48 protein-coding genes and 1 tRNA gene are annotated in these 47,732 nt (G+C 64.8%); 43 read left to right on the forward strand and 6 right to left on the reverse strand.

The window, feature by feature from the left end; genetic code table 11:
• Positions 1–202: 202 nt before the first annotated feature.
• A complete protein-coding gene (pstS, locus tag K6T56_10225) occupies positions 203–1,243 on the reverse strand; it encodes a phosphate ABC transporter substrate-binding protein PstS (protein ID MCL6556726.1) in 1,041 nt (346 codons plus the stop codon).
• Positions 1,244–1,487: 244 nt separating this feature from the next.
• Here pstS and K6T56_10230 point away from each other — a divergent pair, with 244 nt between their 5' ends.
• The 23 genes from K6T56_10230 to nuoN all read left to right on the forward strand — a co-directional run bounded on the left by K6T56_10230 (position 1,488) and on the right by nuoN (position 24,951).
• The gene (locus K6T56_10230; GenBank protein ID MCL6556727.1) at positions 1,488–2,468 is read left to right on the forward strand and encodes a phosphate ABC transporter substrate-binding protein; all 981 of its coding nucleotides are present in this window, start codon (positions 1,488–1,490) and stop codon (positions 2,466–2,468) included.
• A 48-nt stretch (positions 2,469–2,516) separates the two neighbouring features.
• Positions 2,517–3,143, forward strand: a complete 627-nt coding sequence (locus K6T56_10235) for a hypothetical protein (protein MCL6556728.1) — start codon at positions 2,517–2,519, stop codon at positions 3,141–3,143.
• Between the two features lie 105 nt (positions 3,144–3,248).
• The gene (locus tag K6T56_10240) at positions 3,249–5,492 is read left to right on the forward strand and encodes an ABC transporter permease subunit (GenBank protein MCL6556729.1); all 2,244 of its coding nucleotides are present in this window, start codon (positions 3,249–3,251) and stop codon (positions 5,490–5,492) included.
• Between the two features lie 10 nt (positions 5,493–5,502).
• A complete protein-coding gene (gene pstA / locus K6T56_10245) occupies positions 5,503–7,158 on the forward strand; it encodes a phosphate ABC transporter permease PstA (protein MCL6556730.1) in 1,656 nt (551 codons plus the stop codon).
• Between the two features lie 23 nt (positions 7,159–7,181).
• A complete protein-coding gene (gene pstB / locus K6T56_10250; GenBank protein MCL6556731.1) occupies positions 7,182–8,015 on the forward strand; it encodes a phosphate ABC transporter ATP-binding protein PstB in 834 nt (277 codons plus the stop codon).
• Between the two features lie 10 nt (positions 8,016–8,025).
• Positions 8,026–8,727 (forward strand): phosphate signaling complex protein PhoU, encoded by a 702-nt coding sequence (phoU, locus tag K6T56_10255; protein ID MCL6556732.1) that lies wholly within the window; start codon positions 8,026–8,028, stop codon positions 8,725–8,727.
• A 77-nt stretch (positions 8,728–8,804) separates the two neighbouring features.
• A complete protein-coding gene (tpiA, locus tag K6T56_10260) occupies positions 8,805–9,560 on the forward strand; it encodes a triose-phosphate isomerase (protein MCL6556733.1) in 756 nt (251 codons plus the stop codon).
• A gap of 11 nt (positions 9,561–9,571) precedes the next feature.
• Positions 9,572–9,904: a preprotein translocase subunit SecG gene (gene secG, locus K6T56_10265; GenBank protein ID MCL6556734.1), complete on the forward strand. Its 333-nt coding sequence runs from the start codon at positions 9,572–9,574 to the stop codon at positions 9,902–9,904.
• A gap of 71 nt (positions 9,905–9,975) precedes the next feature.
• Positions 9,976–10,060: transfer RNA gene (locus K6T56_10270), tRNA-Leu, on the forward strand.
• Positions 10,061–10,230: 170 nt separating this feature from the next.
• Positions 10,231–10,587: an NADH-quinone oxidoreductase subunit A gene (locus K6T56_10275; protein MCL6556735.1), complete on the forward strand. Its 357-nt coding sequence runs from the start codon at positions 10,231–10,233 to the stop codon at positions 10,585–10,587.
• 275 nt (positions 10,588–10,862) lie between these two features.
• Positions 10,863–11,339, forward strand: coding sequence for an NADH-quinone oxidoreductase subunit B (locus K6T56_10280; protein MCL6556736.1), 477 nt, complete (start codon positions 10,863–10,865; stop codon positions 11,337–11,339).
• A gap of 17 nt (positions 11,340–11,356) precedes the next feature.
• A complete protein-coding gene (locus tag K6T56_10285) occupies positions 11,357–11,950 on the forward strand; it encodes an NADH-quinone oxidoreductase subunit C (GenBank protein MCL6556737.1) in 594 nt (197 codons plus the stop codon).
• 105 nt (positions 11,951–12,055) lie between these two features.
• Complete coding sequence (locus tag K6T56_10290; GenBank protein ID MCL6556738.1) at positions 12,056–13,309, forward strand: NADH-quinone oxidoreductase subunit D; 1,254 nt, start codon at positions 12,056–12,058, stop codon at positions 13,307–13,309.
• Positions 13,309–13,782 carry an NADH-quinone oxidoreductase subunit NuoE gene (gene nuoE, locus K6T56_10295; GenBank protein ID MCL6556739.1) on the forward strand — a complete coding sequence of 158 codons (474 nt, stop codon included), beginning with the start codon at positions 13,309–13,311 and terminating at the stop codon, positions 13,780–13,782. Before K6T56_10290 ends, nuoE begins: the two co-directional genes overlap by 1 nt.
• A 3-nt stretch (positions 13,783–13,785) precedes the next feature.
• Positions 13,786–15,060 (forward strand): NADH-quinone oxidoreductase subunit NuoF, encoded by a 1,275-nt coding sequence (gene nuoF, locus K6T56_10300; protein ID MCL6556740.1) that lies wholly within the window; start codon positions 13,786–13,788, stop codon positions 15,058–15,060.
• Positions 15,061–15,066: 6 nt separating this feature from the next.
• A complete protein-coding gene (nuoG, locus tag K6T56_10305; GenBank protein ID MCL6556741.1) occupies positions 15,067–17,412 on the forward strand; it encodes an NADH-quinone oxidoreductase subunit NuoG in 2,346 nt (781 codons plus the stop codon).
• The gene (gene nuoH, locus K6T56_10310) at positions 17,412–18,452 is read left to right on the forward strand and encodes an NADH-quinone oxidoreductase subunit NuoH (GenBank protein MCL6556742.1); all 1,041 of its coding nucleotides are present in this window, start codon (positions 17,412–17,414) and stop codon (positions 18,450–18,452) included. The genes nuoG and nuoH overlap by 1 nt, the downstream gene beginning before the upstream one ends.
• A gap of 13 nt (positions 18,453–18,465) precedes the next feature.
• Positions 18,466–18,954, forward strand: a complete 489-nt coding sequence (nuoI, locus tag K6T56_10315) for an NADH-quinone oxidoreductase subunit NuoI (protein MCL6556743.1) — start codon at positions 18,466–18,468, stop codon at positions 18,952–18,954.
• 69 nt (positions 18,955–19,023) lie between these two features.
• Positions 19,024–19,644: an NADH-quinone oxidoreductase subunit J gene (locus K6T56_10320; protein MCL6556744.1), complete on the forward strand. Its 621-nt coding sequence runs from the start codon at positions 19,024–19,026 to the stop codon at positions 19,642–19,644.
• Positions 19,645–19,652: 8 nt separating this feature from the next.
• Positions 19,653–19,958, forward strand: a complete 306-nt coding sequence (gene nuoK, locus K6T56_10325; protein MCL6556745.1) for an NADH-quinone oxidoreductase subunit NuoK — start codon at positions 19,653–19,655, stop codon at positions 19,956–19,958.
• 4 nt (positions 19,959–19,962) lie between these two features.
• Positions 19,963–21,948, forward strand: coding sequence for an NADH-quinone oxidoreductase subunit L (gene nuoL, locus K6T56_10330; GenBank protein ID MCL6556746.1), 1,986 nt, complete (start codon positions 19,963–19,965; stop codon positions 21,946–21,948).
• Between the two features lie 48 nt (positions 21,949–21,996).
• Positions 21,997–23,493 carry an NADH-quinone oxidoreductase subunit M gene (locus tag K6T56_10335; GenBank protein ID MCL6556747.1) on the forward strand — a complete coding sequence of 499 codons (1,497 nt, stop codon included), beginning with the start codon at positions 21,997–21,999 and terminating at the stop codon, positions 23,491–23,493.
• Positions 23,494–23,505: 12 nt separating this feature from the next.
• Positions 23,506–24,951, forward strand: coding sequence for an NADH-quinone oxidoreductase subunit NuoN (gene nuoN, locus K6T56_10340; protein ID MCL6556748.1), 1,446 nt, complete (start codon positions 23,506–23,508; stop codon positions 24,949–24,951).
• A 66-nt stretch (positions 24,952–25,017) separates the two neighbouring features.
• Here the strand turns inward: nuoN and K6T56_10345 are convergent, their stop codons facing one another.
• Positions 25,018–25,470 (reverse strand): hypothetical protein, encoded by a 453-nt coding sequence (locus K6T56_10345; protein MCL6556749.1) that lies wholly within the window; start codon positions 25,468–25,470, stop codon positions 25,018–25,020.
• Between the two features lie 130 nt (positions 25,471–25,600).
• Between K6T56_10345 and K6T56_10350 the strand changes: the two genes are divergently transcribed.
• Both K6T56_10350 and K6T56_10355 read left to right on the forward strand, forming a co-directional pair.
• Positions 25,601–26,233, forward strand: a complete 633-nt coding sequence (locus K6T56_10350; protein MCL6556750.1) for an NUDIX hydrolase — start codon at positions 25,601–25,603, stop codon at positions 26,231–26,233.
• A gap of 28 nt (positions 26,234–26,261) precedes the next feature.
• Entirely contained in the window at positions 26,262–26,573 is a 312-nt protein-coding gene (locus K6T56_10355) for a hypothetical protein (GenBank protein ID MCL6556751.1), read from the forward strand.
• On the opposite strand, the gene K6T56_10360 is transcribed toward K6T56_10355, so the two are convergent.
• Genes K6T56_10360 through msrA form a run of 3 tightly spaced genes read right to left on the reverse strand, consistent with a single transcriptional unit; the run spans position 26,563 to position 29,010 of the window.
• On the reverse strand, positions 26,563–27,408 hold the full coding sequence (locus K6T56_10360; protein MCL6556752.1) for a hypothetical protein: 846 nt from the start codon (positions 27,406–27,408) through the stop codon (positions 26,563–26,565). The genes K6T56_10355 and K6T56_10360 overlap by 11 nt on opposite strands.
• A 1-nt stretch (position 27,409) precedes the next feature.
• The gene (locus tag K6T56_10365; protein ID MCL6556753.1) at positions 27,410–28,459 is read right to left on the reverse strand and encodes a hypothetical protein; all 1,050 of its coding nucleotides are present in this window, start codon (positions 28,457–28,459) and stop codon (positions 27,410–27,412) included.
• Complete coding sequence (gene msrA, locus K6T56_10370; GenBank protein MCL6556754.1) at positions 28,459–29,010, reverse strand: peptide-methionine (S)-S-oxide reductase MsrA; 552 nt, start codon at positions 29,008–29,010, stop codon at positions 28,459–28,461. Before msrA ends, K6T56_10365 begins: the two co-directional genes overlap by 1 nt.
• A gap of 116 nt (positions 29,011–29,126) precedes the next feature.
• On the opposite strand from msrA, the gene K6T56_10375 reads away from it, so the two are divergent.
• The 8 genes from K6T56_10375 to K6T56_10410 all read left to right on the forward strand — a co-directional run bounded on the left by K6T56_10375 (position 29,127) and on the right by K6T56_10410 (position 37,199).
• Positions 29,127–29,681 carry a chorismate pyruvate-lyase family protein gene (locus K6T56_10375; protein MCL6556755.1) on the forward strand — a complete coding sequence of 185 codons (555 nt, stop codon included), beginning with the start codon at positions 29,127–29,129 and terminating at the stop codon, positions 29,679–29,681.
• Positions 29,663–30,148, forward strand: a complete 486-nt coding sequence (locus K6T56_10380) for a hypothetical protein (protein ID MCL6556756.1) — start codon at positions 29,663–29,665, stop codon at positions 30,146–30,148. The genes K6T56_10375 and K6T56_10380 overlap by 19 nt, the downstream gene beginning before the upstream one ends.
• Before the next feature lie 2 nt (positions 30,149–30,150).
• On the forward strand, positions 30,151–31,890 hold the full coding sequence (gene ggt / locus K6T56_10385; protein ID MCL6556757.1) for a gamma-glutamyltransferase: 1,740 nt from the start codon (positions 30,151–30,153) through the stop codon (positions 31,888–31,890).
• Positions 31,891–32,033: 143 nt separating this feature from the next.
• Complete coding sequence (locus K6T56_10390) at positions 32,034–33,002, forward strand: acetyl-CoA carboxylase carboxyltransferase subunit alpha (protein ID MCL6556758.1); 969 nt, start codon at positions 32,034–32,036, stop codon at positions 33,000–33,002.
• Positions 32,971–34,329, forward strand: coding sequence for a tRNA lysidine(34) synthetase TilS (tilS, locus tag K6T56_10395; GenBank protein MCL6556759.1), 1,359 nt, complete (start codon positions 32,971–32,973; stop codon positions 34,327–34,329). The genes K6T56_10390 and tilS overlap by 32 nt, the downstream gene beginning before the upstream one ends.
• A 30-nt stretch (positions 34,330–34,359) precedes the next feature.
• Positions 34,360–35,373 (forward strand): TRAP transporter substrate-binding protein, encoded by a 1,014-nt coding sequence (locus K6T56_10400; protein MCL6556760.1) that lies wholly within the window; start codon positions 34,360–34,362, stop codon positions 35,371–35,373.
• A 6-nt stretch (positions 35,374–35,379) separates the two neighbouring features.
• The gene (locus K6T56_10405) at positions 35,380–35,907 is read left to right on the forward strand and encodes a TRAP transporter small permease (protein ID MCL6556761.1); all 528 of its coding nucleotides are present in this window, start codon (positions 35,380–35,382) and stop codon (positions 35,905–35,907) included.
• A complete protein-coding gene (locus tag K6T56_10410; GenBank protein ID MCL6556762.1) occupies positions 35,904–37,199 on the forward strand; it encodes a TRAP transporter large permease subunit in 1,296 nt (431 codons plus the stop codon). Before K6T56_10405 ends, K6T56_10410 begins: the two co-directional genes overlap by 4 nt.
• Before the next feature lie 54 nt (positions 37,200–37,253).
• On the opposite strand, the gene K6T56_10415 is transcribed toward K6T56_10410, so the two are convergent.
• Positions 37,254–37,934 (reverse strand): SPOR domain-containing protein, encoded by a 681-nt coding sequence (locus K6T56_10415; GenBank protein MCL6556763.1) that lies wholly within the window; start codon positions 37,932–37,934, stop codon positions 37,254–37,256.
• 175 nt (positions 37,935–38,109) lie between these two features.
• On the opposite strand from K6T56_10415, the gene ndk reads away from it, so the two are divergent.
• The 10 genes from ndk to K6T56_10465 all read left to right on the forward strand — a co-directional run.
• Entirely contained in the window at positions 38,110–38,538 is a 429-nt protein-coding gene (gene ndk / locus K6T56_10420) for a nucleoside-diphosphate kinase (protein ID MCL6556764.1), read from the forward strand.
• Positions 38,539–38,574: 36 nt separating this feature from the next.
• Positions 38,575–39,771 (forward strand): 23S rRNA (adenine(2503)-C(2))-methyltransferase RlmN, encoded by a 1,197-nt coding sequence (gene rlmN, locus K6T56_10425; protein MCL6556765.1) that lies wholly within the window; start codon positions 38,575–38,577, stop codon positions 39,769–39,771.
• Entirely contained in the window at positions 39,768–40,556 is a 789-nt protein-coding gene (gene pilW / locus K6T56_10430; protein MCL6556766.1) for a type IV pilus biogenesis/stability protein PilW, read from the forward strand. Before rlmN ends, pilW begins: the two co-directional genes overlap by 4 nt.
• Complete coding sequence (locus K6T56_10435; protein ID MCL6556767.1) at positions 40,553–41,344, forward strand: helix-turn-helix domain-containing protein; 792 nt, start codon at positions 40,553–40,555, stop codon at positions 41,342–41,344. Before pilW ends, K6T56_10435 begins: the two co-directional genes overlap by 4 nt.
• A gap of 2 nt (positions 41,345–41,346) precedes the next feature.
• Entirely contained in the window at positions 41,347–42,465 is a 1,119-nt protein-coding gene (gene ispG, locus K6T56_10440) for a flavodoxin-dependent (E)-4-hydroxy-3-methylbut-2-enyl-diphosphate synthase (protein MCL6556768.1), read from the forward strand.
• A gap of 106 nt (positions 42,466–42,571) precedes the next feature.
• Positions 42,572–43,360: a DUF3050 domain-containing protein gene (locus K6T56_10445; GenBank protein ID MCL6556769.1), complete on the forward strand. Its 789-nt coding sequence runs from the start codon at positions 42,572–42,574 to the stop codon at positions 43,358–43,360.
• 37 nt (positions 43,361–43,397) lie between these two features.
• A complete protein-coding gene (gene hisS, locus K6T56_10450; GenBank protein MCL6556770.1) occupies positions 43,398–44,657 on the forward strand; it encodes a histidine--tRNA ligase in 1,260 nt (419 codons plus the stop codon).
• Between the two features lie 15 nt (positions 44,658–44,672).
• Positions 44,673–45,308, forward strand: a complete 636-nt coding sequence (locus tag K6T56_10455; GenBank protein MCL6556771.1) for a tetratricopeptide repeat protein — start codon at positions 44,673–44,675, stop codon at positions 45,306–45,308.
• Complete coding sequence (gene bamB, locus K6T56_10460; protein MCL6556772.1) at positions 45,305–46,465, forward strand: outer membrane protein assembly factor BamB; 1,161 nt, start codon at positions 45,305–45,307, stop codon at positions 46,463–46,465. Before K6T56_10455 ends, bamB begins: the two co-directional genes overlap by 4 nt.
• Before the next feature lie 9 nt (positions 46,466–46,474).
• The coding region (locus K6T56_10465; GenBank protein MCL6556773.1) for a 50S ribosome-binding GTPase at positions 46,475–47,732 on the forward strand (1,258 nt) is incomplete at its 3' end.

Consider the following 47,732-nt stretch of genomic DNA (forward strand, 5'->3'; position numbering starts at 1 on the left):
GCCTGAACTGGAAAACACCTCATCAGGTATTTATGCAATCATACAGCCGCGTTGCACTTCGAGATTGAATCCACCAAGGCAAAAAGCCAGGTGGTGGCACGAAACAGCCGGTCGAGCAGGTGGTGCCGTTTCAGGGTTGCATCACTGATGATCTTCGACATGGTGTCCCGGCAAGGAGTCAGGCGCAGGGGTCAGATGCCACTCACCACAAGGGGTTGCGCGCGCCATCCCGGATTTCCTTTTTCCAGGTCTCTTCCACGAGTTGCACCACTTTGTCCGGCAGCGGGATGTAGTCGAGGTCCAGGGCCAGCCGGTCCCCCTCCCGATAGGCCCAGTCGAAGAAGGCGAGCACGGCGCGGCCCACTTCCGGCTTGCTTTGCACCTTGTGCATGAGGACGAAGGTGGCGCCGGTGATGGGCCAGCTCTGCCTGCCGGGCTCATTGGTGAGGAGTTCGTAAAAGCCCGGCGCCTTTTCCCATTCCGCGTTGGCGGCCGCGGCGCGGAAGCTGTCGGCATTGGGCGCGACGAAAGCGCCCTCCCGGTTTTTCAGTAGGGCGTAGCTCATGTTGTTCTGCTTGGCATAGGCGTATTCCACATAGCCGATGGATCCCTTGATCTGGCGCACGTAGGACGCCACGCCCTCGTTGCCCTTGCCGCCCACCCCGGTTGGCCAGGCGACGGAGGCCTCTTCACCCACTTTCTGTTTCCACTCGGGGCTCACCTTGGACAGGTAGTTGGTGAAGATGAAGGTGGTGCCGGAGCCGTCGGAACGGTGCACCACGGTGATGGCCTGGGCGGGAAGGGCAAGGCCGGGGTTTAAGGCAAGGAGCGCCGGATCGTTCCAGCGTTTGATCTTGCCGAGGAAGATGTCGGCAAGCGTTGGCCCATCAAGACGCAGCTTGCCGGCGGCCACGCCCGGCAGGTTCACCACCGGGACGACGCCACCCATGATCACCGGAAACTGGATCAAGCCGTGCTTTTCCAGCTCGGCCACGGGCAGCGGCTTGTCGGAGGCGCCGAAATCCACCGTTTTCGCCTGAATCTGCTTGATGCCACCGCCGGAACCGATGGACTGATAGTTGAGGCTCACCCCCGATTTGGCGCGGTAGGCTTCCGCCCATTTGGCCAAGATGGGGTAGGCGAAGGTCGAGCCGGCGCCGGTGATGTTCATCGCCCGGGCCTGGCCGGCGGGGGCGAGGGCGATAGAGACCAGGACGGATACGAGGGTGAGGAAACGTTTCATGGGATGCTCCGGAACGGGAGAAACGCGAATGTTACAAAACTATTGCGGGTTTGTGGCAGGTCCCGCTGTCCCGCCGCCTTTCTTCATCAGCGGCAATCTTTGCGGGCGAAGCTCCGCGGGCGGCTTGCCGGGCATTGTGGACTGTCACATTCCTGCAACATGCTGGCTCCACAATCCCGGGCGAAGGCAGGCTCTTCGGGCCTGCTCTCCCCTTCACCCACAACATGTCAAGGAGCCAGAAAACATGAAACTTTCGCCCCGCAAGCTATTCGCCGCCCTCGCCCTGGCGACGGGTTTTGCCGCCGTGTCGGCACACGCCGCCGTCGAGGTGGACCCGGCGCTGCCCAATTACGAAAAAGCCCCGGGTGTGGCCGGCAACTTCACCAGCATCGGCTCGGACACCCTCAACAACCTGATGACCCTGTGGGCGGAGCAGTTCAAGCGTTACTACCCCAATGTCAACATCCAGATCCAGGGTGCCGGTTCCTCCACGGCGCCGCCTGCCCTGACCGAGGGCACCTCCAACTTCGGCCCCATGAGCCGACTGATGAACGCCAAGGAGGTGGAGGCCTTCGAGAAAAAACACGGCTACAAGCCCACGCCCGTGCCGGTGGCCATCGATGCCCTGGCGGTGTATGTGAACAAGGACAACCCCATCAAGGGGCTGACCATCCCGCAGGTGGACGCGATCTTTTCCTCCACCCGCAAATGCGGCTATCCCCAGGACATCACCAAGTGGGGTCAGGTGGGGCTGACCGGCGAGTGGGCGGATCGCGCCATCGCCCTCTACGGCCGCAACTCGGTGTCTGGGACCTATGGCTACTTCAAGGAACACGCCCTGTGCAAGGGTGACTTCAAGAAGAACGTGGCCGAACAGCCGGGCTCCGCCTCCGTGGTGCAGAGCGTGACGGGTCAGCTCAACGCCATCGGTTATTCCGGGATTGGCTACAAGACTTCCGGTGTGCGCGCCGTGCCCCTTGCCGCCAAGGAAGGCGCGCCCTTCGTGGAGGCCGACGCCAAGCACGCGATCGATGGCAGCTATCCCCTGGCGCGGGTGCTCTACATCTACGTGAACAAGAAGCCCAACCAGCCGCTGCCGCCCATGGAGCGGGAGTTCTTCAAGATGGTGCTGTCCAAGCAGGGCCAGACCGTCGTCGTCAAGGATGGCTTCGTGCCGCTGCCCGCCAAGATGGCCGAGAAGGCTTTGGCGGAAATCCTGAAATAACGCATCACAGCCGGCGGCGGGGCCGCCGGCGCACTCAGGGGACAGACAATGGATAAGCACGTTTTCACGGCCCTGGCACTTGCCGGGGCGCTCACCCTTTCCGCGTGTGCCACGGAGCGCGTGAGCCCACCTGCGGCGCAGCCAGCCAAACCTGCGGCCTCCCAAGCCGCGGCCGAATCCCAGGCTGCGGCGCAACAGGAGGCAAATCTCTTCATCGTTTTCGATGAGGAGCGGGGCCGTTACTACATTTTTGGCGATCCGGCGTTATACCGCATCTTTCTTGAGACGGGCGAAGTTGCCCTGGCCAGAACCTTCATCGGGGAAGGGCCGGAGGGGACCTCCCTTGTCTTCGGCCTGACCAAGGACGACGCCAAGGACGCCGGTCGTCCCACGCCGGCGGAACGCTTGTACAAAGGCCAGGCGACCCCGTCGGGTCCCTTCTATGGCGAAGTGCTGAAGGGCGGTCGCTATTACGTCTTTTTCACCTGGCCCGACATGGCCGATTACCTCAAGCACGGCGAGGTGCCCCTTACCTATACGGAGATTGGGGTCGGTCCCAACGGGGAGACGGTGATCTACGCCCTCAACAAGAACACTGCCAAGGAAGGGCGGCCGGAGGCGGCAATCAAGCGTTTCCACGCCCTGCATCCGAAGAAGGCAACAGCGGCAAACTAGGGCGGGCCACACTGCAACCCCATGGGCCAGCCCCGCGGCTGGCCCGCTTTCTGTTCTGAGGGAATCCACCAGCCAATGAACACGCCGACCTCTGAGCTGACGGGCATGCTTGCTACCCTCTCCGGCGCCCTGCGGGCACGCATGGTGAAGGACTGGCTGTTCCGGCAGGTAATGACGTTGGGCGGCATCAGCGTCATCGTTGCCATCAGTGTGATTTTTTTCTATCTCGCCTGGGTGGCCTGGCCGCTGGTGAAGCCGGTGCAGGTGGGCCCGTGGCAGGCGGTGACGCTGCCCGGCCCCGCGGCTGAGCGGACGCTCTTCTATTCCGGGGAGGAACAACGGGAGATCGGCGCCCGCTACACGGAAGGCGGCCAGGTGGTCTTCTTCGACCTGAAAACGGGTGCGCCCCGGGCCACCTTCAGGATGCCGCTCGCGGCGGGGGTGCGCATCACCAGTTTCGGCGCCGGCGACCCCTCCCACCACGTCCACGCCCTAGGGCTTTCCGATGGCCGCGTGCTAGTGGTCCAGGAAAAATACGATGTCACCTACGATGCGGCGCAGAACAACCGGCGCTTCATCACGCCCAGCATCGAATATCCCCTGGGCGAGGCACCGGTGGTTCTCGACGAGCAGGGGAAGCCCATCCAAAGCCTCACCGTGGCCAGTGCCGATGGCAGCACCACCCTGGTGGGGCAAACCGCGGATGGGCGCATCCTGGTCATGGGGGTGAGTGCACGGCAGAACATGATGACGGGGGAGGTGACCCTGGAACGCAGCGCCGGGGTCATTCCGGATTTCATGGCGCCCGTCGATCGCATGATCGCCGAGATCAAACAGCGGGAGCTCTTTATTGCCCACGGTGGCCGTTTCATCCGCCATTACGACATCACCGACAAGTCCGCACCGCGCTTCGTTCAGGAAAAACAGGTGGTGCCGGAGGGTGATCGCGTCACGGCCCTCACCATCCTTTCCGGTGGCTTTTCCCTGATTGTGGGCACGCAGCAGGGACGGCTTGCCCAGTGGTTCCTGGTGCGGGACGAGGCCAACACCCCCCACCTCACCCATATCCGTGATTTCAAGCCCCTGCCGGCGGCGGTGACCGCGCTTGCCCCCGAGTATTTCCGCAAGGGTTTCGTCGCCGGCGATGCCCGTGGCAATGTGGGACTGTATTACGCCACTTCGCAACGTCTGCTCTGGGAGGGTCAGGTGACGCCGGGAGGGGTGCGGGCAGCAGGCTTCACGCCGCGGGCCAATGCCCTCATGATCGAAGGCGAGGATGGCCATCTGCGCATCGCGCAGGTGAAGAACGATCATCCGGAAGTCTCCTTCTATGCCCTCTGGCAGCGGGTGTGGTACGAAAGCTACGAAAAGCCGGACTACATCTGGCAGTCGGCGGCGGCGACCAACGATTTCGAGCCGAAATTCAGCCTTTCCCCGCTGACCCTGGGCTCCCTCAAGGCCGCCTTCTACGCCATGCTGCTGGCCACCCCGCTGGCCATTTTCGCCGCCATCTACTCCGCCTATTTCATGTCCCCGGCCACGCGCCGGTTGGCCAAGCCCACCATCGAGATCATGGAAGCCCTGCCCACGGTGATTCTTGGCTTTCTCGCCGGACTGTGGCTTGCGCCGCTGGTGGAAAACAATCTGCTCGCCACCCTGCTTTCCTTCGTGACCATCCCCATCCTGGTCCTCGTTGCGGCCTACGTCTGGCACCGCCTGCCCATTGCCTGGAAAGCCTGGGTGCCGGAGGGCTGGCAGGCGGTTCTGCTGCTGCCGGTGGTGGCCCTGGCCATTTGGTTGGCTTTCTTTCTCGGCCATCCTCTAGAAGCGCGTTTCTTTGGCGGTTACATGCCCCACTGGTTGAACCAGCATGGCATCACCTATGAACAGCGCAACTCCCTGGTGGTGGGGCTGGCGATGGGGTTTGCCGTCACGCCCACCATCTTCTCCATCGCCGAGGATGCCATTTTCAGTGTGCCCAAACACCTGACCGCCGGCTCCCTGGCCCTGGGGGCCACCCGCTGGCAGACCCTCAAAAACATCGTATTGCTCACCGCAAGTCCGGGTATCTTTTCCGCGGTGATGATCGGGCTTGGCCGGGCGGTGGGGGAGACCATGATCGTGCTCATGGCCACCGGTAACACCGCGGTCATGGATCTCAGCATTTTCACGGGATTCCGCACCCTGGCCGCCAATATCGGCGTGGAAATGCCGGAGGCGGCGGTGGGCACCACCCATTTCCGCCTCTTGTTCGTCTCCGCCCTGGTCCTGTTCGGCTTCACCTTCGTGGTGAACACGGTGGCGGAGCTAGTCCGCCAGCGTCTGCGCCGGCGATACAGCGCTCTGTGAAAGGTACGCGATGAGAGACTGGATCAAATCGGGCGATCCTTGGATATGGTTTTCCGCCGGCGGCATGGCCCTGGCGCTGGTGCTGGTGCTGGGGGTGCTTTGGCTCACGGCGGTGCGGGGCCTCGGCTATTTCTGGCCGTCGCCGGTGGTGGAGACCACTTACGTGGAGAAAGATGGGCGCAAGGTGCGCATCATCGGTGAGGTCAAGGAAGAGGAGGAGGTGGCGGTAAAACGCTTGCGCGAGGCCGGCTTCGACATTCCGGGGGAGGCCGCCTTTACCACCCGGTTGCTCTTCAAGCTGGGCAACCGTGATCTCACCGGCACGGATTTCAAGTGGTTCCCAAGCCCCCTCCTTGGCGAATTCGCCTACCCCCGGGACGTGCTCACCGTGGAACGCCACGAATGGGGCAATCTTTACGGCCACCTGCGTGCCGTCAAGGAAAAGGGGCGGGTGGTGGCGGAGGGTGAGGCAGCCTGGCCGGAGCTGTTAAGCCGCGCCGACCGCGCCCTCAAGCTGTTCCGGGAAATCTTCCGCATCGAGCGCTACGACATCGGGGATGTGAACTACACCCTGGAGCGGCTGCGTCTGCGGGAGCGGCGGCTTCAGCTCGATGGCCAGCTCACGCCCGCCGCCAAGGCGGCCATCGAGGAAGCGCGCGCCGAGGCCAACGCCCGCTTCTCCGCCCTGCAGGAGCGGCTGGCACGGCTGCGGGAGGAAATCGCCCGTGACAGCATGATGGTGGAGGTGGCCGACGGCAGCGTGGTGGAGGTGCCGCTGGCCAAGGTGGCCAAGGTTTACCGCGCCAACGCGCTGTCGCTTACGGGCAAGATCGGCTTCTATTTCGCCAAACTCAAGGAATTCATCACCGACGACCCGCGGGAGGCCAATACGGAGGGGGGGATTTTCCCCGCCATCTTCGGCACGGTGATGATGGTGATCCTGATGTCCATCCTGGTCATGCCTCTGGGGGTGATGGCGGCGGTGTACATGCGCGAATACGCAAGACAGGGCCCGTTGATCCGCATCATCCGCATTGCGGTGAACAATCTTGCCGGTGTGCCGTCCATCGTCTACGGCGTATTCGGCCTGGGGTTCTTCGTCTATTTTGTTGGCGGCCACATCGACGAAGCCTTCTTCCCCGAGGCGCTGCCGGCCCCCACCTTCGGCAGTCCGGGCATCCTCTGGTCTTCCCTCACCCTCGCCATCCTCACTTTGCCGGTGGTCATCGTCGCCACCGAGGAAGGCCTGGCGCGGGTGCCGGAGACCATTCGCGCCGGCAGCCTGGCGCTGGGGGCGACCAAGGCCGAAACCCTGTGGCGCATCGTCCTGCCCATGGCGAGCCCCGCCATGATGACCGGGCTCATCCTCGCCGTGGCGCGGGCGGCGGGGGAGACTGCTCCCCTCATGCTGGTGGGGGTGGTGAAGCTTGCCCCGAACCTGCCCCTCGACGGGCATTTCCCCTATTTCCATCTGGAGCGGCAATTCATGCATCTGGGCTTCCACATCTATGACGTGGGCTTCCAGAGCCCCAACGTGGAAGCGGCGCGGCCCCTGGTCTATGCCACCGCCCTGCTTTTGGTGCTGGTCATCATCGTCCTCAATCTCACGGCGGTCTCCCTGCGCAACCGGCTGCGGGAGAAATACCGGAGTCTGGAAAGCATATGAAAGCCATTCACGCGGAGTCCAATATGAATACCATCACTGAACGTCAGGGAGTGGACGTGCGCGCCGCCCTGGCGCAGAACGTGGCACGGGCGGGCGCCACCGACGACATCTGTCTGGAAACGCGCAACCTGAACCTCTTCTACGGCTCGACCCAGGCGCTGTTCAACATCAACCTGAAGATACCCCGTCACCGGGTGACGGCCTTCATCGGTCCGTCTGGTTGCGGCAAATCGACCCTGCTCCGTTGTTTCAACCGCATGAACGACCTGGTGGACAATGTGCGCATCGAAGGGGAGGTGCGCCTTGATGGGGAAGACATCTACGACAAGAAGATCAATGTCGCGCTGCTGCGCCGCCGGGTGGGCATGGTCTTCCAGAAGCCCAATCCCTTCCCCAAGTCCATCTTCGAGAACGTCGCCTATGGCCTGCGCCTCATGGGGGTAAAGGACAAGCGGATGCTGGCGGAAACGGTGGAAAGGGCGCTGCGCGGCGCCGCCCTGTGGGACGAGGTGAAGGATCGTCTCGATGAAAACGGCCTGTCCCTCTCCGGTGGCCAGCAGCAGCGGCTGGTGATTGCCCGTGCCATCGCGCTGGAGCCCGAGGTGCTGCTCCTCGATGAGCCCGCATCGGCACTGGATCCCATCGCCACCGCCAAGATCGAGGAGCTGCTCTACGAGCTGAAGAGTCGCTACACCATCGTCATCGTCACTCACAACATGCAGCAGGCGGCGCGGGTCTCCGACTATACTGCCTTCATGCACCTGGGGGAGATGGTGGAGTTTTCCGACACGGACACCCTGTTCACGCGGCCGCAGGACCAGCGCACCGCTGACTACATCACCGGCCGCTTCGGTTGAAGGACACACCATGCCTGGCAAACACACCCTGGAACTCTTCGATCACGACCTCAACCTTTTGCGTGAGGAGACGCTGCGCCTTTCCACCCTCGCCGGCGAAGAGCTGGAGGCGGCGGTGACGGCACTCCTCACGGGGGACCGGGAGCGGGCACAGGCGGTCATCGACAGCGATCTCAACGCGGACCATCTGCAGGAAAGAATCCACCGCCATATGACCGTGGTGCTCGCCCGCCAGCACGCGATGGCGGACGATCTGCGGGAGATTCTCGCCGCCGGCCGTATGGCGGATTATCTGGAGCGCCTGGGCGACCAGGCGAAGAAGATCGCCAGGCGCGCCCAGCGGCTTGCCGCACCCGTGGAGCCGGGGATTGCAGAACGCCTGGGGTGGATGAAGCAGCGCATCCGCGCCACCCTGGATCGGGTGATGGATGCCTATGCGCGGCGAGATGCGGAGGCGGCCAACGTCGTCTGGAGCAGCGACGTGGAGCTGGACCAGATGTATGGCGAGCTGTTCGGGCGACTCCTTGAGCGCATGCGTGAGGACAGCAGCACCATCGCCGACGCGGTGCAGCTCCTTTTCATCGCCAAGGGCCTGGAACGCGCCGGCGACTATCTCACCAGCATCGCCGAGGAGGTGTATCTGATGGTCACCGGCATCCCCCTGCAGGGGCCGCGGCCGCGGGTGGACACCACGGCACCGCCGGACGCGTGAAGTGGCAAAACCCCGCCGACATTGACCCGCGGCGGCTTCGCCGCTAATATTGCCAGCTTTTCACAGCGAGGTTGGCAATGCGCGAGCGCCTGGTCGCGGGGAACTGGAAAATGCACGGCAGCCTGGTCGAGAACAAGGTCCTTCTCGACGGCGTGGTGGCCGGCCTTGCCGATGTGCAAGGGGTGAGCTGTGCCGTGTGCGTGCCCTATCCCTACCTCTTCCAGGCCCAGTTCGCGCTGCAGAACACGCCCATCCGGTGGGGGGCACAAAACGTCAGCCAGTACGAGAAGGGTGCCTACACCGGCGAGGTGTCCGCCGCCATGCTGCGGGACTTTGGCTGTACCTTGGTGATCGTGGGACACTCGGAACGGCGCAGCCTGTTCGGGGAGGACGATGCCACGGTGGCCGCCAAGTTCGTCGCTGCCCAGGCGGGCGGGCTTAAGCCCATCCTCTGCGTGGGCGAGACCCTGGCGGAGAGGGAACAGGGCATCACCCAGCAGGTGGTGGAGCGGCAGCTTCAGGCGGTGGTGGACCGGGCGGGGCTGGCGGCATTCCGCCACTGTGTGATCGCCTATGAACCGGTCTGGGCCATCGGCACCGGGAAGACGGCCACCCCTGAGCAGGCGCAGGAAGTGCATGCATTCATCCGCAGCCTGTTTGCGCCCCATGATGCGAAGCTGGCGGAGGAGCTGGTGATCCTCTACGGCGGCAGCGTCAAGGGCGGCAATGCGCGGGAACTTTTTGCCATGCCCGACATCGATGGCGGGTTGATCGGTGGCGCTTCTCTCAACGCGGAGGAATTCGTCACCATCTGCAAGGCGGCGCAGCGGTAAGGGAACCCTCGATGGAAACTCTGGTCTGGATCATTCACGTGCTGGCCGCCTTGGGTATCATAGGGCTGGTACTCCTGCAGCATGGCAAGGGCGCCGATATGGGCGCGGCCTTCGGCAGCGGGGCTGCCGGCAGCCTGTTCGGGGCCACCGGCGCCGCCAATGCCCTCAGCCGGGCGACGAAAATCCTCGTCATTGTCTTTTTTCTGACGAGCACGGGCCTCACATATTTCGCCGTGAGCCGGCACCAGAAGCCCCTGGCGGTGCCGCCGCCGAAGGAGGCACCAGCGAGCCAGGCGCCGGCTTCTGCGCCGGCGGGGGGCAAAGCCCAGGAAATCCCGAACTGAGCGGGCTCAGTTCGGAGCGATCGCCAACGGGGTAAAATCGCCACCGTTGGGATTGCCGACAGAACGCAATTGCCGACGTGGTGGAATTGGTAGACACGCCGTCTTGAGGGGGCGGTGGCGAAAGCCGTATGAGTTCGAGTCTCATCGTCGGCACCAGATTCATAAAGCCCCATTATGCGACAATAAACCGGGATGATCGCATAATGCCTTGATAACAAAAGAAAAAATAAAAAATTTCCGCCTTGACACCCGGCGCGAGCCGCCTCTAAACTGCCCCCATTTCCTGGAGAATGACAGACGCCGCAGCCAAGGCGTCGGGGTGGAGGATGCTCGCCAACTATTTCCCGATTTTGCTCTTCGTGCTGGTGGGGCTGGCCGTCGGGGCCGTCTCCATCGGGCTTGGCTATGTGCTTTCGCCCAACCGGCCCGACGCGGAGAAACTCTCCCCCTACGAATGCGGCTTCGAGGCCTTCGAGGATGCGCGCATGAAGTTCGACGTGCGCTATTACCTCGTGGCCATCCTCTTCATCCTCTTCGACCTGGAAATCGCCTTCCTCTTCCCCTGGGCCATCGTACTCGAGGAAATCGGGCTTGCGGGTTTCATTGCCATGCTGGTCTTCCTTGGCATCCTGGTCGTCGGCTTCATCTACGAATGGCTGAAAGGAGCCCTCGAATGGGAGTAGCGCCGCTCGGGGGAACGCAGGGGCCCCGCCAAGCGGGGATGCTGCTCAGGCGAGCGGCGCCAAGCGCCGACGCGATGCCGCCTGCCTGGGGATGGAGGGTGGAAGAGGCGCTGCCGCTCGGGGGGACGCAGGGGCCCCGCCAAGCGGGGATGCTGCTCAGGCGAGCGGCGCCAAGCGCCGACGCGACGCCGCCTGCCTGGGGATGGAGGGTGGAAGAGGCGCTGCTACTCCCGGCGGATGCCCGTGGCGTTGGCGTCGGGACTTGAGGGTGCGTGATGAGCATTGAAGGCGTGCTGGAAAAGGGTTTCGTCACCACCACCCTGGACACGGTCATCAACTGGACCCGTACCGGTTCCCTGTGGCCCATGACCTTCGGGCTTGCCTGCTGTGCGGTGGAGATGATGCACGCCGGGGCCTCCCGTTACGATCTGGACCGCTTCGGCATCGTCTTCCGCCCAAGCCCGCGGCAGTCGGACCTGATGATCGTCGCCGGCACTCTGTGCAACAAGATGGCGCCCGCCCTGCGCAAGGTCTATGACCAGATGGCGGAGCCGCGCTGGGTGCTTTCCATGGGCTCGTGCGCCAACGGCGGCGGCTATTACCACTACTCCTACTCGGTGGTGCGGGGCTGTGACCGCATCGTGCCGGTGGACGTGTACGTGCCCGGTTGCCCGCCGACCGCAGAGGCTCTGCTCTACGGCCTCGTGCAGTTGCAGAACAAGATCAAACGCACCCAGACCATCGCCCGTTAAGCGGAGCACTTGCCCCCATGAACGCGAAACTCGCCGCCATTTCCGCGCGTCTGCAAACCCTGCTGGGGGACCGCGACCACGCCTTGAGCGAGCAGGTGGGGGAATTGACGCTGGTCATTCCCCGCGCCGGCATGCTCGAGGTGATGCGGCTTCTGCGCGACGACTACGATTTGCATTTCCAGCAGCTCGTCGATCTGTGTGGCGTGGATTATTCCACCTACGGCGAGGGCGCCTGGGAAGGTCCCCGCTTCGCTGTGGTGTATCACCTCTTGTCCCTCTCCCGGAACCAGCGGCTGCGGGTGCGGGTGTTCTGCCCGGATGACGATTTCCCCGTGGTGGATTCGGTGGTGGACATCTGGCCGTCGGCCAACTGGTACGAGCGGGAGGCCTTCGATCTCTTCGGCATCGTCTTCGAAGGGCATCCGGATCTCCGGCGCATCCTCACCGATTACGGTTTCATCGGCCATCCTTTCCGCAAGGATTTCCCCCTCACCGGGCATGTGGAAATGCGCTACGACCCCGATCTGCAGCGGGTCGTCTACCAGCCGGTGACCATCGAGGCGCGGGAGATCACGCCCCGCGTGATCCGGGAGGACACCTTCCGTGGTTGACCGCCGCGCAAAACCCCTTGCCCCCTGGCCTTGCGCAATGCATGGTGCGCCTACACGGCGCATGGGCCGACAGGGGCCGGTGCCCGCTCCGGAGGCGCGCTGAACATGGCCGAGATTCGCAACTACACCCTCAATTTCGGGCCCCAGCATCCCGCAGCGCACGGGGTGCTGCGCCTGGTGCTGGAGCTGGACGGGGAAGTGGTGGAACGCGCCGATCCCCACATCGGATTGCTTCACCGCGCCACGGAAAAGCTCGCCGAGCACAAGACCTATCTGCAGTCGGTGCCCTACATGGACCGTCTCGATTACGTGTCCATGATGTGCAACGAGCACGCCTACGTGATGGCCATCGAAAAGCTGCTCGGCATCGAGGTGCCCATCCGTGCCCAATACATCCGGGTGATGTTCGACGAGATCACGCGCATCCTCAACCATCTCCTTTGGCTTGGCGCGCACGCCCTGGACGTGGGGGCGATGACTGTCTTTTTGTATGCCTTCCGGGAGCGGGAAGACCTCATGGACTGCTACGAGGCGGTGTCGGGGGCGCGGATGCATGCCGCCTACTACCGCCCCGGCGGGGTCTATCGCGACCTGCCGGAAACCATGCCCCAGTATCAGCCCTCGCGCTTCCGCAGCGAAAAGGAGCTGGCGCGGCTGAACGAAGCCAGACAGGGTTCATTGCTCGATTTCATCGAGGATTTCACCAACCGCTTCCCCGCCCTGCTGGATGAATATGAGACGCTGCTCACCGACAACCGCATCTGGAAGCAGCGGCTGGTGAACATCGGCGTGGTGCCACCCGAGCGGGCCATCGCCCTGGGTTTCACCGGCCCCATGCTGCGGGGTTCCGGCGTGGCCTGGGACCTGCGCAAGAAACAGCCCTACGCCGTGTATGACCGGCTCGATTTCGACATTCCGGTGGGGGTCAACGGCGACTGCTATGACCGGTACCTGGTGCGCATGGAGGAGATGCGGCAGAGCAACCGCATCATCCGCCAGTGTGTGGACTGGCTGCGCAGGAATCCGGGGCCGGTGATCACCGACGATCACAAAGTGGCGCCGCCCTCGCGGCTGGCGATGAAATCCAACATGGAAGAGCTGATCCACCACTTCAAACTCTTCACCGAGGGCTTCCACGTGCCCAAGGGCGAGTGCTACGCTGCGGTGGAACATCCGAAGGGGGAGTTCGGCATCTACCTCGTATCGGACGGGGCCAACAAACCCTACCGCCTGAAAATCCGCGCGCCGGGTTTTGCCCATCTGGCCGCCATGGACGAAATGGCCCGCGGCCACATGATCGCCGATGTGGTGGCCATCATCGGCACCATGGACATCGTGTTCGGGGAGATCGATCGCTGATGTTGTCTGCCGAATCCCTTGCCCGCATCGACCGCGAGATCGCCAAATATCCCGCGGACCAGAAGCAGTCTGCGATCATGGCGGCCCTGCGCATCGCCCAGGAGGAGAAGGGCTGGCTTGCCGAGGAAACCATCCGCTTCGTGGCGGAATATCTGGGCATGCCCCCCATCGCCGCCTATGAGGTGGCCACCTTCTACAACATGTACAACACCCGTCCGGTGGGGCGCTACAAGCTCACCGTGTGCACCAATCTGCCCTGCCAGCTCACCCAGCGCCACGACATCGGCGCCTATCTGCAGCAGAAGCTGGGCATCGGCTGGGGCGAGACCACCGAAGACGGCCGCTTCACCCTCGTTGAGGGCGAGTGCATGGGTTCCTGCGACGGGGCGCCGCTGCTCCTCGTCAACAACCACCGGATGCTGACGCAGCTCACGCCGGAGGCGGTGGACAAGCTGTTGTCGGAGCTCGAATAGGCCATGTCGGAAAAGGTCATCTTCACCACCCGCGAGCTGCCGGAGCCGGCGACCCTGGCCACCTACGAGCGGGTGGGCGGCTACCAGGCGCTGCGCCGGATTCTGGCGGAGAAAATCCCGCCGGAGGCCATCATCGCCGAGATCAAGACCTCCGCCCTGCGGGGGCGGGGCGGTGCGGGTTTCCCCACCGGCCTCAAGTGGAGCTTCATCCCTCGCCATCTGCCCGGTCCCAAATACATCGTCTGCAACTCCGACGAGGGGGAACCCGGCACCTTCAAGGATCGTGACATCCTGCGCTACAACCCCCACAGCGTGATCGAGGGCATGATCATCGCCGGCTACACGCTGGGGGCGCAGACCGGTTACAACTACATCCACGGCGAAATCTTCGAGCTCTACGAAGCCTTCGAGCGGGCCCTGGAGGAGGCGCGCGCCGCGGGTTATCTGGGGCGCAACATCCTCGGTTCCGGATTCGATTTCGATATTCATGCCCATCACGGCTACGGCGCCTATATCTGTGGCGAGGAGACGGCGCTGCTCGAGTCCATCGAGGGCAAGAAGGGCCAGCCCCGCTTCAAGCCGCCTTTCCCCGCCAGTTTTGGCCTTTACGGGCGGCCGACGGTGATCAACAACACCGAGACCTTCGCCTGCATTCCCTACATCGTGCGCAACGGCGGGCAGAAATTCCTGGAGCTGGGCAAACCCAACAACGGGGGCACCAAGATATTCTCCGTCTCCGGCAAGGTGAACCGCCCCGGCAACTATGAAATCCCCCTGGGCACCCCCTTTGCGGAATTGCTGGAAATGGCCGGTGGCATGCGCGAGGGCTACCGGCTCAAAGCGGTGATTCCTGGCGGCTCCTCCACCCCGGTGCTGCCCGCCGAGGTGATGATGCAATGCACCATGGACTACGATTCCATCGCCAAGGCGGGCTCCATGCTGGGTGCGGGGTCGGTCATCCTCATCGACCACACGGTGTGCATGGTGCGGGCCCTTGAGCGCCTGGCGTATTTCTATTTCGAGGAATCCTGCGGCCAATGCACGCCCTGCCGCGAGGGCACGGGGTGGTTGTACCGGGTCATCCATCGCATCGAACACGGCAAAGGGCGGCCGGAGGACCTCGACCTGCTGGAAAGTGTTTCCCGCAACATCGGCGGCCGCACCATCTGCGGCCTGGGCGATGCGGCGGCAACACCGGTGCAGAGTTTCCTCAAACATTTTCGTCATGAATTTGAACACCACATCGAGCATGGCAGATGCCTCGATGGTTGTCACTGAGCGCCTATGCTGACCATCGAAATCGACGGCAGGAAGATTGAAGTTCCGGAAGGCTCCACGGTGATGGATGCCGCGGACCTGCTCGGCATCTATGTGCCGCGGTTCTGCTATCACCGCAAGCTGTCGGTGGCCGCCAACTGCCGCATGTGCCTCGTCGAGGTGGAAAAGGCGCCCAAGCCACTGCCCGCCTGTGCCACGCCCGTCACCGACGGCATGAAGGTGTACACCCGCTCGGAGAAGGCGATTGCGGCGCAGAAAGGGGTGATGGAGTTCCTGCTCATCAACCATCCCCTGGACTGTCCCATCTGCGATCAGGGCGGCGAGTGTCAACTGCAGGATCTGGCCGTGGGCTTTGGCAGCGGCGCCTCCCGCTACCGTGAGGAAAAACGGGTGGTGGTGAACAAGAATCTGGGACCCCTCATCGCCACCGACATGACCCGCTGCATCCACTGCACCCGCTGTGTGCGTTTCGGCCAGGAGATCGCCGGCCAGATGGAGCTGGGGCAGGCCTTCCGCGGCGAGCATTCGGAGATCATGCCCTTCGTCTCGCAGACGGTGGACTCGGAACTGTCGGGCAACATGATCGACCTCTGCCCGGTCGGCGCACTCACCTCCAAGCCCTTCCGCTATACCGCCCGCCCCTGGGAGCTGAGTCGCCGGCCCGGGGTGAGCCCCCACGACGGGTTGGGGGCCAACCTCGTCATCCAGACCCGCAAGGACCGTGTCATGCGCGTGCTGCCGCGGGACAACGAGGCGGTCAACGAATGCTGGCTTGCCGACCGCGATCGCTTTTCTTACGAGGCCCTCAATTCCGAGGCGCGCCTGACCCGTCCCATGGTGAAGCAGAACGGGGAGTGGCTGGAAGTGGACTGGCAGGCGGCGTTGGAATACGTGGCCAATGGCCTGCGCGACATCGTCAGCCGCCATGGGCCCGCCGCCATCGGCGCGCTGGCCTCCCCCATGGCCACCCTGGAGGAGCTTTATCTCCTGCAGAAACTCCTGCGCGGGCTGGGCTCGGAGAACGTGGACCATCGGCTGCGCCACAGTGATTTCCGCGCCGATGGGCGCCGTCTGGGGGCGCCCTGGCTCGGCCAGCCCATTGCGGAAATCCCCGAGGCCGACGTGATTCTCCTTTGCGGAAGCAACATCCGCAAGGAACAGCCCCTGCTGGCCCATCGGGTGCGACAGGCAGTGAAGCGGGGCGGGCGTCTGCTGGTCATCAACCCCTTCGACGTGGACCTGCTGTGCCGGCTCGCTCACAAGCAGATCGTGCCTCCTCCGGATCTCATCGAACGTCTGGCCGGGCTCCTCAAGGCGACCGCGGCGGTGAAGGGCGAGGCGCTGCCCTCCCCCTATGGGGAGTGGCTGGCGGCTGTCGAAATCGACACAGTGACGCAGGCCATGGCCGAGGAACTGTGTGCCGCCCGCCGGCCGACCCTTTTGCTGGGCAATCTGGCCCAGCATCATCCCCGTGCCGCCGAACTGCACAGCCTGGCGTGGCAACTGGCACGCCTCACCGGGGCGCATCTCGGCTTCATGGCCGAGCAGGCCAACAGTGTCGGGGCCTGGATCGCCGGCGCGGTGCCGCGCGCCAATGGGCTCAACGCGGCGGCCATGCTGGCCTCGCCGCGCCGGGCTTATCTGTTGCTCGAGGTGGAGCCGGAACTGGACTGCCACGATCCCCAGACCGCGGTGGCCGCCATGAAGCAGGCGGACATGGTGGTGGCGTTCACCGCCTTCCGCGACACCGCCATCGAATACGCCGACGTGATGCTGCCGGTGGCACCCTTCGCTGAGACGGCGGGCACCTATGTCAACATGGAAGGGCGGGTGCAAAGCTTCGCCGCGGCGGTGAAGCCTCAGGGTGAAGCGCGGCCGGCATGGAAGGTGCTGCGCGTGCTGGGCAATCTCCTGGGCCTGCCGGGATTCGAGCAGGAGACCGCCGAGGCGGTGCGGCGTGAGCTTCTGGGAGACGGGACGGCGCTGCCCCTGCCCCTCGACAACGGGCTGCGCGAACCGGTGCTTGGGGCGCCTGCGGTAAGGGAAGGGGCGGTGTGGCGCATCGGCGAGGTGCCCATCTATCAGTTGGATGTGCTGACGCGGCGGGCCCCCGCCCTGCAGGCCACGCGCGATGGCCAGCCGCCGCGGGCGCGGCTGAATCCCCGCATGCTGGCGGCGATGGGATTGCGTGAAGGGGAGATGCTCCTCCTGCGTCAGGGGCAGGGCCAGGCGGTGTTGCCGGCGGTGGCCGATCCCGGCGTGCCGGAAGGCTGCGTGCATGTTGCTGCTGGCCATCCCCTTACGGCGGGGCTTGCCGGCATGTTCGAGGCCATCAGCGTGGAGCGGGCATGATGGAGGCGGCGGCGCTTTTCCAGAGCTGGTTCGGTCCCACCGTGGGCCCTTCACTCTTCATCTTCGCCAAGACTTTGCTTGGCATCGTTGCCATCGTCGTGCCGCTTTTGTTATGCGTGGCCTATCTCACCTACGCCGAGCGCAAGGTGATCGGCTACATGCAGATTCGACTCGGCCCCAACCGGGTGGGACCGAAGGGCTGGTTGCAGCCCATTGCCGATGCGTTGAAGCTGCTCTTCAAGGAAATCGTCATCCCAGCGGGTGCCGACCGCTTCCTCTTCCTGCTGGCGCCGGTGCTGGCCATCGGGCCGGCACTGGCGGCGTGGGCGGTGGTGCCCTTTTCGCCGGAACTGGTGCTTGCGGACATCGATGCGAGCCTGCTCTACGTCATGGCCATCACTTCCATGGGGGTGTATGGCGTCATCCTGGCGGGTTGGGCCTCCAACTCGAAATATGCCTTCCTCGGCGCCATGCGGTCCGCGGCGCAGATCGTCTCCTACGAAATTGCCATGGGGTTTGCCCTGGTGGGCGTGCTCATGGCGGCGCAAAGCCTCAACCTGGGGGACATCGTCAAGGCCCAGGAGGGCGGAATCCTCCACTGGTACTGGCTGCCCCTGGCGCCGCTCTTCCTCGTCTATCTCATCGCCGGTGTGGCGGAAACCAACCGCGCCCCCTTCGACGTGGCGGAAGGCGAATCGGAGATCGTCGCCGGCTTCCACGTCGAGTATTCGGGCATGGCTTTCGCCGTCTTCTTCCTTGCCGAATACGCGAACATGATCCTGGTCTCCACCCTCACCAGCATCATGTTCCTCGGTGGCTGGCTGTCGCCGCTGCCGGGCCTGGCCGATGGTTTCCACTGGCTCGTGCTCAAGGTGGCCTTCATCCTCTTCCTCTTTTTGTGGTTCCGTGCCACTTTCCCCCGCTACCGTTACGATCAGATCATGCGCCTGGGCTGGAAAGTGTTCATTCCTGTCACCCTGATCTGGATCGTCTTCATCGGGGCGATGATGCACACACCCTACGGTCATCTTTTCCACTGAGGAGCCGGGGATGATGGAGCGCATCAAGGACTTCGTGAAAAGCTTCCTCCTCCTGGAGCTGATCCGGGGCATGCTGCTTACCGGCCGTCATCTCTTTGCGCGCAAAATCACCGTGCAGTATCCGGACGAAAAAACGCCGTTGAGCCCCCGTTTCCGCGGCCTGCACGCCCTGCGCCGCTACCCCAACGGCGAGGAGCGCTGTATCGCCTGCAAGCTGTGTGAGGCGGTGTGTCCGGCGCTCGCCATCACCATCGAATCGGAGGAAAGGGAGGACGGCACGCGACGCACCACCCGCTACGACATCGACCTCACCAAGTGCATCTTCTGCGGCTTCTGTGAGGAATCGTGCCCGGTGGATTCCATCGTCGAGACGCGCATATTCGAATACCATGGGGAGAGCCGCGGTGATTTGTATCTGACCAAGCCGATGCTGCTTGCCATTGGCGACAAGTACGAGGCGATGATCGCCGCGGACCGGGCGGCGGATGCGAAATACCGCTGAAAGCGGCAAGGGAGAGAAAATGCTTCCGCCCTGCGAGGGCGGCCTTTCCGGCAATTGCAAGAAAACAACATGAATTTCGAAACCTTCGTCTTCTATTTCCTCGCGGCCATTTTGCTTTTTGCCGCCCTGCGCGTGATCACCGTGCGCAATCCGGTGCATGCCGCGCTCTTTTTGGTGCTCGCCTTCTTCACCGCCGCCGGGCTGTGGCTTACGCTGGAGGCGGAATTCCTCGCCATCACCCTGGTGCTCGTCTACGTGGGGGCGGTGATGGTGCTTTTCCTCTTCGTGGTGATGATGCTGGATATCAATCTGGCTCGGCTGCGGGAGGGGTTCTGGGATTACCTGCCCCTTGCCGCGACGGTGGTGGTGCTGCTCATCCTGGAGATGGCTCTGGTGCTGGGCGGCCGTTATTTCGGCGCTGACCGCTATCCCGCCCCCGCGCCCCATGGGCCAGACTACAGCAACACGCGCGCCCTTGGCCGCGTGCTCTACACCGACTATGTTTATCCCTTCGAGATCGCGGCGGTGATTCTGCTCGTGGCCATCGTGGCGGCGATCGCGCTCACGCTGCGCCGGCGCAAGACGACCAAGTATCAGGACCCGGCGCGCCAGGTGCGGGTGAAGCGCGCCGAGCGGGTGCGGCTGGTGTCCATGCCGGCGGAAAAACCGGAAACCGCGACCAAGGAGTGAGGCAAAGGATGGTGACACTCTCCCACTATCTGATTCTCGGCGCCATGTTGTTCGTCATCAGCGTGCTGGGCATCTTCTTAAACCGCAAGAACATGATCGTGCTGCTCATGGCCATCGAGCTCATGCTGCTGGCAGTGAATCTGAATTTCGTCGCCTTTGCCCATTATCTGGAAGACGTGGCGGGACAGGTGTTCGTCTTTTTCGTCCTCACCGTGGCGGCGGCGGAGTCGGCCATTGGCCTCGCGATTCTGGTGGTGCTGTTCCGCAATCTGCGCACCATCAATGTCGATGATCTGGACAGCCTGAAAGGGTAGGCGGATGGCATTGGACCGGGAGACCCTCTATCTCATCGTGCCCCTGGCGCCGCTGGCGGGGGCCCTCATCGCTGGCCTGTTCGGCTGGTACATCGGCCGGGTGTGGACCCATCGCATCGCCATTCTCGGCGTGGCCATCTCCTGCTTGGCCTCCTGGCTCGTTTTCCGCGACGTGCAGGCGGGGCACACCTTCAACGGCACGGTTTATACGTGGCTTGCCAGCGGTGGGGTGTCGTTCGAGATCGGCTTCCTCATCGACAAGCTGTCGGCCATGATGATGCTGGTGGTGACCTTCGTCTCCCTCATGGTGCACATCTACACCATCGGCTACATGAGCGATGACCCCGGTTACCAGCGTTTCTTCGCCTACATTTCCCTGTTCACCTTCTCCATGCTCATGCTGGTGATGGCGAACAACTTCCTCCAACTCTTCTTCGGCTGGGAGGCGGTGGGCCTGGTGTCGTATCTTCTGATCGGTTTCTGGTACACCCGCCCCAGTGCCATCTACGCGAATCTCAAGGCATTCCTGGTCAACAGGGTGGGGGATTTCGGTTTCCTTCTCGGCATCGCTTTGGTGCTCGTCCATGCCGGCAGCCTCGATTACGCCACGGTATTCGGCCAGGCCGAAACCCTTGGCTTGCGCACCATTGAGCTCATCCCGGGGCATGCCTGGTCCCTGGTGACCGTCATCTGCATCCTGCTTTTCATCGGCGCCATGGGTAAGTCCGCGCAGTTTCCCCTGCATGTGTGGCTGCCGGATTCCATGGAAGGCCCGACTCCGATTTCCGCCCTCATTCATGCGGCGACCATGGTGACGGCCGGCATCTTCATGGTGGCGCGCATGTCGCCGCTGTTCGAGCTGTCCGATACCGCGCTGTCGGTGGTGCTGGTGATCGGTGCCATCACCGCTTTCTTCATGGGCCTGCTGGGCATCGTGCAGAACGACATCAAGCGGGTGGTGGCCTATTCCACCTTGTCGCAACTGGGTTACATGACGGTGGCGCTGGGTGCCTCGAGTTACTCCGTCGCCATCTTCCACCTGATGACCCATGCGTTCTTCAAAGCCCTGCTTTTCCTTGCCGCGGGGTCGGTGATCATCGGCATGCACCATGACCAGGACATGCGCCACATGGGTGGGCTGCGGCGCTACATGCCCGTCACGTGGCTAACCGCCCTCATCGGGGCCTTGGCGCTGATCGGTACGCCCTTCTTCTCCGGCTTCTATTCCAAGGATTCCATCATCGAGGCGGTGCGCGCGGCCAACGTGCCGGGGGCGGGGTTTGCCTATTCTGCGGTGCTGGCGGGCGTGTTCGTCACCGCCTTCTATACCTTCCGCATGTACTTCCTGGTCTTTCATGGTCCGGAGCGCTTCCGCGGCCACCTGGGCCACGGCGAACACGGTGGCGGCGAGGCGGCGCCCCATGAATCGCCATGGGTGGTGTGGGTGCCGTTGGTGGTGCTGGCCATTCCCTCCGTCCTCATCGGGCATTTCACGGTGGGGGCGGTGATCGACGGTACCGCCTTTGGCGAGGCGATCCGCGTCCTACCGCAGCATCCGGCGCCGGCGGAACTGGCCGCCCATTTCCACGGTGCCACGGCCATGGCGCTCCATGCCTTCACCAGCCTTCCCTTCTGGCTGGCGGTGGCCGGGGTGGCCAGTGCCTGGTATCTCTACGTGTTGCGGCCTGAATTGCCGGAACGCCTGGTGGGCCTCTTTCCTCTCGCCTACCGCATTCTGGAAGAGAAATATGGTTTCGACCGCTTCAATGACTGGTTCTTCGCCGGGGGTGCCCGCCGGCTGGGCACCTGGCTGTGGCGGGTGATGGATGCCACGGTCATCGACGGCTGGCTGGTGAACGGCACGGCGCGGCTGATGGGGAGGCTGGCGGCAGCGGTCCGCCAGTTCCAGTCGGGCTACATCTATCACTACGCCTTCGCCATGCTCATCGGCGTGTTCGTGCTCATCACCTGGTTCGTGAAAATCCAATAGGCCTGGGAAAGGGAGGCTGCCTGCGCGGCGGCGCCCCGAAAAACAAACATGTGGGGGATGCCTTTGCTGAGTCTTGCCATCTGGGTGCCAATCGTCTTCGGCCTGCTGGTGCTCGCCACCGGTTCGGATCGCAATGCGGCGGTGGCGCGCGGGCTGGCCCTGATCGGTTCGGTTGCGGGGCTTGCGGTGACCATCCCGCTCTACACCCGCTTCGATACGGCCAGCGCCGCCATGCAGTTCGTCGAGCGCGCAGCCTGGATCGAAACCTTCCGCGTCGATTATCACCTGGGTGTGGATGGCATCTCGGTGCTCTTCATTCTGCTGACGGCCTTCACCACGGTGCTGGTGGTGCTGGCCGGCTGGCGCGTGATCGAGACGCGGGTGGCCCAGTACTACGCGGCCTTTCTCATCATGTCCGGGCTCATGATCGGTGTCTTCGCCGCCCTGGACGCGGTGCTGTTCTACGTCTTCTGGGAGGCGATGCTGATCCCCATGTTCCTGGTCATCGGCGTGTGGGGCGGGCCGCGGCGGGTGTATGCAGCGGTGAAGTTCTTCCTCTACACCCTGCTGGGCTCCCTCCTCATGCTGGTGGCCTTCATCTACCTCTACCAGAAGGCCGGCAGCTTCGATGTTCAGTCGTGGCACCGTCTGCCGCTGGGATTGCGGGAACAGGTGCTCATCTTCCTTGCCTTTTTTACTGCCTTTGCCGTGAAGGTCCCCATGTGGCCGGTGCACACCTGGTTGCCGGATGCCCATGTCGAGGCCCCCACCGGCGGCTCCGTGGTGCTGGCGGCCATCATGCTGAAGCTGGGCGCCTACGGCTTTTTGCGCTTTTCTCTGCCCATCGCGCCGGATGCCAGTCACGCCCTGGCCGGCTTCATGATCACCCTGTCCCTGGTCGCGGTGGTCTATATCGGCCTGGTGGCCCTGGTCCAGGGTGACATGAAAAAACTCATCGCCTATTCGTCCATCGCCCACATGGGCTTCGTCACCCTCGGCTTTTTCCTCTTCAACGCCCATGGCATCGAAGGGGCGCTGGTGCAGATGATTTCCCATGGCTTCGTGTCGGGGGCGCTGTTCCTTTGTGTGGGGGTGATGTACGACCGGCTGCATTCCCGCAACATCGCCGACTACGGCGGGGTGGTCAACAGCATGCCCGTGTTCTCGGCCTTGTTCGTGCTCTTTGCCATGGCCAATGCCGGCTTGCCCGCGACCAGCGGTTTTGTCGGTGAATTCCTGGTGATCATGGGCGCGATGAAGGTGAACTTCTGGTATGCGGCTGTCGCCGCCACCACCCTCGTCTTCGGCGCCGCCTATACCCTGTGGCTGGTGAAGCGGGTGGTATTCGGACCCATCGTCCATCCCCAGGTGGCGCAGATGCCGGATGTAAGCCCCCGCGAGTTTCTCGTGCTGGCGTTGGTTGCGCTGGCGGTGCTCGGCATGGGGATCTATCCGGCGCCATTCACCGCTGTGATGCATGCATCCGTGGAGCAACTGCTGGCACATGTGGCCGAAAGCAAATGCGGCGCGTTCTGTGCCTGGTAATGGGGCGATATGATGGCTGACTTCGTTTTCACCGATCTCCTTCCCGCCCTGCCGGAGGTGGTGCTGCTGTGCGCCGCCTGTGTGATCCTCATTCTTGACCTCTTCCTTGCCGACGATCTGCGCTGGGTCACCTACGGCCTGGCACTGGCGGCCCTCGGCGCCGCCGCCTGGACGACGCTCACGACCGCCGATCCCCTGCCTTTGGCGGCCTTTGGCAACATGTTCATCGATGACCGCCTTTCCGATCTCCTCAAGCTCATGCTCTACGGCGCGGTGGCGGCGGTGCTCATCTATTCCCGGGATTACCTGCGCCTGCGTAGCCTCTACCGCGGCGAATTCTACGTGCTGGTGCTGTTCGCCACGCTGGGGATGATGGTCATGATCTCCGCCAGCCATTTCCTGACCCTCTACCTGGGGCTGGAACTCCTCTCCCTCTGCCTTTACGCCCTGGTGGCGCTACAGCGGGATAGCCGGGTGGCCAGCGAAGCGGCGATGAAATACTTCGTCCTCGGCGCCTTGGCCTCCGGGCTTTTGCTCTACGGCCTGTCGCTCCTTTACGGGATCACGGGATCGCTGGAAATCGCCCGTGTGGCGGCGGCGGTGACCTATGGGGAACGGGGGCCGGTGCTGGTGTTTGGCCTCATCTTCGTGGTGGCGGGGCTTGCCTTCAAGCTGGGCGTGGTGCCCTTCCACATGTGGATTCCGGATGTCTACCAGGGCGCGCCGACGGCGGTCACCCTCTTCATCGGTTCGGCACCGAAGTTCGCCGCCTTCGCTTTCTTCGTCCGCCTCCTGGTGGAGGGGCTGGGCAGCCTGGCCACGGACTGGCAGCCCATGCTCGCCCTCATGGCCACCCTGTCCATTGCCCTGGGCAATTTGGCCGCCATCGCCCAGACCAACATCAAGCGGATGCTGGCCTACTCCACCATCACCCACATGGGATTCGTCCTGCTGGGCTTCCTTGCCGGGGGGGAGACGGGCCTCAGTGCGGCCTTCTTCTACGTGGTGGCCTACGTGCTGATGAGCCTGGGTGGCTTTGCCATGATTCTCCTCCTTTCGCGGGAAGGCTTCGAAGCGGAGGCGCTGGAGGATTTCAAGGGACTCAACCAGCGTAGCCCCTGGCATGCCTTCCTCATGCTGCTGCTCATGGTTTCCATGGCCGGTGTACCACCGACCCTGGGCTTTTACGCCAAGCTGTCGGTGCTTCAGGCCGCTCTCCAGGCAGGCTTCGTCGGCCTGGTGGTGTTCGCTGTGCTCATGTCGGTGGTGGGGGCGTTCTATTACCTGCGGGTGGTGAAGCTCATGTACTTCGACGCGCCCGTGGACAACACGCCCCTGCGCGCCAGCGCGGACATGCAGGTGCTTCTGTCCGCAAACGGGCTGGCGGTGCTGGCGCTGGGCCTGATGCCCCAGCCCCTGCTTGCCCTCTGCGCGGAGGCGATCCGGCAGCTCGGCTGAGCTGCGGCCGCCGTCCCGAAAAAAAAAGCCAGGGACGAAGCCCTGGCCGGGTTGACTTCGGCGGGATCAGGCCGCCTTGCTGTATTTTTCCTTGGCTTCGCGGGCAGCCTTCGCCGTTTCGGGATCGTAGGCCTTGCCCTGCCAGAGGAGCTGATAGGCGATTTCCTCGTTGCCGTTCTCGCACAGCTCTAGCACCCGTTTGAAGAGGGGCTGGAAAGTGTCGGAACGATGGGACCGCTCATGATCCTCCATGCTCTGCCAGAAGGTCACGATCAGCGCCTCCCGTCCCTTGAGGGGATGCTCCACCGCCTGGCCGATGGTGGAACCCTCATTGGACACCATCCCGGTGTTGATCATGACGAAGCCACCGATGAAGCCGGTGTCGGAGTGATAGGTTTTCACGTTCTCGCACAGCTCCGCCACCCGTTCTTCCAGGTCTTCCACGGTGTAGCCGGGGCGGAGGATGACACGGTTGACGGTGACCACGCCGTCGGTCGTCAGTCCAGGAATCAGGCTCATGGTGTTGCTCCTTAAGTAAAGTAACAAATACTAATAGACGCGCTGCAAAAAACGGCCGGAACCGGCACGGAAAACCCGACAAATTTACTCGGGTGTTCGTAAGATAGCAGCGGACTGGGAAAGTTTCAAGATGGCCAGAAAAATTCTTTATGAAGCGCCCCTGCGGCGGGAGGAGGTCTGGAGCGGGCGTCTGCTGCGGGTCCATCGGGACGAGGTGCGGCTGCCGGACGGCCGGACTTCCGTACGGGAGTACATCCGGCACCCGGGGGCGGTGGTGGTGCTTCCGCTCCTTGCGGGTGACCGGCTGCTTTTGGAGCGGCAGTTCCGCTATCCCCTGGGGCGGGACTTCATCGAGCTGCCGGCGGGCAAGATCGACCCCGGCGAGGCACCCCTGGCCTGCGCCATGCGGGAGCTCAGGGAGGAGACCGGCTACACCGCCCGCCAGTGGACCTATGTCACCACGGTCTATCCCTGCATCGGCTATGCCGATGAGCGGCTGGTGTACTATCTGGCGCAGGAATTGTCCTACGAGGGCCACCGGCGGGATGAGGATGAGTTCCTGGAGGTCTTCACCGTGGATGTCGCTGAGGCGCTGGATTGGGTGCGCACCGGCCGCATCTGCGAAGCGAAAACGGTGGCGGGCCTCTTCTGGCTGGAGAAACTCCTGAGCGGTCACTGGTCACCCCAAGCGGAGCCCGCTGGCGCCGGGGGGCCAGCGGCAGCGGAAGGGCCGGTCCCGGCGGGGGACCCCCCGACCCCGTGATCGCTTGGTGCCTGATGGGAGCGGGCAGATGAAGTTTTCCGACCTCGCGCCAGGGGCGCGCTTTGAGTTCGAGGGACAGGTCTATGTCAAGGAAGGCCCCGTGCTGGCCCGGGAGGAAGCGACCGGCCGGCTGCGCCTGATCCCCCGCTATGCCCGTCTGCGGCCGGTGCGGGAGGGGGGTGGGGCCGACCACGCCGCGCCTGGGGACGAGGCGCGGGCGTTGCTGGACGCTTTTTACCGGGAAGCGCTGGCAGCCCTCGATGACCCACCCGAGGCGGGCCGCCGCCGCCTTGAGGAAGCCTGGCGCCGCCTGTGCGCGACCCTTTCCCTCAGAAGCTGAACCCCTCCCGGCCGCATTTGCGCCCCGCGAGCCTCGCCGCTTCGCGGAGGGTGGTCGCCACGTCCGCGCCCGTCAGAAGGCCGTGGATCACGCCGGCGTTGAAGGTGTCGCCGGCACCCACGGTGTCCACCACCACCGGTGGGGGAAAGGCGGGGGTGTGGTGTATTCGGCTTCCCTCCAGGGCCCAGGCGCCGGCCTCGCCCCAGCCCAGGAAGATGAGGGGGCGCGGCGCGCGCGAGCGCAGCGCGGTGAGGAAGGTTTCCGGGTCTAGATGGTCCCAGGCGCGGGCAAGGGCGCGGCCGGTGAGGAGGACGTCGGGAAAATCGAGCAGCATCTCCACACCGGGGCGGGGTTTCTCCACTTCCAGGGAAAGACGGGCACCCGCTTCCCGGACACGGGCCATCATGGGCGGGAGTTCCGGGACGTTGCGGCCTTCGAAGTGGACCCAATCGAAGCCGGCAAGGTCGATGGCGGCGAAGTCGCGGGCGGAAAACTCCGGCAGGTCGCGGTAATGAACGATGGTGCGGCTGCCGGAAGGGGCAAGGAGGATGGAGGAGGTGGGTGGCCGGCCCGGGCGTCGGATAGAGCAGGACCAATCCACCCCTTGGCGCGCCAGATCGTCAACGATGAGGGCGCTTTCGCCGCCTTCTGCCAGCACCCCGGCGAAGCTTGCCTTGTGTCCGAGGGCGGCGAGCACCACGGCCGTGTTGGCGGCGTTGCCTCCCCGGGCGATGCGCAGGCTCTTGGCGCGCATTTCCTCGTCTTCCTGGGGATAGTGGTCGACGCGGAAGATGAGGTCGAGGGTGGCGATGCCTACGCAGAGAATGCGGGCCATGTCAGTGGGCAAGGTATGTGGCGAGCCAGTCCGCAGCCTCGGCGACCCCGGAAGGTACCACGGGTTCGGGCCGCGGGGCTTCCAGCAGCTCAAGCAGGGGCTCGGCGAAGGCCCCCTCTTCGAAAGCGGCACGGGGCAGGGCGCGGCCGAGGCTCACTTGGGTGAGCCATTGGGAAAGCGCCGCTTCCTCCGGCCAGTCAGGCCGGGAGACGTAGAGCACCGGCGTGCCGCTGGCGGCTGCCTCGACAAAGGTGCCATAGCCCGACTTGGTCAGCACCACATCCACGGAAGCAATGAGGTCACTCAGGGGAAAGCCGGTTTCCTCGATGGAGGTGACGTCGTTCCGGACAAGGCCCGCGGCGCGGGGCAGAAGCCAATGGACGCCGGCAAGGCGCGGCCAGCGGGTGGGGAGGCGCAGGCCGATGCCACCCATGGCCACCAGCACCAGCCGGCCGGCGGGCAGGGCGGCGCGTTGGGTTCTCCCGGCTTCGGCCACCGGGCCGACGTCAATGACCCGCCGCAGGTCCGTCATCGCCATGCCTGGGGTCAGGCGCAGGAAGGCATCAGCACTCCCGTAGGCGGCGAGCATCTGGTCGTGAATGGGCCTGAAGGCAGGCTCGTCCCAGAAATAGGCGGCGCAGATGGCGGCCCAGTGGAGGGAGCCCAGGCCAATGGCGGGGATGCCGGCGCGGTGAGCGGCGGCAAGGGCGAGATAGGAAACGTTGCTCAGCACCCCATCGGGGGCAAGCTCGGTCAGCCGCCTGGCTTCGCGCTCGACAAGGGCTTCCCAGTTTTTATGCCACTCCTGATAGGCGGCGAGGGTGGCGGGCAGGTCCACGTCCAGGGCGCTTTTCATGATGAGACCGAAATCGCTGGCGGTGGCGATATGGGTGAACTCCCCCCGCACGCGGCGGCTGAGGCGATCCCGGGGCAGGGCGCAGCGGAGGGTGAGGCGAAGTTGCGGCAGGCGTTCCCGCAGGGCGTTCAATATCGGCGCGGTCTGCGCCAGGTGGCCGAAGCCATGGCCGGAAATGTCCACGTAAAGGTGCATCAGCGGCGCCAGGCGGGGAAGACCTTGCGAAATTTCTCCACCTTCGGCGCCACCACGAACTGGCAATAGGGCTGAGCCGGATGGTTGCGGAAATAGCCCTGGTGATAGTCTTCCGCGGGCCAGAAGCGGGTGGCGGGCACAAGCTCGGTGACGATGGGGGCCGTGTAAACCCCGGCGCGGGTGAGTTCGGCCATCACCTCCATGGCGATGCGCCTTTGTTCTTCGTCGTGGTAGAGGATGATGGAACGGTACTGGGGACCACGATCGTTGCCCTGGCGGTTGGGGGTGGTGGGATCGTGGATGGTGAAGAAGATTTCCAACAGGGTGCGGAAGCTCACTACCCCCGGATCGAAATGGATCTCTACCACTTCCGCGTGGCCCGTGGTGCCTGTGCACACCTGCTCATAGGTGGGGGCGTCGACGGTGCCGCCGGCATAGCCGGAAACCACACGTAAAACGCCCCGCACCTCCTCGAAGACCGCTTCCAGACACCAGAAACAGCCGCCACCCAGGGTGGCAAGGGCGGTCGCAGCGGCGGGGGAGTCAGGCATCAATCCGGCTTCCTTGGTGGCAACGGGAAAAAAACGCTTTCTTCTCCTGCCCGGGGCACATTGGCAGGGCAGGGCAAAGCCCGATACCATTGTAGCCCGGCTATCCTTTCGCGCCCATGGCCCCTTCCGGCAACTTCCCCTTTGCTTATTTCCAGACGCGTGGCTTCGTGCCCGGCGGCATCATCACCAATGCCAGGGACGAAAGCCTGGCCCTGGAGGCGCTGCCCCCCTTCCTGCGCACCCTGCTGGTGACGGATGGCACGGTGACCAAGCATCTCGAGGCCTATTTCTGGGAGGAGGTGGCCGTGGAAAACCTGGGTCAGGGGATGGTTCGGCTTGCCACCCCTTCCCCCTGGCTGGGGGCGGCTGCGGGTGAGTCGGTGCTCAAGCGCCGGGTGCGCCTCAAGGGCACGGCATCGGGCAGGGTGTACGGGGAGGCGGAATCCCTGATCCGTCTCGATCGTCTGCCGGAAAGGTTGCGCGAGGAGCTCACCGACGGTCGCATCGGCATCGGCGAGCTACTGCGGGAGCGGGGTCTGGAGACCTACCGTGAAATCCTCGATCTCGGCCGCGCGGGCGAGGATGGGGTGTATCGCACCTACCGCATCCTCATCCAGCAGGCGCCGGCGATGCTCATCACGGAGACCTTCCCGTGCGCCGCCTATCGCTGATGCTTTGTCTTTTCTGGCCACTCGCGGCCATGGGCTTCGAGATCGACGCTTTCCGCAGCGGCATGACGCGGGAGCAGGTGAAGGCGGCGCTCAAAAGCTACGACTTCGAACGGGTGAGGGATTTCTCTGCTACCACGCTGATCGCTTACGACACGCCGGAGCGCGCAAGCCACCGCCAGTTCCTCTTCGATTTCTGCAATGACCGGCTGGTGGGGCTGGCGCAGGAGGTGGCGCCCAGCTTGCGCAACTTGGTGATCATCGTCAACAACTACAACGAACGTTACGGTCAGCCGATGCGGGTGACGGCGGCCACCAACGTCACCAGCATCGGCGAGCGCAATGAGCTTGCCTTCCACTGGCGCAATGGGCCGGATGTCATCGGCGTGCGCTATGTGACCACGGCCCCGGTGGAAACCCTCATGCTTCTCTACGAATCCCCCAACAACTGCTGGCAGATTCCCCGTTAGCCATGGCCTCTCGTGGCACCCTGCCCGCCAGTGCTTTTCCGCGGGGCCATGGGATTCACCCTGCGGCCGCCTCGCCCTGGCTGGGGTTTTGCTGCGCGGTGGTATTTCTGCTTTTTGCCGTGCTTGCGCCTTCAAGCCGCGCGGCGGACCAGGCGCTTGCCACCGCCCATCCCCTGGCCACGGAGACGGGACGGGCGATCCTGGAAAAAGGTGGCAATGCTTTCGATGCGGCGGTGGCGGTGGCCGCCGCGCTGGCGGTGGTGGAGCCCTACAGCTCGGGTCTCGGGGGTGGTGGCTTCTTTCTTTTGCACCGGGCGCGGGATGGCCGCCAGATCTTCGTCGATGCGCGGGAGACCGCGCCGGCGCGGGCCACCCTGCGCCAGTTCGCCGGGGCGAGCGAAACCCTGCCCCGCCCCACCACCGAGGGCGCGCGGGCGGCGGCGATTCCCGGCCTGCCGGCGGCGCTGGCGCATCTGGCGCGCCGCTATGGGCGACTCCCCCTCGAAGTGAGTCTGGCGCCGGCCATTGCCCTGGCCGAGCAGGGCTTTCCCGTGGATGAACGTTACCGCACCATGGCCAAGGTGCGCTTTGCCTGTCTCCACGGCCAGGCCGAGGCGGCGGGCCAGTTCCTCGACGACGGGGCGGTGCCAGAGGCGGGCGCGCGGCTTACCCAGCCCCGGCTGGCGCAGACCCTGCGTGCGCTTGCCCGCCACGGGGAGCGGGGGTTCTACGCCGGCCCGGTGGCGCGGGAAATGGTGGCAGCGGTGCGACGGGCCGGCGGCCTGTGGACGCTTGCGGATCTCGCCCGTTACCGGGTCAGGGAAAGACGGCCCCTGGTTTTCCACTACCGGGGCATGCGCATCGTCAGTGCCCCGCCCCCTTCCGCCGGGGGCCTGGCCCTGGCCCAGAGCCTTGCCATGCTGGGTTTCTTTGATATGGAGCAGGCCGACGAGGTGCAGCGCATGCACTGGGTGGTGGAGGCACTGCGTCGCAGCTTCCAGGACCGAGCGCGTTACGTGGGCGATCCCGATTTCGTGCACGTGCCCGTCGGGCGGCTCATCAGTCCCCGTTATCTGGCCCGCCGCGCCGCCAGCATCGAGGCGGATCGCGCCACACCCAGTGACACTTTGGAAGCCACCCCGCTGCCGGAGGGGAGCGATACCACCCATTTCTCCATCGTCGATGGCGAAGGCAACCGCGTGGCCGCCACCCTCTCCATCAACACGCCTTTTGGCGCCTGTTTCGTCGCCGGACGCACTGGTGTCCTCCTCAACAGCGAGATGGATGATTTCTCCCTGGGGCAAGGTCGCGTCAATGTCTATGGTCTTGCCGACAGTGCCGTAAACCGGCTGGCACCCTTGCGGCGGCCGGTTTCCAGCATGTCTCCCACGTTCGTCGAGGATGGGCGCGGTGTCCTGGTCCTGGGCAGTCCCGGGGGCTCCCGCATCATCAGCACCGTGCTCCTCGCCGTGCTGGGCTATGCGGCGCAGCCAGCGGTGGACCTCGAGGCCCTGGTCAAAGCCCCCCGCTATCACCACCAGTGGTGGCCCGATCGCATCGAGGTGGAACCACAAGGTTTCAGTCAGTCGGTGCTGGAGGAGCTGCAGTTGCGCGGCCATGAAGTGCGCGCGACGGAACGGCCCTGGGGCAATCTGCAGCTCGTCTGGGTGGACCGCCTGACGGGACGGGCCCATGCCGCAGCCGATCCCCGGGGGCAGGGGAGCGGCATGGCCTGGTATTGAGGGGCGACAGGGGCGGCACTGCTCCTGTATCATTGACGTGAAAGAATCGAAGTCTTTCCTCGTGCCTTCTTTCGGAGGGGGAAGGAAACGATCATGGCCGGTGGCCGTGACCGTGCGGGTAAAACGTCTTTTCCATTTGCGCCATGAAGACCACTTTCCTCGATTTCGAACAGCCCATCGCCGAGCTGGAAAGCAAGATCGAAGAGCTGCGCTACGTGCAGGATGAATCGGCGCTGGATATCTCGGAAGAGATCGAGCGCCTGCAAAAAAAGAGCAAGGCGCTGACCAAGGACATCTATGCCAAGCTCACGCCCTGGCAGATTTCCCAGGTGGCCCGTCATCCCCAGCGACCCTATACGCTGGATTACATCAATGCGTTGTTCACCGATTTCGAGGAGCTGCATGGGGATCGCCACTTTGGCGATGATCCCGCCATCGTGGGGGGGCTGGCCCGCTTCAACGGCCAGCCGGTGATGGTGATCGGCCACCAGAAGGGCCGCGATACCAAGGAAAAGATTCACCGCAATTTCGGCATGCCGCGGCCCGAGGGTTACCGCAAGGCGCAAAGGCTGATGAAGCTGGCGGAGAAATTCGGTCTGCCGCTTCTCACCTTCATCGACACGCCCGGTGCCTATCCCGGCATCGACGCCGAGGAGCGCGGCCAGTCGGAAGCCATCGCCAGCAATCTCTATGTCATGGCTTCGCTGCGCACGCCCATCATCTGCACGGTCATCGGTGAAGGCGGCTCGGGTGGCGCCCTGGCCATCGGCATTGGTGATGTGATGCTCATGCTCCAATACAGCACCTATTCCGTGATCTCGCCCGAGGGGTGCGCTTCCATTCTGTGGAAGAGCGCGGACAAGGCGCCGGAGGCGGCGGAAACCCTGGGCATCACCGCCAGCCGGCTGAAAACGCTGGGCCTCATCGACCGTGTCGTCAATGAGCCCCTGGGCGGCGCCCATCGCGATCCGGAAGCGATGATGGCCACCCTGCGCAAGGTGCTCACCGAAACCCTGCGGGATCTGCAGGACCATTCCGTGGACGAACTGATCGAACGGCGTTTCCAGCGGCTCATGGGCTATGGCCGGTTCAAGGAAGCCGGCGGCCGCTAGCCTCGCCAAACACGTCCGCGAATGCCTCGCCGGCTACCTGACGCGGGGGCGGCGCCTGTGTCTGGCCCTCTCCGGCGGGGTCGATTCCGTCGTCCTCCTCGATCTCCTCGACCGACTGCGGGGTGAACTCGGTTTCACCCTGACGGCCATTCACGTCAACCATTGCTTGAGTCCCCATGCCGATGAATGGGCCCGCTTTTGCGCCGAGCTCACCGCGGCGCGGGGGGTGCCCCTGCGGGTGGAGACGGTGCGGGTGCGCAACCGCAAGGGCCGGGGCGTGGAGGCGCAGGCGCGGGAAGCCCGCTATCAGGCGCTTCTTGCTGTGCCCGCCGACTACGTGGTGCTCGCCCATCATCTGGACGACCAGGTGGAAACGGTGTTCCTCAACCTGTTGCGGGGCAGTGGCGTGCGCGGCCTCGCTGGCATGCCCATGGCGCGCGGGGGGGAGGGGCCGCGCCTGTTGCGGCCGCTCCTGGAGGTGCCCCGCGCCGTGATCCTGGATTATGCGCGGGCGCGGGGCCTGCAATGGGTGGAGGATGAAAGCAACCGCGACCCGGCCTTGACGCGCAATTTCCTGCGCCAGGAAATCCTGCCCCGCATCGAAGCGCGTTTCCCCGCCTATCGCCAGGCGGTGTTGCGGGCAAGCCGCCATCTGGCGGAGGCGGACAGCCTCCTCGACGAGCTCGGCTTTATGGATCTGCGCCCTCACCTCAAGGATGGCAGGCTGCGCGTGGCCGCCCTGGGCGACCTTGCCCTGTCGCGGGCGAAGAATCTTTTGCGCGTCTTTCTCAAGGCCCAGGGCGCGCCGCTGCCCGATGCGGTGCGCCTTGACGAGATGTTGCACCAGCTTCTCTCCGCCAGTCCCGATGCGCGGGTGGAAATCCTCTGGGGTGGCTTTGCCCTGCGCCGTTACCGGGGCGAAGCCTGGGTGGAACCGGCGCGCAGCCTCCCTGCTGCCGACTGGGTGCGTCCCTGGCGCGGCGAAAACCGGCTGGAGTTGCCTGAGCTCGACTGTGTACTGGAATTCGAACCCACGGTGGGCGAGGGCATTGCCCTTGCGGCGCTCGAGGGAAGACGGGTGGAGCTACGACTGCGCCAGGGTGGGGAGCGGTTGCGTCCCGACTGTCGCCGCCCCCGCCGCAGCGTGAAAAAACTCCTGCAGGAGGCGGGCCTGCCCCCCTGGTTGCGGGCACGGCTGCCCCTTTTGTGGGTGGAGGGGCTCTTGGTGGCGATCCCCAACCTGGGGGTGGAATGCGGCTGGCAGGCTAAAGCCGGCGAGCCGGGCTTGGCGCTTGCGCTGCGGCCTTTCTATACTGATCGGGACTGATCCACAGCAACCATCCATTGGGGAGGAGATATGGCCGCACGCAGTCTGCTGTTTGCCCTCATGGTCGTTTGGCTTTCCGCCGCCTGGGCAAGCGAACCCATCGTCATCAAGTTCAGCCACGTGGTGGCACCCAACACGCCCAAGGGCAAGGCGGCGGAGCGTTTCAAGCAGCTGGCGGAGGAACGCACCCAGGGGCGGGTGCGTGTCGAGGTCTATCCCAACAGCCAGCTCTACAAGGACCGGGAGGAGATGGAGGCCCTGCAGCTGGGAGCGGTGCAGATGCTCGCGCCTTCCCTGTCCAAGTTCGGTCCCCTGGGGGTGCGGGAGTTCGAGGTGTTCGACCTGCCCTATATCTTCCCCAACAAGGAAACGCTCTACCGCACCATGGATGGCGAGATCGGGAAAAAACTCTTCGCCAAACTGGAAAGCAAGGGGATCCTTGGGCTTGCCTACTGGGACAATGGCTTCAAGCAAATGAGCGCCAACCGCCCCCTGCGCACGCCTGACGACTTCAAGGGGCTGAAGATGCGCATCCAGTCATCCAAGGTGCTGGAAGCGCAGATGCGCGCGCTGGGGGCCAATCCCCAGGTGATGGCCTTCTCCGAGGTGTACACCGCCCTGCAGCAGGGGGTGGTGGATGGCACGGAAAATCCGGTTTCCAACTTCTACACGCAGAAAATGCACGAGGTGCAGAAGCACCTCACCATTTCCGATCACGGCTATCTCGGCTACGCGGTGATCGTCAACAAGCGTTTCTGGGAAGGCCTGCCCAAGGACATCCGCGCCACGCTTGAGCAAGCCATGAAGGAGGCCACCGCCTATGAGCGGGAGATCGCCCAGAAGGAGAACGACGATGCCCTCGCCAAGGTGAGGGCGGCGGGCACCACCGAAGTGTACGTCCTGCCCCTGGAGGGGCGGCTGACCTGGCACAAGGTTCTGCTGCCCGTGCACGAGCAGTTCATGGACGTCATCGGACGCGACATCGTCCAGGGCATCTACGCCATTGCGGCCCAGGTGGAAAAGGAAAAAGCGGCGAAGAAATAGCGGCGGATGTTCAACCGCATCCTCGACCGCCTGGAGGAGGGCCTGATCGCCAGCTTCATGGCGGCGGCCACGGTGATCATTTTCCTCGCCGTCCTGCACCGCTACTCCCTGGGTGTTTCCTGGTTGTGGCCCTACACCCACCGCCTGAGTTTCACCTGGGCGCAGGAACTCACCATCTATCTTTTCATCTGGATGGCGAAGTTCGGCGCCGCCTATGGCGTGCGCACCGGCATCCACGTGGGGGTGGACGTGCTGGTGCGCAGGCTTGATCCCCCGCGGCAACGCGTCTTGGTGCAGCTTTCGCTCGCCGCCGGCGCCTTCTTTACCTTCATCGTGGCGGCGCTGGGCTTGCGCTTCGTGCTTTTCATCCACGATTCGGGGCAGGTCTCGCCCGATCTCGGGCTGCCCATGTGGGTGGTCTATTCCGCCGTGCCCCTGGGCTCCGCCCTCATGTGCTACCGCTTCCTACAGGTGCTGGTGCACTACCGCCGCACCGGAAAGCAGCCCAGCCACAGCTACGGGATGGTGGAATGAGCGCATTTGTCATCTTCGCCATCCTCTTTGCGCTGCTTTTCACCGGCATGCCCATTTCCATCGCCCTGGGCCTGACCGTGCTGGCTTTTCTCGCCCTGGTATCCTCCCTGTCGCTCGAAACCATCGCCATCGTCTCGCAGAAGCTTTTCACCGGGCTCGACAATTTCGTGATCATGGCGATCCCCTTCTTCGTGCTCTCCGGAGCCTTGCTGTCGGCGGGCGGGGCGGCGCGTCGCATCATCCGCTTCGCCACCGCACTGGTGGGCTGGATGCCCGGTGGTCTGGCCATGGCGGCGGTGCTCTCCTGCGCCTTTTTTGCCGCCATATCGGGCTCCAGCCCGGCCACGGTGGTGGCCATTGGTTCCATCATGCTGCCAGCAATGGTGGAGCAGGGCTACAGCAAACGCTTTGCGGTGGGGGTGCTGGCCACCTCCGGCGGACTGGGCATCCTCATTCCGCCTTCCATCGTGCTCGTCATTTATGGCGTGTCCACCTCGGAGAGCATCGGCAAGCTCTTCATCGCCGGGATCGTTCCGGGCCTCGTCATGGCCCTGGCGTTGCTTGCCGTCACCTATGGCGTGGCGCGCTGGCATCGCTTTCCCACCCTGCCGCGCGCCAGTCTCAGGGAAATCGGCCAGGCCTTCCGCGAGGCGGCCTGGGGCCTGGGGCTCGCGGTGGTGGTCATCGGTGGCATCTACGGGGGATTGTTCACCCCCACCGAAGCGGCGGCGGTGAGTGCCGTCTATGCCTTTTTCGTCGCCGTCTTCGTCTACCGGGAACTGCCCCTGGCCAAGGTGCCGCGGGTACTCCTCGAGGCCGCCAACATGAGTGCCATGCTGCTTTACATCATCACCAATGCGATTCTCTTTTCCTTCCTCCTCACCACGGAAAACATTCCCCAGCAACTGGCCCAATGGATCATCGACCAGGGCCTCACCCCCTGGATGTTTCTCCTCTTCGTCAACGTGTTGCTCTTCTTCGCCGGCGATTTCATGGAACCCTCCTCCATCCTCCTCATCCTCGCGCCGCTCTTTTTGCCCGTGGCCATGAAGCTGGGCATCGATCCCATCCATCTGGGCATCATCATGACCATCAACATGGAGCTGGGGATGATCACGCCCCCGGTCGGGCTCAATCTCTACGTGGCGAGCGGCCTGGCGAAGATGGGACTCACCGAAGTGACGAAAGCGGCCGCGCCATGGATTCTGGTGGTGACCGCGGTATTGCTCCTCGTCACCTATGTACCGGAAATCAGCCTCTGGCTGCCCCATCTCCTCTACGGGCGGCCGTAAGGCGCTCCCGCAGCCGTTTCCGAGACAGGCCGCGCCGCTGCCGGGGAGAGAAAATCAGCGCTGCACGATCACCGCGCTGATGCCTTTTTCCTTCAGCCGGGCGAGGGCGGCCTCCGCCTCGGCCCGGGTCTTGAAGGGGGGCAGCATGACCCGGGTTTCCGTCTGCGCTTCGATCCCCGCGGCGCGCAGGCGCTCCACGAGCTGGAGCGCGTTCTGGGGGTTATTGAAGACACCGAACTGCACCACATAGCCTGCGGGCGGATGGGCAGGGGGCGGCGGCGTGGGCGCGGGCTCCGCCCTGACCAGGGGTTTCACCGCTTCCGCCGGTTTGGCGGGGGGCGGCGGCGCCAGGGGCTTGGCCACCACCTTCGGTGGCGGCGGGGCTTCCGCCGGTGCTTTACCTGCCGGCGCGGGAGGCGGTGGGGCGGCGGGTGTCTCGGGCGGCGGGGGGGCGGGTGCCGCTGCCGGCGCGGGCGCCTGCTCCGCTGCCGGCGCGGGAGTCTGCTCTGCTGGCTGCGCCTCGGGGGCGGGTGCTGCCGGCGGGGCCGGCTCTGCGGCGATGATGGGGGGCGGCGGCACGGTCTCGGCGGCGGGCCGCGTCACCGGCGGCGTCGGCTTGTAATGGGAAAGCCAGGTCAACACCCCGGCAGCCAGCCCGATGAGCAGCACCGCCACGATCAGCCGGCGGGTGGCGCGTTTCCTGATCTCCTCGCTGTCAACAGGCGGCTCGGCCATATTCCCCCCTCGTGGTTGTATTTGCGGGGGATGTTACCACTTCCGGGGAAAGCCGTTGGCGCGGCCTTCGCCTTGGCCTGGATGACCGCATCTTCATCTGCCGCCCTTTCGCCGCCCGGCCGAAAAAGGTATAGTTATCGCTTTGTTTTTTCTGGACTTCACGCGGAGGAAATTCATGGCCGTCGAACGCACCTTGTCGATCATCAAACCCGATGCCGTGGCCAAGAACGTGATCGGCAAGATTTATTCCCGTTTCGAGGAAAATGGTCTGAAAATCGTGGCGGCGCGCATGATGTGGCTGTCGCGGGCGCAAGCCGAAGGCTTCTACGCGGTGCACCGGGGCAAGCCGTTCTTCAACGATCTCATCGACTTCATGACCTCCGGGCCGGTCATGGTGCAGGTGCTGGAGGGGGAGAATGCCATCGCCAAAAACCGGGAGCTGATGGGCGCCACCGATCCGAAGAAGGCCGCGCCCGGAACCATCCGCGCCGACTTCGCTCAGAGCATCGATGCCAATGCGGTGCATGGCTCCGACGGGCCGGACACTGCCCGGGTGGAGATCGCCTATTTCTTCCCCGAGATGGAAGTGTTTTCCGGGCGCTGAAGTCCTGAGACGAAACCGCCTGCCGTGACCATCAACCTGCTCGATTACGATCTGCCGCAACTCACCCGCTACTTCGTGGAAACGCTGGGGGAGAAGCCCTTCCGCGCCCGCCAGGTGATGCGCTGGATACATCAGGCCGGTGAGCAGGACTTCGCGGCGATGACGGATCTTGCCCGCACGCTGCGGGAAAAGCTGGCGGCAGGGGCCGTCGTCATGCCCCCGCGCATCCTCGCCGAGCACCGCTCCGCCGATGGCACGGTGAAGTGGCTCATGGACACCGGCGGTGCCAATGCGGTGGAGACGGTGTTCATTCCGGAAGGGGATTGGCAGACGCATCTTCACGGGGCGGAGGAGGGCGCGGCCCCCGAGCTTGCGGCAGAGGGCCTGAAAGAGGCGGCCGGTGGCGCTCGGGAGGAGGCTGCCGCCGGCCGTTACCGGGGCACGCTGTGTGTGTCCACCCAGGTGGGCTGTGCCTTGGCCTGCACCTTCTGCGCCACGGGACGGCAGGGCTTCAACCGTAATCTGTCGGTGGCGGAAATCGTCGGCCAGTTGTGGCTCGCCCAGCGCGCCCTCAAGGGCTTAACCGGGGCAACGGGCTTGGCGCGACCCATCACCAACGTCGTGCTCATGGGCATGGGCGAGCCCCTCACCAACTTCGACAACGTGGTCACCAGCCTGCGGGTGATGCTGGACGACCATGCCTATGGCCTTTCCCGGCGACGGGTGACGGTGAGCACTTCGGGCATCGTGCCGGCCATGGACAGGCTGCGGGAAGCCTGTCCGGTGGCCCTGGCGGTGTCCCTGCACGCCCCCAACGATGCGCTGCGGGATGTCCTGGTGCCCATCAACCGCAAGTATCCGTTGCGGGAGCTGATGGCCGCCTGCGAGCGTTACCTCGCGGCGGCGCCGCGGGATTTCATCACCTTCGAGTATGTGATGCTGGCAGGGGTCAACGACACGCCCCAGCATGCGCGGGAGCTCATCGCCCTCACCCGCGACGTGCCCTGCAAGTTCAATCTCATTCCGTTCAATCCTTTCCGTGGCGCAGGCTACACGCGTTCCTCGCCCGAGGCCCAGCGCCGTTTCCGCGACATCCTGCAGGAAGCGGGTTTCGTGGTCACCACCCGCAAGACACGGGGCGATGACATCGCCGCCGCCTGTGGTCAGCTCGCGGGGCGGGTACAGGACAAAAGCCGGCGCCTGGCGCGCCTGGTGACGGGAGTGCACCCATGACGGGCAACAAGGGACGTATCCGGCGTTTCGTTTTTACCGCCCTGCTGGTCCTATTTGGCGGCGCCTGCGCCCAGCAGCCGGTGCAGAACCAGAGTCTGGGTCAGGAGGAGAGCCAGCGGCTGGAGGCGGCACGCGCCCATACCGAACTGGGGTCGGCCTATTATGGCAATGGCCAACTGGGCGTGGCGCTGGAGGAATTCACCATCGCCACTCAGATCTATCCCAAATACGCCCCCGCTTATTACATGCTGGGCTTGGTGCACATGGAGCTCAAGGAAGACCAGCAGGCGGAGGCGGCCTTTCGCCGCGCCATCGAGCTCGATCCCACGAGTTCGGAGGCATACAACAACTACGGCTGGTTTCTCTGCCAGCGCAATCGCATCGACGAGGCCATCCGACAGTTCACCCTCGCCCTGAAAAACCCCCGTTACGAGACACCGGAAAAGGCCTATGTCAATGCCGGCATCTGTTCCTTGAAGCGCAACGACGAGGCGGGGGCGATCGACTATCTGCAGCGTGCCCTGCAGGTGGCACCCACCCATCCCCTGGCCCTCTATCATCTGGCGGACATCCATTTCCGGCGTGGGGATGCGGCTACCGCCAAGAGTCTGCTTTTGCGCTACATGAAAGCCAATCCGCCCACGGCCGAGGCGCTGTGGCTTGGCGTGCGGGTGGAGAGGCGTCTGGGTGACCGTGAGACCGAGGCGAGCTACGCGCAGATGCTACGGCAACGCTTCCCGGAGGCACCGGAGACCCAGCTTCTCAAAGCCCAACGCTACGAATGAGGGAAGAGGACGCCATCGCCCCGGCCAACGCCGCCAAGAGCGTGGGGGAGATGCTGCGCGAGGCGAGGGAGCGCCGGCAGTGGTCGGCTGCGGACGTGGCGCGCCATTTGCGTTTCAGCCTGCGCCAGGTGGAGGCGCTGGAAGCCAACGATTTCGCCGCCCTCCCGGGCGATACCATCGTCCGCGGCTTCATCCGCAACTACGCGCGATTGCTGCAGATCGACGCCGCGCCCCTGCTTGCCGCCTATGAGGCGGCGCGTCCCCAGGAGGTGCAACCCGCTCCGGCCGTGCGCGGCGAGGGGATCGACATTTCTCCGCGGCCTTCGCGTCGTTGGCTCCTTCGTCTGCTTGTCCTGCTCGTGATCGTGATCGGGGTGCCCCTGGCCATCTATGCCTTGTTGCACGACGAGGGGGCGCTTTCACCCCGGCCGGCGGCCAAGCCGGCCCCGGCAGCGCAGGTGAAGCCTTTGCCGCTGCCAGCCGCGGAACCCGTGGCCCCCCTTAAGCCCGCGGCAAGCCCCGCGCAAGCCGCCACCGCGCCCGCCGCGGAAATGCCCAGCCTGCATTTCGTCTTCGACGAGGAGGCCTGGGTGGAGGTGCGCGACCGCAACGGGCGCAAACTGTTTTCGCGGCTTGGCCGCAAGGGCACGGAGGAGACCCTCACCGGTGAGGGGCCATTCAGCCTCGTGGTGGGGAATGCGGCCCATGTGCGTCTCACCTATAATGGCAAGCCTGTCGATCTGACCCCTTACATCAAGGTCAACGTGGCCCGCCTCACCCTGGAGTGACCATGTATTCCGTGCCCATCGTCCGCCGCAAAAGCCGCCGCATCATGGTCGGGTCCGTGCCCGTGGGCGGGGATGCGCCGATTTCGGTACAGACCATGACCAACACCGAAACCTGCGATGTGGAGGCAACGGTGGCCCAGATCGAACGCGCGGCCCAGGTGGGGGCTGACATCGTGCGCGTGTCGGTGCCCAGCCTGGAAGCCGCCGAGGCTTTCGGCCGGATCCGCAAACGCTCGCCGGTGCCCCTGGTGGCCGACATCCATTTCGATTACCGCATTGCCCTGCGGGTGGCGGAACTGGGCGCAGACTGCCTGCGCATCAACCCGGGCAATATTGGGCGGGAGGATCGCGTCCGAGCGGTGGTGCAATCGGCCAGGGACCATGGCATTCCCATCCGCATCGGCGTCAATGCCGGCTCCCTGGAAAAGGACCTGCAGAAGAAATACGGCGAACCGACGCCGCAGGCGCTGGTGGAATCCGCCCTGCGCCATGTCGACATCCTGGATAGCCTGGATTTCCAGGATTTCAAGGTGAGCGTGAAAGCCTCCGACGTCTTCATGGCGGTGGAGGCCTACCGCCTGCTCGCGCGGCAGATCGAGCAGCCCCTGCATCTGGGCATCACCGAGGCCGGCGGCTTGCGCACAGGCACGGTGAAGTCGGCCATCGGCATTGGCATGCTGCTCGCCGAGGGCATCGGCGATACCCTGCGTGTGTCCCTTGCCGCCGATCCGGTGGAGGAGGTGCGCGTGGGCTACGACATCCTGAAGAGTCTGCATTTGCGCAACAAGGGCGTGAACATCGTCGCCTGTCCCTCCTGCTCCCGCCAGGAGTTCGACGTCATCAAGACGGTGAACGAGTTGGAGGCCCGTCTGGAAGACGTGCTGGAGCCGCTCACGGTGGCGGTCATCGGTTGTTGCGTCAACGGCCCCGGGGAAGCCCGGGAGGCGGACATTGGTCTGGCCGGGGGGTCGCCGAGTCTCCTTTACGTGGATGGCAAACCTAGCCACAAGGTGGAGGCGGCTTCCCTGGTGGACGAACTGGAACGCCAGGTGCGCGCGCGGCTCGCCACGAAGGCCGCAGCCGGCCAGGGGCGCACCATCCCCATCAAAGTGGCGCGCTGATTCGGCGCCCTTTCATCAACGCCCGTCAGAGGCGGTATCCATCCAGAGGGGAAGGAAGGGGAGAAGTTTGTCCCCGCGAGGGGGAATTTTGCACAGGAAAAGGATCATGGCAGGCAATCTGGCTTGGAGTGGCGTGGAGGCGCTGCGGGAAAAACTTGCGCAGCATCCGGTGTACCAGCGGGTGCAGGATATGGCGGCTTTGCGGGTGTTCATGGAGCACCACGTCTATCCGGTTTGGGACTTCATGTCCCTGGTGAAATACCTGCAGGGGGTGGTGGCGCCCACCACGCTGCCCTGGGTGCCGCGAGGCGATGCGGCGGTGCGCCGTTTCATCAACGAGATCGTGCTGGAGGAGGAATCGGACGAAGGGGTGCCGGGGCAGGCGACGCCCTTCAATTACGCGAGCCACTTCGAACTTTACTGCGCGGCGATGGTGGAGGTGGGCGCCGATCCCGGACCCGTCCGCGCTTTCGTTAAGCATGCCGCGACAGACGGCATCGAAGCGGCCCTTAAAGCGCAACCGGTGCCGGAACCGGCGCGGGCGTTCATGGGCACCACCTTCGGCTTCATCGCCAGCGGCAAACCCCATGTGGTGGCAGCGGCCTTTTCCCTGGGGCGCGAGCATGTCATTCCCGGCATGTTCCGCGCCCTGCTCGCCCGCATGGGGGTGGACCGGGAGCAGGCGCCGGCCTTCCACTATTACCTGGAACGGCATATCCATCTGGACGAGGGGACCCACGCCCCCCTTGCCTTGCGGCTCCTGGAAAACCTCTGCGGCGGGGATGCGCAGCGCATCGCCGAAGCCGAAGCAGCGGCGAAGGAGGCCCTCACCGCGCGGCTTCGCTTCTGGGACGGGGTGCTCGCCGCCCTCACCCCACGCGCGGCGGCGGCGTGAATTGGGATAGAATTCCGCGTTTTCCATAAGGGTTACCATGGCAGGCAGCCTTCAAGCCGTCCGCGGGATGAATGACATCCTGCCGCAGGACATCCACGCATGGGAGTTCTTTGAGGACACCGTGCGCGACTGGCTGGCCTCCTACGGCTACCGGGGCATCCGCACGCCCATCGTGGAGCACACGGCCCTCTTCAAGCGCGCCATTGGCGAGGTCACCGACATCGTCGAGAAGGAGATGTACACCTTCGAGGACGCGCTGAACGGCGAAAGCCTCACCCTGCGCCCGGAAGGCACGGCCGCCTGCGTGCGCGCCGCATTGCAGCATGGTCTGCTCCTGCAGCCGCAACGATTGTGGTACATGGGGCCCATGTTCCGCCACGAACGACCCCAGCGGGGGCGCTATCGCCAGTTCCACCAGGTGGGCGTGGAGGCGCTGGGGTGGCCGGGGCCGGACATGGACGTCGAGCACATCGTGATGACCGCACGCCTGTGGCGGCGGTTGGGCATCCAGGTGGTGGAATTGCAGCTCAACACCCTGGGCACCAGCGAAGACCGGGCGCGCCATCGCAAAAAGCTCATCCATTATCTGGAGCGGCATCAGGACCAGCTCGATGAGGATGCCCGGCGCCGCCTCCATACCAATCCGCTACGCATTCTGGACAGCAAGAACCCGGCCATGCAGGCCCTCATTGCCGATGCCCCCAAGCTCCTCGACGACCTCGACGAGGTGTCGTTGCGCCACTTCGAGGGCGTGCAAAGCCTGCTGCGCGAGGCGGGGATTCCCTTCGTCATCAATCCCAGATTGGTACGCGGCCTGGATTACTACAACTTCACGGTATTCGAGTGGGTCACCGACCGTCTGGGCGCGCAGGGCACCATCTGTGCCGGGGGCCGCTACGATGGCCTGGTGGAACAGTTGGGTGGCAAACCCACGCCCGCCTGCGGCTTCGCCCTTGGGGTTGAGCGGGTGCTGGCGCTGCGGGAGGAGGAGGGGGGCCGGGTGGAGCCCCCGGTGCCCGACGCCTATGTCGTCCATGGGGGACGCGGTGTCGACAGCTATGCCCTGCGCGTGGCGGAAGGTCTGCGCGATGCGGGGCTGAAAGTGGTGCTCCATTGCGGTGGCGGCAGCTTCAAGGCGCAGATGAAGAAAGCCGATGCCAGTGGAGCGCGTTTTGCCGTCATTCTCGGTGAAGACGAGATGGCGCGCGGCGTGGCGCAGGTCAAGGCCCTGCGGGAGGTGGCGGAGCAAGTGGAGGCCACCCCCGACGAGCTGCCGGACCTTTTGCGGCACGCCTAGCCGGGAAAAAGGGATATGGCATTCGATCTGGAAGAACAGGAACAACTGGACGCCCTCAAGGCCTGGTGGAAGGCCCATGGGGCGAAAGTGGTGGTGGGCGTGCTCGTCTTCGCTGTCGCAGTGGCCGGCTACCGGGGGTGGACCTGGTACCTGGAGCGGCAACGGGCCGAAGCGGCGCAACTCTATTCAGCGCTGGAGCAGGCCTTCGTTGGCGGCGACACGAAGAAGGTGCGCGCCCTGGCCGGGGAGATCATGGAACGCTACCGGCGCACCCCCTATGCGGTGGATGCGGCGCTGCTCGTGGCCAAGGCCAATGTCCAGGGCGGCGATCGCAAGAGTGCGAAACAGCAGCTGCAATGGGTGATGGACCAGGCGCGGGACGACCAAAGCCGGGATCTCGCGCGCCTGAATCTCGCCGGCCTGCTCCTCGACGACAGGGAATACGAGGCGGCGCTCAAACTGTTGGAGGCACCGCACAATCCGGCCTTCGACGTCCTCTACCAGGAGCGGCGGGGGGATGTGCTCGCTGCCCAGGGCAAGAACGACGCGGCGCGTGCCGCCTATCGCGCCGCCCTCGAGCGTCTGGCGAAAGAGGCACCGGCGCGTGCCGTGCTGGAAATCAAGCTGGATGCGCTGGAGAGCCGGGGATGAGGTGGCAGGCCCGGCTGGCAGTCATCGGCTGCCTTTTGCTCAACCTGGCGGGCTGCGCCAGCGTGAGCGAACTGTGGGACGACTGGTTTGGCACGTCCGCGCGGCGGGATGTACCGACCCCCCTGTCGGAATTCAAACCGACGGTGCAGTTGAGCCTCAAGCAGGCGACGGTGGGTGCGGGCGGCAATGCCGTGCTGGTGCCGGGGGTGTGGCAGCAATCGGTGTTCGCCGCCTCGGCGGAAGGCCGCCTTGTCCGCTTCGACGCGACACTGGGCCGCGAGCTTTGGCGTCTGGAGCTCAAGGAGCGTCTGTCCGCCGGCGTGGGGGTGGGCCCTGCCGGGGTGGTGGTGGCCGGGCCCAAGGGCGATGTGCTCGCCTTCGATCATGGCGGGCGGCTATTGTGGCGCACGCGGGTGTCCAGCGAGGTGCTGGCCCCTCCCGCGGTGGGCACGGATACGGTTTATGTGCGCGCCCTGGATGGCCGCATCCACGCCCTCGATGCGGCCAGCGGCCAGCGCAAATGGTTCTACCAGCGCAATATTCCGGCGCTCACCGTGCGCAACACGGCCGGCCTGCTCCTCGACCGCAATGGTCTGTTCGCCGGCTTCGGCGGCGGCAAGCTGGTGGCCCTGGAGGCGGCAAGCGGGGCGGTGGCGTGGGAAGCGACGGTGGCGCAGCCACGCGGCGTGAGTGAGCTGGAGCGCATCGCCGATGTCACCAGCACGCCCGTCACCGATGGTCAGCTCATCTGTGCCGCAGCCTTCCAGGGGCGGGTGGCCTGTTTCGACATCAACACGGGCGCGCCCGCCTGGGGGCGGGAGATTTCCAGCTTCACCGGCATTGCCCTCGATGGCCGCAATCTGTACGTGAGCGAGACGAAGGGGGTCGTGCACGTCCTCGACAAGGGCAGTGGGGCGTCGGTGTGGAAGCAGGACAAACTCCTCCACCGCCAGTTGAGTGGGCCGGCGGTCCATCGCGGCTACGTGGTGGTGGGCGATCTCGCCGGCTATGTGCATTTCCTTTCCCGCGAGGATGGCAGCTTCGCCGCGCGGATTGCCACCGACGGCAGTCCCATCCGCGCCACACCCCAGGTGCTGCCCCAGGGCGTCCTGGTCCAGACCCTGAAGGGCGGGTTGTATCTCATCGGCCTCGACTGACGGCCTCCCATGAAACCCACCATCGTCCTCGTCGGCCGGCCCAATGTCGGCAAGTCCACCCTCTTCAACCGCCTCACCCGCTCCCAGGCCGCGCTCGTCGCCGACTGGCCGGGGCTTACCCGCGACCGCCATTACGGCCATGGCCGGGTGGGCGACAAACCTTATCTGGTGGTGGATACCGGTGGCTTCGAACCGGTGGCGACGGAGGGCATTCTCCACCAAATGGCGCGGCAGACGCTCTTGGCCGTGGATGAGGCGGACGCCATCGTTTTCCTCGTGGATGCGCGCCAGGGGCTCACCGGCCAGGACAAGACCATCGCCGACACCCTGCGCCGTTCGGGGCGGCCGGTGTATGTGGCGGTGAACAAGGCGGAGGGGATGGACCGGGCGGCGGTGGCGGCGGAATTCCATGAGCTGGGCCTGGGTGAACCCCTGCCCATCTCGGCGAGCCACGGCGATGGCGTGGCGGAGCTCATGGATATCGTGCTCGCGCCCTTCACCGAGGCGGAGGATGCCGGAGAGCGCGCGCCCGTGCTGCTGGTGACGCAGCGACTTCGCAGCGCCGCCGAAAAGAGCCTCTACGATCTCCGCGACAAGACGGTGCTCGACTTCTCGCCCGACGAGGTGACGGCGATCACGTTCACCAATGAGGGGCGGCGGGTGCGGCTGGTGCGAGAGAGCAAAGCGGAGGAAGGAGCTCAGCCAGGCTGGCGGCTGGTGGAGCCGTTTCGGGCCCGCGCGGACCGCGGCCTGGTCGAGCGGATGTTCAACCTCATCTCCTATCTGCGGGCGGAGGAGTTCGTCAGCGAGCGCCCAGAGCGGCTTCAGCAGTACGGGCTGGCCCCAGCGTGGGGGAGCGTGCGGTTTGAGTTCCCCGGCGGCCGATCGGAGACGCTTTTGTTCGGGCAGCAGATGGAAGTCGGCGCCACCACGCGCTACTTTGCCCGCCGCCCGGAGGGCGGTCCCATCTTCACGATCAACGACAACCTGCCGCGGGAGGCCCGACGTTTTGCGGGGGAGTGGCGGGACCGTCGCGTCACCGACTTCGTCCGAAGCGACGTGGAGCAGTTGCGGCTGATCTCGCCGCAGCGGGCAGTCGTTTGCGTGAAGGTAGGGAAGGACGGCGGCGTCCATTGGCGGCTGGCGGAGTATGCCGGACGGGTCGCCGAAGCGATGGACCTGGGCGCCGCCGCGCGGCTGCCGACGGCGCAGCTCGCCGACCGGGATCGGGTGGAGGAACTGCTGGGAAAGCTGGCGACCCTGGAGG

It is taken from the genome of Burkholderiales bacterium (assembly GCA_023511995.1).
Lineage (GTDB): Bacteria > Pseudomonadota > Gammaproteobacteria > Burkholderiales > Thiobacteraceae > Thiobacter.

Bases quoted from the DNA above. Each gene is read 5' to 3' on its own strand.
- nuoK (MCL6556745.1), top strand. From the start codon at position 19,653: ATGGTGACACTCTCCCACTATCTGATTCTCGGCGCCATGTTGTTCGTC.
- pstB (MCL6556731.1), top strand. From the start codon at position 7,182: ATGAATACCATCACTGAACGTCAGGGAGTGGACGTGCGCGCCGCCCTG.
- K6T56_10355 (MCL6556751.1), top strand. From the start codon at position 26,262: ATGAAGTTTTCCGACCTCGCGCCAGGGGCGCGCTTTGAGTTCGAGGGA.
- K6T56_10435 (MCL6556767.1), top strand. From the start codon at position 40,553: ATGAGGGAAGAGGACGCCATCGCCCCGGCCAACGCCGCCAAGAGCGTG.
- K6T56_10230 (MCL6556727.1), top strand. From the start codon at position 1,488: ATGAAACTTTCGCCCCGCAAGCTATTCGCCGCCCTCGCCCTGGCGACG.
- K6T56_10335 (MCL6556747.1), top strand. From the start codon at position 21,997: ATGTGGGGGATGCCTTTGCTGAGTCTTGCCATCTGGGTGCCAATCGTC.
- K6T56_10455 (MCL6556771.1), top strand. From the start codon at position 44,673: ATGGCATTCGATCTGGAAGAACAGGAACAACTGGACGCCCTCAAGGCC.
- bamB (MCL6556772.1), top strand. From the start codon at position 45,305: ATGAGGTGGCAGGCCCGGCTGGCAGTCATCGGCTGCCTTTTGCTCAAC.
- K6T56_10415 (MCL6556763.1), bottom strand. From the start codon at position 37,934: ATGGCCGAGCCGCCTGTTGACAGCGAGGAGATCAGGAAACGCGCCACC.
- K6T56_10285 (MCL6556737.1), top strand. From the start codon at position 11,357: ATGAACGCGAAACTCGCCGCCATTTCCGCGCGTCTGCAAACCCTGCTG.
- K6T56_10345 (MCL6556749.1), bottom strand. From the start codon at position 25,470: ATGAGCCTGATTCCTGGACTGACGACCGACGGCGTGGTCACCGTCAAC.
- K6T56_10445 (MCL6556769.1), top strand. From the start codon at position 42,572: ATGGCAGGCAATCTGGCTTGGAGTGGCGTGGAGGCGCTGCGGGAAAAA.
- pstS (MCL6556726.1), bottom strand. From the start codon at position 1,243: ATGAAACGTTTCCTCACCCTCGTATCCGTCCTGGTCTCTATCGCCCTC.
- ispG (MCL6556768.1), top strand. From the start codon at position 41,347: ATGTATTCCGTGCCCATCGTCCGCCGCAAAAGCCGCCGCATCATGGTC.
- ggt (MCL6556757.1), top strand. From the start codon at position 30,151: ATGGCCTCTCGTGGCACCCTGCCCGCCAGTGCTTTTCCGCGGGGCCAT.
- nuoF (MCL6556740.1), top strand. From the start codon at position 13,786: ATGTCGGAAAAGGTCATCTTCACCACCCGCGAGCTGCCGGAGCCGGCG.
- msrA (MCL6556754.1), bottom strand. From the start codon at position 29,010: ATGCCTGACTCCCCCGCCGCTGCGACCGCCCTTGCCACCCTGGGTGGC.
- K6T56_10235 (MCL6556728.1), top strand. From the start codon at position 2,517: ATGGATAAGCACGTTTTCACGGCCCTGGCACTTGCCGGGGCGCTCACC.
- K6T56_10375 (MCL6556755.1), top strand. From the start codon at position 29,127: ATGGCCCCTTCCGGCAACTTCCCCTTTGCTTATTTCCAGACGCGTGGC.
- K6T56_10320 (MCL6556744.1), top strand. From the start codon at position 19,024: ATGAATTTCGAAACCTTCGTCTTCTATTTCCTCGCGGCCATTTTGCTT.
- tilS (MCL6556759.1), top strand. From the start codon at position 32,971: ATGGCCGGTTCAAGGAAGCCGGCGGCCGCTAGCCTCGCCAAACACGTC.
- K6T56_10400 (MCL6556760.1), top strand. From the start codon at position 34,360: ATGGCCGCACGCAGTCTGCTGTTTGCCCTCATGGTCGTTTGGCTTTCC.
- K6T56_10390 (MCL6556758.1), top strand. From the start codon at position 32,034: ATGAAGACCACTTTCCTCGATTTCGAACAGCCCATCGCCGAGCTGGAA.
- K6T56_10240 (MCL6556729.1), top strand. From the start codon at position 3,249: ATGCTTGCTACCCTCTCCGGCGCCCTGCGGGCACGCATGGTGAAGGAC.
- phoU (MCL6556732.1), top strand. From the start codon at position 8,026: ATGCCTGGCAAACACACCCTGGAACTCTTCGATCACGACCTCAACCTT.
- nuoN (MCL6556748.1), top strand. From the start codon at position 23,506: ATGGCTGACTTCGTTTTCACCGATCTCCTTCCCGCCCTGCCGGAGGTG.
- K6T56_10350 (MCL6556750.1), top strand. From the start codon at position 25,601: ATGGCCAGAAAAATTCTTTATGAAGCGCCCCTGCGGCGGGAGGAGGTC.
- K6T56_10290 (MCL6556738.1), top strand. From the start codon at position 12,056: ATGGCCGAGATTCGCAACTACACCCTCAATTTCGGGCCCCAGCATCCC.
- hisS (MCL6556770.1), top strand. From the start codon at position 43,398: ATGGCAGGCAGCCTTCAAGCCGTCCGCGGGATGAATGACATCCTGCCG.
- nuoL (MCL6556746.1), top strand. From the start codon at position 19,963: ATGGCATTGGACCGGGAGACCCTCTATCTCATCGTGCCCCTGGCGCCG.
- tpiA (MCL6556733.1), top strand. From the start codon at position 8,805: ATGCGCGAGCGCCTGGTCGCGGGGAACTGGAAAATGCACGGCAGCCTG.
- K6T56_10365 (MCL6556753.1), bottom strand. From the start codon at position 28,459: ATGCACCTTTACGTGGACATTTCCGGCCATGGCTTCGGCCACCTGGCG.
- pilW (MCL6556766.1), top strand. From the start codon at position 39,768: ATGACGGGCAACAAGGGACGTATCCGGCGTTTCGTTTTTACCGCCCTG.
- nuoI (MCL6556743.1), top strand. From the start codon at position 18,466: ATGGAGCGCATCAAGGACTTCGTGAAAAGCTTCCTCCTCCTGGAGCTG.
- nuoE (MCL6556739.1), top strand. From the start codon at position 13,309: ATGTTGTCTGCCGAATCCCTTGCCCGCATCGACCGCGAGATCGCCAAA.
- nuoH (MCL6556742.1), top strand. From the start codon at position 17,412: ATGGAGGCGGCGGCGCTTTTCCAGAGCTGGTTCGGTCCCACCGTGGGC.
- K6T56_10360 (MCL6556752.1), bottom strand. From the start codon at position 27,408: ATGGCCCGCATTCTCTGCGTAGGCATCGCCACCCTCGACCTCATCTTC.
- K6T56_10275 (MCL6556735.1), top strand. From the start codon at position 10,231: ATGCTCGCCAACTATTTCCCGATTTTGCTCTTCGTGCTGGTGGGGCTG.
- nuoG (MCL6556741.1), top strand. From the start codon at position 15,067: ATGCTGACCATCGAAATCGACGGCAGGAAGATTGAAGTTCCGGAAGGC.
- K6T56_10410 (MCL6556762.1), top strand. From the start codon at position 35,904: ATGAGCGCATTTGTCATCTTCGCCATCCTCTTTGCGCTGCTTTTCACC.
- pstA (MCL6556730.1), top strand. From the start codon at position 5,503: ATGAGAGACTGGATCAAATCGGGCGATCCTTGGATATGGTTTTCCGCC.
- ndk (MCL6556764.1), top strand. From the start codon at position 38,110: ATGGCCGTCGAACGCACCTTGTCGATCATCAAACCCGATGCCGTGGCC.
- secG (MCL6556734.1), top strand. From the start codon at position 9,572: ATGGAAACTCTGGTCTGGATCATTCACGTGCTGGCCGCCTTGGGTATC.
- K6T56_10405 (MCL6556761.1), top strand. From the start codon at position 35,380: ATGTTCAACCGCATCCTCGACCGCCTGGAGGAGGGCCTGATCGCCAGC.
- K6T56_10280 (MCL6556736.1), top strand. From the start codon at position 10,863: ATGAGCATTGAAGGCGTGCTGGAAAAGGGTTTCGTCACCACCACCCTG.